General features: G+C 43.1%; 63 protein-coding genes, 1 tRNA gene and 1 pseudogene (1 of these 65 only partly in view). 5 read left to right on the top strand and 60 right to left on the bottom strand.

What is annotated here, in order from left to right; translation table 11 throughout:
* Positions 1 to 140: 140 nt before the first annotated feature.
* The 18 genes from PHV44_05530 to PHV44_05615 all read right to left on the bottom strand — a co-directional run bounded on the left by PHV44_05530 (position 141) and on the right by PHV44_05615 (position 15311).
* Positions 141 to 404 (bottom strand): hypothetical protein, encoded by a 264-nt coding sequence (locus tag PHV44_05530; protein MDD5592734.1) that lies wholly within the window; start codon positions 402 to 404, stop codon positions 141 to 143.
* Positions 405 to 416: 12 nt separating this feature from the next.
* Entirely contained in the window at positions 417 to 1109 is a 693-nt protein-coding gene (locus PHV44_05535) for a retropepsin-like aspartic protease (protein ID MDD5592735.1), read from the bottom strand.
* 7 nt (positions 1110 to 1116) lie between these two features.
* Entirely contained in the window at positions 1117 to 1506 is a 390-nt protein-coding gene (locus PHV44_05540; GenBank protein ID MDD5592736.1) for a thioesterase family protein, read from the bottom strand.
* A gap of 2 nt (positions 1507 to 1508) precedes the next feature.
* A complete protein-coding gene (gene fusA, locus PHV44_05545; GenBank protein ID MDD5592737.1) occupies positions 1509 to 3605 on the bottom strand; it encodes an elongation factor G in 2097 nt (698 codons plus the stop codon).
* 1060 nt (positions 3606 to 4665) lie between these two features.
* Complete coding sequence (locus PHV44_05550) at positions 4666 to 6165, bottom strand: cation:proton antiporter (protein MDD5592738.1); 1500 nt, start codon at positions 6163 to 6165, stop codon at positions 4666 to 4668.
* Complete coding sequence (locus tag PHV44_05555; protein ID MDD5592739.1) at positions 6150 to 6383, bottom strand: hypothetical protein; 234 nt, start codon at positions 6381 to 6383, stop codon at positions 6150 to 6152. Before PHV44_05555 ends, PHV44_05550 begins: the two co-directional genes overlap by 16 nt.
* Positions 6384 to 6413: 30 nt before the next feature.
* On the bottom strand, positions 6414 to 6545 hold the full coding sequence (locus tag PHV44_05560; protein ID MDD5592740.1) for a hypothetical protein: 132 nt from the start codon (positions 6543 to 6545) through the stop codon (positions 6414 to 6416).
* A gap of 295 nt (positions 6546 to 6840) precedes the next feature.
* Entirely contained in the window at positions 6841 to 7044 is a 204-nt protein-coding gene (locus PHV44_05565; protein ID MDD5592741.1) for a cold shock domain-containing protein, read from the bottom strand.
* A 69-nt stretch (positions 7045 to 7113) separates the two neighbouring features.
* Entirely contained in the window at positions 7114 to 7314 is a 201-nt protein-coding gene (locus PHV44_05570) for a cold-shock protein (protein ID MDD5592742.1), read from the bottom strand.
* Between the two features lie 550 nt (positions 7315 to 7864).
* On the bottom strand, positions 7865 to 9835 hold the full coding sequence (locus PHV44_05575; GenBank protein MDD5592743.1) for an ABC transporter permease: 1971 nt from the start codon (positions 9833 to 9835) through the stop codon (positions 7865 to 7867).
* 26 nt (positions 9836 to 9861) lie between these two features.
* On the bottom strand, positions 9862 to 10821 hold the full coding sequence (locus tag PHV44_05580) for an efflux RND transporter periplasmic adaptor subunit (protein ID MDD5592744.1): 960 nt from the start codon (positions 10819 to 10821) through the stop codon (positions 9862 to 9864).
* The gene (locus tag PHV44_05585) at positions 10808 to 12085 is read right to left on the bottom strand and encodes a TolC family protein (protein ID MDD5592745.1); all 1278 of its coding nucleotides are present in this window, start codon (positions 12083 to 12085) and stop codon (positions 10808 to 10810) included. Before PHV44_05585 ends, PHV44_05580 begins: the two co-directional genes overlap by 14 nt.
* Before the next feature lie 3 nt (positions 12086 to 12088).
* On the bottom strand, positions 12089 to 12325 hold the full coding sequence (locus PHV44_05590; GenBank protein MDD5592746.1) for an AbrB/MazE/SpoVT family DNA-binding domain-containing protein: 237 nt from the start codon (positions 12323 to 12325) through the stop codon (positions 12089 to 12091).
* Positions 12326 to 12425: 100 nt separating this feature from the next.
* On the bottom strand, positions 12426 to 12641 hold the full coding sequence (locus tag PHV44_05595) for a helix-turn-helix transcriptional regulator (protein MDD5592747.1): 216 nt from the start codon (positions 12639 to 12641) through the stop codon (positions 12426 to 12428).
* A gap of 139 nt (positions 12642 to 12780) precedes the next feature.
* Positions 12781 to 13332: a redoxin domain-containing protein gene (locus PHV44_05600; GenBank protein MDD5592748.1), complete on the bottom strand. Its 552-nt coding sequence runs from the start codon at positions 13330 to 13332 to the stop codon at positions 12781 to 12783.
* Between the two features lie 49 nt (positions 13333 to 13381).
* A complete protein-coding gene (locus PHV44_05605) occupies positions 13382 to 13768 on the bottom strand; it encodes a hypothetical protein (protein MDD5592749.1) in 387 nt (128 codons plus the stop codon).
* Entirely contained in the window at positions 13765 to 14181 is a 417-nt protein-coding gene (locus PHV44_05610) for an EamA family transporter (GenBank protein MDD5592750.1), read from the bottom strand. Before PHV44_05610 ends, PHV44_05605 begins: the two co-directional genes overlap by 4 nt.
* Positions 14181 to 15311 (bottom strand): GNAT family N-acetyltransferase, encoded by a 1131-nt coding sequence (locus PHV44_05615; GenBank protein MDD5592751.1) that lies wholly within the window; start codon positions 15309 to 15311, stop codon positions 14181 to 14183. Before PHV44_05615 ends, PHV44_05610 begins: the two co-directional genes overlap by 1 nt.
* 58 nt (positions 15312 to 15369) lie before the next feature.
* On the opposite strand from PHV44_05615, the gene PHV44_05620 reads away from it, so the two are divergent.
* A complete protein-coding gene (locus PHV44_05620; GenBank protein MDD5592752.1) occupies positions 15370 to 16584 on the top strand; it encodes a DegT/DnrJ/EryC1/StrS aminotransferase family protein in 1215 nt (404 codons plus the stop codon).
* A gap of 14 nt (positions 16585 to 16598) precedes the next feature.
* On the opposite strand, the gene PHV44_05625 is transcribed toward PHV44_05620, so the two are convergent.
* From PHV44_05625 to PHV44_05675, 11 genes and pseudogenes are all read right to left on the bottom strand, one after another.
* Positions 16599 to 17528 (bottom strand): hypothetical protein, encoded by a 930-nt coding sequence (locus tag PHV44_05625; protein ID MDD5592753.1) that lies wholly within the window; start codon positions 17526 to 17528, stop codon positions 16599 to 16601.
* 13 nt (positions 17529 to 17541) lie between these two features.
* Complete coding sequence (locus tag PHV44_05630; GenBank protein MDD5592754.1) at positions 17542 to 18951, bottom strand: aminotransferase class III-fold pyridoxal phosphate-dependent enzyme; 1410 nt, start codon at positions 18949 to 18951, stop codon at positions 17542 to 17544.
* Positions 18948 to 19619 carry an MtnX-like HAD-IB family phosphatase gene (locus PHV44_05635; GenBank protein ID MDD5592755.1) on the bottom strand — a complete coding sequence of 224 codons (672 nt, stop codon included), beginning with the start codon at positions 19617 to 19619 and terminating at the stop codon, positions 18948 to 18950. The genes PHV44_05630 and PHV44_05635 overlap by 4 nt, the downstream gene beginning before the upstream one ends.
* Positions 19612 to 20511, bottom strand: a complete 900-nt coding sequence (locus PHV44_05640; protein MDD5592756.1) for an alpha/beta fold hydrolase — start codon at positions 20509 to 20511, stop codon at positions 19612 to 19614. Before PHV44_05640 ends, PHV44_05635 begins: the two co-directional genes overlap by 8 nt.
* Positions 20512 to 21267 carry an AsmA family protein gene (locus PHV44_05645; protein ID MDD5592757.1) on the bottom strand — a complete coding sequence of 252 codons (756 nt, stop codon included), beginning with the start codon at positions 21265 to 21267 and terminating at the stop codon, positions 20512 to 20514. It lies immediately after the preceding gene.
* Positions 21268 to 21369: 102 nt separating this feature from the next.
* Complete coding sequence (locus tag PHV44_05650; protein MDD5592758.1) at positions 21370 to 22497, bottom strand: ABC transporter permease; 1128 nt, start codon at positions 22495 to 22497, stop codon at positions 21370 to 21372.
* A 48-nt stretch (positions 22498 to 22545) separates the two neighbouring features.
* Positions 22546 to 23685 carry an ABC transporter permease gene (locus tag PHV44_05655; protein MDD5592759.1) on the bottom strand — a complete coding sequence of 380 codons (1140 nt, stop codon included), beginning with the start codon at positions 23683 to 23685 and terminating at the stop codon, positions 22546 to 22548.
* On the bottom strand, positions 23657 to 24616 hold the full coding sequence (locus PHV44_05660) for an ABC transporter ATP-binding protein (protein MDD5592760.1): 960 nt from the start codon (positions 24614 to 24616) through the stop codon (positions 23657 to 23659). Before PHV44_05660 ends, PHV44_05655 begins: the two co-directional genes overlap by 29 nt.
* A gap of 83 nt (positions 24617 to 24699) precedes the next feature.
* Positions 24700 to 25362: pseudogene (locus PHV44_05665) on the bottom strand (ABC transporter ATP-binding protein).
* Positions 25363 to 25371: 9 nt separating this feature from the next.
* Positions 25372 to 26208 (bottom strand): efflux RND transporter periplasmic adaptor subunit, encoded by an 837-nt coding sequence (locus PHV44_05670; GenBank protein ID MDD5592761.1) that lies wholly within the window; start codon positions 26206 to 26208, stop codon positions 25372 to 25374.
* A complete protein-coding gene (locus tag PHV44_05675; GenBank protein ID MDD5592762.1) occupies positions 26205 to 27794 on the bottom strand; it encodes a TolC family protein in 1590 nt (529 codons plus the stop codon). The genes PHV44_05670 and PHV44_05675 overlap by 4 nt, the downstream gene beginning before the upstream one ends.
* A gap of 627 nt (positions 27795 to 28421) precedes the next feature.
* Between PHV44_05675 and PHV44_05680 the strand changes: the two genes are divergently transcribed.
* Entirely contained in the window at positions 28422 to 28886 is a 465-nt protein-coding gene (locus tag PHV44_05680) for a hypothetical protein (protein ID MDD5592763.1), read from the top strand.
* Positions 28887 to 28897: 11 nt separating this feature from the next.
* On the opposite strand, the gene PHV44_05685 is transcribed toward PHV44_05680, so the two are convergent.
* The 10 genes from PHV44_05685 to PHV44_05730 all read right to left on the bottom strand — a co-directional run bounded on the left by PHV44_05685 (position 28898) and on the right by PHV44_05730 (position 37464).
* Positions 28898 to 29164, bottom strand: a complete 267-nt coding sequence (locus PHV44_05685; protein ID MDD5592764.1) for a hypothetical protein — start codon at positions 29162 to 29164, stop codon at positions 28898 to 28900.
* An 80-nt stretch (positions 29165 to 29244) separates the two neighbouring features.
* Positions 29245 to 29856: a DUF3192 domain-containing protein gene (locus PHV44_05690; protein ID MDD5592765.1), complete on the bottom strand. Its 612-nt coding sequence runs from the start codon at positions 29854 to 29856 to the stop codon at positions 29245 to 29247.
* 199 nt (positions 29857 to 30055) lie between these two features.
* Positions 30056 to 31042 carry a DHH family phosphoesterase gene (locus PHV44_05695; protein ID MDD5592766.1) on the bottom strand — a complete coding sequence of 329 codons (987 nt, stop codon included), beginning with the start codon at positions 31040 to 31042 and terminating at the stop codon, positions 30056 to 30058.
* A gap of 43 nt (positions 31043 to 31085) precedes the next feature.
* A complete protein-coding gene (locus PHV44_05700) occupies positions 31086 to 31937 on the bottom strand; it encodes a thiamine pyrophosphate-dependent enzyme (protein MDD5592767.1) in 852 nt (283 codons plus the stop codon).
* The gene (locus tag PHV44_05705) at positions 31934 to 33601 is read right to left on the bottom strand and encodes a 2-oxoacid:acceptor oxidoreductase subunit alpha (GenBank protein MDD5592768.1); all 1668 of its coding nucleotides are present in this window, start codon (positions 33599 to 33601) and stop codon (positions 31934 to 31936) included. The genes PHV44_05700 and PHV44_05705 overlap by 4 nt, the downstream gene beginning before the upstream one ends.
* Positions 33602 to 33713: 112 nt before the next feature.
* Entirely contained in the window at positions 33714 to 33899 is a 186-nt protein-coding gene (locus tag PHV44_05710) for a hypothetical protein (protein ID MDD5592769.1), read from the bottom strand.
* Positions 33900 to 33958: 59 nt separating this feature from the next.
* Entirely contained in the window at positions 33959 to 34525 is a 567-nt protein-coding gene (locus PHV44_05715) for a flavodoxin family protein (GenBank protein ID MDD5592770.1), read from the bottom strand.
* A gap of 12 nt (positions 34526 to 34537) precedes the next feature.
* Positions 34538 to 36121 (bottom strand): radical SAM protein, encoded by a 1584-nt coding sequence (locus PHV44_05720; protein ID MDD5592771.1) that lies wholly within the window; start codon positions 36119 to 36121, stop codon positions 34538 to 34540.
* Position 36122: 1 nt separating this feature from the next.
* Positions 36123 to 36449 carry a hypothetical protein gene (locus tag PHV44_05725; protein ID MDD5592772.1) on the bottom strand — a complete coding sequence of 109 codons (327 nt, stop codon included), beginning with the start codon at positions 36447 to 36449 and terminating at the stop codon, positions 36123 to 36125.
* Positions 36450 to 36513: 64 nt separating this feature from the next.
* The gene (locus PHV44_05730; GenBank protein MDD5592773.1) at positions 36514 to 37464 is read right to left on the bottom strand and encodes a hypothetical protein; all 951 of its coding nucleotides are present in this window, start codon (positions 37462 to 37464) and stop codon (positions 36514 to 36516) included.
* A gap of 229 nt (positions 37465 to 37693) precedes the next feature.
* On the opposite strand from PHV44_05730, the gene PHV44_05735 reads away from it, so the two are divergent.
* Both PHV44_05735 and fabF read left to right on the top strand, forming a co-directional pair.
* Positions 37694 to 38431 carry a lysophospholipid acyltransferase family protein gene (locus tag PHV44_05735; protein MDD5592774.1) on the top strand — a complete coding sequence of 246 codons (738 nt, stop codon included), beginning with the start codon at positions 37694 to 37696 and terminating at the stop codon, positions 38429 to 38431.
* The gene (fabF, locus tag PHV44_05740) at positions 38432 to 39670 is read left to right on the top strand and encodes a beta-ketoacyl-ACP synthase II (GenBank protein MDD5592775.1); all 1239 of its coding nucleotides are present in this window, start codon (positions 38432 to 38434) and stop codon (positions 39668 to 39670) included.
* Positions 39671 to 39789: 119 nt separating this feature from the next.
* On the opposite strand, the gene PHV44_05745 is transcribed toward fabF, so the two are convergent.
* The 18 genes from PHV44_05745 to PHV44_05830 all read right to left on the bottom strand — a co-directional run bounded on the left by PHV44_05745 (position 39790) and on the right by PHV44_05830 (position 53055).
* Positions 39790 to 40617, bottom strand: coding sequence for a DUF3313 family protein (locus PHV44_05745; protein MDD5592776.1), 828 nt, complete (start codon positions 40615 to 40617; stop codon positions 39790 to 39792).
* Between the two features lie 91 nt (positions 40618 to 40708).
* A complete protein-coding gene (locus PHV44_05750) occupies positions 40709 to 40993 on the bottom strand; it encodes a hypothetical protein (protein ID MDD5592777.1) in 285 nt (94 codons plus the stop codon).
* Positions 40994 to 40997: 4 nt separating this feature from the next.
* Positions 40998 to 41327 carry a DUF5674 family protein gene (locus PHV44_05755; protein MDD5592778.1) on the bottom strand — a complete coding sequence of 110 codons (330 nt, stop codon included), beginning with the start codon at positions 41325 to 41327 and terminating at the stop codon, positions 40998 to 41000.
* Positions 41328 to 41407: 80 nt separating this feature from the next.
* Positions 41408 to 41869 (bottom strand): L,D-transpeptidase, encoded by a 462-nt coding sequence (locus tag PHV44_05760; protein ID MDD5592779.1) that lies wholly within the window; start codon positions 41867 to 41869, stop codon positions 41408 to 41410.
* A gap of 5 nt (positions 41870 to 41874) precedes the next feature.
* Positions 41875 to 42624 carry an SIMPL domain-containing protein gene (locus tag PHV44_05765; GenBank protein MDD5592780.1) on the bottom strand — a complete coding sequence of 250 codons (750 nt, stop codon included), beginning with the start codon at positions 42622 to 42624 and terminating at the stop codon, positions 41875 to 41877.
* 158 nt (positions 42625 to 42782) lie between these two features.
* Positions 42783 to 43793 carry a virulence protein RhuM/Fic/DOC family protein gene (locus PHV44_05770; protein MDD5592781.1) on the bottom strand — a complete coding sequence of 337 codons (1011 nt, stop codon included), beginning with the start codon at positions 43791 to 43793 and terminating at the stop codon, positions 42783 to 42785.
* 452 nt (positions 43794 to 44245) lie between these two features.
* Positions 44246 to 44530, bottom strand: coding sequence for a hypothetical protein (locus tag PHV44_05775; GenBank protein MDD5592782.1), 285 nt, complete (start codon positions 44528 to 44530; stop codon positions 44246 to 44248).
* Positions 44527 to 44790, bottom strand: a complete 264-nt coding sequence (locus PHV44_05780) for an AbrB/MazE/SpoVT family DNA-binding domain-containing protein (GenBank protein ID MDD5592783.1) — start codon at positions 44788 to 44790, stop codon at positions 44527 to 44529. Before PHV44_05780 ends, PHV44_05775 begins: the two co-directional genes overlap by 4 nt.
* A gap of 402 nt (positions 44791 to 45192) precedes the next feature.
* The gene (locus PHV44_05785) at positions 45193 to 45960 is read right to left on the bottom strand and encodes a hypothetical protein (protein ID MDD5592784.1); all 768 of its coding nucleotides are present in this window, start codon (positions 45958 to 45960) and stop codon (positions 45193 to 45195) included.
* 870 nt (positions 45961 to 46830) lie between these two features.
* Complete coding sequence (locus PHV44_05790; GenBank protein ID MDD5592785.1) at positions 46831 to 47487, bottom strand: hypothetical protein; 657 nt, start codon at positions 47485 to 47487, stop codon at positions 46831 to 46833.
* An 8-nt stretch (positions 47488 to 47495) separates the two neighbouring features.
* Positions 47496 to 47729 (bottom strand): hypothetical protein, encoded by a 234-nt coding sequence (locus tag PHV44_05795; protein ID MDD5592786.1) that lies wholly within the window; start codon positions 47727 to 47729, stop codon positions 47496 to 47498.
* Positions 47730 to 47732: 3 nt separating this feature from the next.
* Entirely contained in the window at positions 47733 to 48500 is a 768-nt protein-coding gene (locus tag PHV44_05800) for a TIGR04255 family protein (GenBank protein MDD5592787.1), read from the bottom strand.
* 267 nt (positions 48501 to 48767) lie between these two features.
* Complete coding sequence (locus PHV44_05805; GenBank protein MDD5592788.1) at positions 48768 to 49019, bottom strand: hypothetical protein; 252 nt, start codon at positions 49017 to 49019, stop codon at positions 48768 to 48770.
* Positions 49020 to 49060: 41 nt separating this feature from the next.
* On the bottom strand, positions 49061 to 50200 hold the full coding sequence (locus tag PHV44_05810; GenBank protein ID MDD5592789.1) for a DNA cytosine methyltransferase: 1140 nt from the start codon (positions 50198 to 50200) through the stop codon (positions 49061 to 49063).
* Entirely contained in the window at positions 50167 to 50580 is a 414-nt protein-coding gene (locus PHV44_05815; protein ID MDD5592790.1) for a very short patch repair endonuclease, read from the bottom strand. The genes PHV44_05810 and PHV44_05815 overlap by 34 nt, the downstream gene beginning before the upstream one ends.
* A 123-nt stretch (positions 50581 to 50703) precedes the next feature.
* A complete protein-coding gene (locus tag PHV44_05820) occupies positions 50704 to 51588 on the bottom strand; it encodes a HaeIII family restriction endonuclease (protein ID MDD5592791.1) in 885 nt (294 codons plus the stop codon).
* A gap of 1 nt (position 51589) precedes the next feature.
* Complete coding sequence (locus PHV44_05825; protein MDD5592792.1) at positions 51590 to 52765, bottom strand: hypothetical protein; 1176 nt, start codon at positions 52763 to 52765, stop codon at positions 51590 to 51592.
* A gap of 83 nt (positions 52766 to 52848) precedes the next feature.
* Positions 52849 to 53055, bottom strand: coding sequence for a helix-turn-helix transcriptional regulator (locus PHV44_05830; protein ID MDD5592793.1), 207 nt, complete (start codon positions 53053 to 53055; stop codon positions 52849 to 52851).
* A 927-nt stretch (positions 53056 to 53982) separates the two neighbouring features.
* On the opposite strand from PHV44_05830, the gene PHV44_05835 reads away from it, so the two are divergent.
* Positions 53983 to 55431 (top strand): recombinase family protein, encoded by a 1449-nt coding sequence (locus PHV44_05835; GenBank protein ID MDD5592794.1) that lies wholly within the window; start codon positions 53983 to 53985, stop codon positions 55429 to 55431.
* Here PHV44_05835 and PHV44_05840 read toward each other — a convergent pair.
* From PHV44_05840 to PHV44_05850, 3 genes are all read right to left on the bottom strand, one after another.
* Positions 55420 to 55498, bottom strand: a tRNA-His gene (locus PHV44_05840). The genes PHV44_05835 and PHV44_05840 overlap by 12 nt on opposite strands.
* Positions 55499 to 55510: 12 nt before the next feature.
* Entirely contained in the window at positions 55511 to 55969 is a 459-nt protein-coding gene (locus PHV44_05845) for an HNH endonuclease (protein MDD5592795.1), read from the bottom strand.
* A 94-nt stretch (positions 55970 to 56063) separates the two neighbouring features.
* Positions 56064 to 57000, bottom strand: the 3' portion of a protein-coding gene (locus tag PHV44_05850) for a DUF748 domain-containing protein (GenBank protein MDD5592796.1). Its footprint extends 47 nt past the window's final position; the window shows 937 of its 984 coding nt (coding positions 48-984); the start codon falls outside the window, past its right edge — the gene reads right to left on this strand; it ends in the stop codon at positions 56064 to 56066.

Here is a 57000-nt window from a genome sequence, read left to right on the forward strand (position 1 = left end):
CTGCGTAGCCATTATAATGTCCTTTCCTGCCATATGATCCTCCTTTGGAAAGGATCATTATAGCAACTTTGGAACAGGACATTTTTGCTTTGCTAAAAGCGGACATTATTGTATTGCGATTACAGGTAATCAAGGCCAAGCTAACCTATCTTTTGATGGTCTTCCAACACCTCCCCCTTAACGTCTATGGCATCATCGTGCCTTGAAGAATATGAAGCCATCTTACGGGTAATGGCATAACTACTGATTATAAAAAGCAATAACAATACCGCCTCACTGATTAGCCACGGCATTGGTTTTAAAAAAATCCTACCAAAGAAGAGATTAAATACTATCAATGATGGCAGTAAGCATCCGCTTTTACCGAAGAATACGAAAGATTTCACGCGGTTATCCCTAGGCATATCAATCTTCTTTTATGGTTTCTGCAAAACCAGTTTATTTTCTTTTAAATTAATCTCAAATTTAAACAACCTGAGGAATGACATCCCTAATACGCCGTCAAACCCGTTAAATGCATCATCTTTATCAATAATTGCTGCGTCTATATCCCTGGCTATAGCCTCCTCTACGCTCACAATATCGAGTTTAATAAGCTTGGCGGGCACCTCTTTTCCGTCTCCCAGTGTTAATTTGATGTCAGGGGCAACGGCCTTTATATCTATATTTAATTGCTTAGCTATATTGGGGGATAAGACCACAAAGGATGCGCCCGTATCCACGAGTAACCTGGCGTTTACTTTTCTATTAAGCAATGCATTAACAAAAAGATGGTCCCCTTGACGGTTCGCTTCTACCTCGCCGGGGCTGATCATCCCTTCTTCCTGGCGTATTTTTGATTCCTTCTCTTTTTTTAAACGCCGGGCTTCCCAGGATTGCTCTATTGCCTGTTTTTCTTTCTCTGAAGAATGCTCGATCCGCTCAATCTGCCCACGATAAAACTTGACCGAACCAAAATCAATCGAAAGCTCTACGTATTCGTTAGTCTCTTGCGTAATAACGCCTTCCATCTGGCGGCCGTTTTTAAGATAAACCACATCTGCCTGGGCTTGGGGTACTAACTTTAATAAAAAAAGGCTGAATATAAATACCGTTATTAATATCTTCATGATAACCTTATTCCGATAACTTTTTACGCATCTCTTCGGGAATAGCCTGGGGTTTAAGATTCTTATCCACGCAAACCATTATTGTTTTAGCGCAAGAAATAAGCTGGCCGTCCTGATTCTTTATTTCGTATTCGAATTCAAGCTTTACCCGCGAAATATTAGTCAGCCGGGTCTCAATATCAAGCGTATCGCCATAAAAAGCCGGCGATTTATAGTCTATCTCCTGGCGGGCGACCACAAACAATATGCCCTGCCGGGTAAGCTCCTTAACGGATACATCTCTTTCGGCAAAAAACTCAGTGCGCGCCTCCTCCAGGAATTTCAGGTAATTGGCGTAATAAACCACGCCGCCGCAATCAGTATCATGATAATAAATTTTTACCTTGGCATGATGCATCTTCACTTGCCTTTCTCCTTATTCTTTTCCTTGTTCTTCTCCTCGAGTACTTTTGCCGCGATTTCCGCGGGCACCTGCACATATTTATCGAACTGCATCGAACCGCTGGCGCGGCCGCTGCTTAAAGAACGTAAATTCGTGGCATAACCGAACATCTCCGAAAGCGGCGCCTCTGCAGAAATAATTTTCTGGTTACCCTTAGGCTCAATGCCTAAGATTTTACCGCGGCAGGAACAGATATAACCGACGATGCTATTAAAATGCTCCTCGGGAGAAATCACCTCAAGAGACATCGAAGGCTCAAGCAATACCGGAGACCCCTTTATAAAACCGTTTTTAAAACAACCGATAGCTGCAAGCCGAAAAGCAATATCCGAAGAATCTACCTCGTGATATGAACCGTCAATAAGGTCCACCTTAACATCAACTACAGGATAACCCGCGTAAACACCCTTCTGCATGGCTTCGATGACGCCTTTTTCTACTGACGGGATAAAGTTTCTCGGAATAGCCCCGCCCTTAATACTATTTATAAATTCAAAACCTCCTCCGGCAGTATTAGGTGAAATCTCCATCACTACATGCCCATACTGGCCCCTGCCTCCGGACTGCTTAATATGTTTATATTCTTCGTTTGCCGCCTGCGTAATAGTCTCCCGATAAGCAACCTTGGGCTGGCCTACGATTGCCTCCACGCCGAATTCTTCCTTTAACCTGTCCACGATAATCTCAAGGTGGAGTTCGCCCATACCGGTAAGAATAGTCTCTTTGGTCTCATCATCAGTCTCTACTATAAAGGTAGGGTCTTCTTCCGTAAGTTTAGCCAGGCCTTTACCAAGATTATCCTGGTCAGCGCGGCTCTTAGGCACAATGCTTAATGAGACTACCGGCACAGGGAATTGTATTGCCTCCAGCAATACCGGAGCGTCGGGTTCGCAGAGGGTATCTCCGGTAACCGTATAGCTCAAACCGATTACTGCCACAATATCTCCGGCAAAGGCATAATCTATATTATCCCTCTGGTTAGCGTGCATCTGCACCAGCCTGCCGATACGCTCTTTCTTGTTTTTTGTGGCATTAAGCACATAAGAGCCGCTGGCAAGAACCCCGGAATAAACCCGCACATAAACCAGCTTTCCCATATGCGGGTCTGCCTGCACTTTAAAGGCCAGCCCCGCAAAAGGCTCTTTGGAATCCGCCTTCCTGGTAATAACTGTCTCGGCATTATCAGGGTCGTGCCCTTCTACGGGAGGAAGATCAGACGGCGAAGGAAGGTATAAATTCACCGCATCCAGCAGTTTTTGCACGCCTTTGTTTTTAAAAGCTGCCCCGCATAAAACCGGCACCATTTTATTGACGATGGTCCCGCGGCGGATAGCCTGCATCAATTCATCCTGCGTTATGGAATCAGGGGAAGCCAGATATTTTTTCATTAAGTCATCATCGAATGCCGCAGCTTTTTCTACCATGATATGGCGGTAATTTCCTGCTATCTCTTGGTAATCGGCAGGAATATCCTCCACGCGAAAATCTTTGCCTTGCGATTCTTCATCATATATGTAAGCCTTCATATCCAACAGGTCTATGACCCCGCAAAATTTATCTTCAGCTCCGATAGGTATGACTAAAGGTATGACATTACCTCCTAATTCCTTTTCTATATTCTTAATCACGCTGAAGAAATCCGCGCCCACGCGGTCCATCTTATTAATAAAGGCAATTTTCGGCACATTATATTTATCCGACTGGCGCCATACGGTCTCTGATTGCGGCTCAACCCCGCCTACGGCGCAAAAAACCGCTATCGCTCCGTCAAGCACCCTTAATGACCGCTCTACCTCTACGGTAAAGTCAACGTGTCCAGGGGTATCAATAACATTAATCTTGTAATCCTTCCAATAACAGGTAGTCGCTGCCGCAGTAATGGTAATGCCTCTCTCCTGCTCTTGTTTCATCCAATCCATCTGTGCCTTACCGTCATGCACTTCACCTATCTTATGGGATTTACCCGTATAGAATAAAATTCTTTCGGTGAGGGTAGTTTTGCCGGCATCGATGTGCGCCATAATCCCGATATTCCTTACCTTATCTAAACTGATTTTAGGAGAAACATGGGAGACTTCTTTCTTTTCTTTTTCTTGCGGCTCTTTTTCTTGCGGCGGTTCTGCTACGGGTATTTCTACAGGTAGTTGCTCCTGTTGCGGCTGTGATGGCTCTGTTTGCGGTTGTGCCTGTATTTCTTCCGTCGGCTTTACCGGTTCTTCTTCCGGCGTAGCCGGCGCTGCTTCAGGCTGCGCAATGGCCTGCTCCTGGGCAGGCGGCTCTTCTGCCTTTACATGCTGCCTGAGCCCCTCTTCTTGCTCCCTTAATTGGTTCTTTAATTGCAGTATCTCATCCGATAAAACCTTTACCCTCTCTTCCTTATTCTCTAATTGTTTTTCCAGTTCAGTGTATTCCTCGTTTAATTCATTAAAATCTTTCTTAGGGACCCACTCGCTGTGTTCTTTCTCGTCCTTCATTTCCTTAACCGTCTTAGCGAGCGCCTCGGACTTATCCGCATGGTTCTGGACTCTATGCTTTAAGGCTTCGATTTCGTTGGATTTCTCTTTGGTATCCTTTTCCAGCAATTTTATTTTATCGTTTAATTCCTTAACGCTCCTGCTTAAATCTACGTTCTTAGCAAACTCCGCCTCCAGCGCCTTTTCTTTCTCGGAGAATTTCTTCTGGGTCTCTGAATTCTGCTGTTTAATCTTCTGCAGCGCCTCATCGCTCGTCTTGACCCACTGCTCCCGCTTAAGCATTTCGTCTTTTAATTCCTGGCCTTTTTTTCTGGCTGCTTCTAACTCATCTCTAATGCGGTTATAATCTGCCTTGGTTTTTTCCAACTCGCTTTTTAAGGAAGTAACCTGGTTTCCCAGCTCTAAAATTTTCTGTTGTTTAGTAGCAACTTCAGCTTCCTTATTATCTAACGGACCTTTGGGCTCGCTTTTCTTTCCCTTCGGCCTGCTTAGAGGATCACCGTAAATGCTCGTAGCATAAAAAGTCAAGATGATTACGCCTAAGAAAACTGTCCAGAATAATAGCATCATTTTTCTTTTAAATTATTTTATGAAACCTTTGCACAATTATAACAGAAATTTTAAGTTTGCTAAGATATTTTTATTTTCTTAAAATACTATGAGTAGTAAACTTATGCTCCAGCGCATCCCAGATCTGCCGGGCATCGCTTGCTTTTAATATGGCTTTGCGGGTGGCTTCATCCGCCATGGCCTTGGCGATGATGCGCAGTATCTGGACTTGCGCCCAGTCATTTTCTTTGGAGGTGAGGATAAGAAAAACAAAATGCGTGGGCTTTCCGTCCGGGGAGTTCCAGTCTATCCCGATATCTGACCTGCCAAAGGCTACTACCGGCTTGACCAGAGAACCTAAGCGCGCATGAGGAAGGGCAATGCTTTCTTCTATTGCGGTCCCCATGATATTCTCGCGCTGCATTACTGATGAATAAAGCGTTTCTTTGGCGGAGGTATTGCCTTGCTCAGAGACAAGGGCACAGAGTTCATGGATAGCGCCGTTTCTCTCCGTGGCTTTTAATTCCGCGAGTATGGTAGCGCGCGAGAAGAATTCCATTATGCTGATTTCCTTGCGCCTGTTTACTACATATCTAAGCCACGGCCCCAGCGCCACCGAAGAAATAACCCCGCCGCAGACTATAGCTACAAAAACGGATTCAGAAATCAGGCCATGCTGCAGGGCCAGGATACCAATAACAATCTCCATGGAGCCGCCGGGAGTATGCGCAATAGCCACGGGCATGCGGTTTGTCTGGCTTAGGCCGCTGAATATCCCGCCTAACCAAGCCCCCAGGAATTTACCAAAAATACCGATGCCGGTCACAAAAAGCACCAGGAATATATTAAAACTTCCAAAGAAATCTACCTTCAGGCCTATGCCGGTAAAAAATAGCGGGATAAATATGGCATAGACCATCTGCGAGATTACCTGCCTGGTCCTTTCGGGAAGCGCTTTTGCTTCCCCGGCCATGATCCCGGCGATAAAAAAACCGATCAAGGCATTCACGCCTATCTTCTGGAATATAGCGCCAGAGAGGATACCTAAAAGGCAAATGAATGTTAATGAACTCCCCGGTTCAGGTAAATCGTATTTTTTTATTTTAGAGATGACGGAATTCGCAAACTTTCTACCGAAGGTCAAACAGAAGATTATAAATATTACTATCACCGCAAAAACGGCAATGAACCTGTCAACTTCTATATTGACGGAGGTAATAAAATGCAGGATAAAGGTAAAGATTACCCAGCCGATAATTTCATTCACCGACAAGGCGGACATAATCAGAAAACCCAAATCTGTCTTAATCAGGTCTAAGTCATGCAGGGCCCTGACGGCAGTAGGCATGGCGCTGATAGTCATCACTGTAGCCATAAAAATAGAAAAAGCCAGTCTTTGATTAGGATCGGTCAGATAATACGCGGGTAGAAAAAGGCAGGCAATAAAGGCAAGCGTCATAGGGACTATTATATCGGTCAGGGCAATGATTAAGGCCTTGCCCCTATGCCTCCAGGCGCTGGAGAAATCCATCTTCAACCCGGTCTCCAGTAAAAAGAATAAAAGCCCCAGCCAGGTTACTGTCTGCAGCATATTCTCCTGGAGGGGTCCTGCGGGAAGATGGATTGATACAGGTGCGGCAGAAAACGGCCTAAGATTGTCGGCCCTAAGAGTATGCCTACCAGGATCTCCGCGGTAAGCGCCGGCTGTTTCCATCTACGGAAGAGCTCTCCTAAACCTTTAGCCAGCCCTAGAAGGAGGAAAATCTGAATCAGAAAAATAAAAATATTTTCTTCGCTAAAATAATACATCTACCCTCCCCTGCTAGTGAAATTCCGGGGTTACTTGGTAGCCTGGTAGATACCATAAGCAATGCCCGCGCTTACTGCCGCGCCTACCACAGCGCAACCGCAAGTGCCCAGCGTTAACAATACCAGCATCGCCCAGGCAAAGATTAACTTTTTTTTCTTCATTATCTTCCTCCGTAAACAAAAAAAGGCAACTCTCTAATAGAGAGTTGCCTTAAAAACACCGGTCTTTCTTAAGCCCGATCGTCTTTCTCATTTCGCGTTTGTAAATATTATAGCGCGAAATGAGGGATTATTCAACAAAATCTTGAAACCTTCAGTTTATCGTCCTGCACTAATTTATCGCGGTGCAGATGGCAATACTGGGTATGGTTGTAGATACTCAGGATAATCCTGCAAGACGGATACCTGCAGACCCTGCCTTTATGCGAAGTCTTTACTTTTTTGATCGATAAACTCCTTAAGCTACAATGCGCACATTGATAGCGCGCGGGCCCTTTGGAGAGCTTTCTACTTCGAAGGTCACTTCTTTATCCTCGGTTAAATCGGTAAACTGCGCATCCACTATGCTGCTCTGATGGAAGAATAGTTCCCTGCCGTCCGTATCGCTGATAAAACCAAAACCCCTCTCACGGACTAACTTCTTAATTTTGCCTGTGTGCATCTTAACTCCCTCCTTTTATAAAAAATAAGGCCCGCCTCATAAATGTTGCGGGCCGTATTTCTTCTTAGGTTATAACTTGACTACGTTCGTAGCCTGTTCGCCTTTAGGGCCTTTTTCAATCTGAAATTCGACCTGCTGGCCTTCCTCTAAAGATTTGTAACCTTCACCCTGAATCGCGCTATGATGCACGAATACGTCACTGCCCGATTCGGGGGTGATGAATCCATAACCTTTTTGGTTATTGAACCACTTTACTGTTCCTTTTGCCATTACTTACTACCTCCTTTTCCTCGAAATTATAGTAAATTCCCCTTAGAAATCCTTTTTCTACCTTTACTACCCCGATTTCTAACGGGATAAATAATGACAGAAACGAAAAAACCGCAAGGTTAGTCATCCTTCTCCTTGCGGTTATAAGACTTCTAATCTCTTCTTTACTACGAAGCTAAGTATACCACCTTTTTACGCTTTGTCAACATAAATTTAATGTTTGAAATTCGTAGCCATAAGTAGCAGTTTAACGGGTCCTGTCTTGGCTTGTTCTCGCAGCACCGTTTGTTCGCCCCAGCGTGGCTCACTGCACTTCGGTGAAAATTCTCGCTCTGCCCGATTTCATTTTAGCTAGGCAATCGTGCCCGCTCGAATTTTCGAGATGCTGCTCGAATCAAGCCAAGCCACCCGTTAAAGATTAATATGTCAATTCATAAATAAATCTGGCGGCTTTCGAGCTTACATGAGCGTTTAGCGGGTGACGCGGGGGATGCCTCGAGGAAAATTTGACGAGAGGCGCCCCCGCGGCAGGACCCGCTAAAAACTACTTTTATTCATACCGCAAGGCCTCGATAGGATCGAGTTGCGCGGCCTTCTGGGCCGGCCAGAGGCCGAAGACTATACCTATACCTAAAGAAAAGGTAGTGGCCAGTATGATGGAAAATCCTGAGACAACAACCGTCCAACCGGCAAGGAGGTTTATCAGCGTAGATACGCCGCTTCCCAGCAAAATCCCCGCTATCCCCCCGAGAGAGGACATCAACACCGCCTCAATCAGGAATTGCACCATAATATCTTTATTGGTTGCTCCTATGGCCTTGCGCAGGCCGATCTCGCGCGTGCGTTCGCTGACCGAAACCAGCATAATATTCATAATGCCGATGCCGCCCACTAAAAGCGAGATGGCAGCAATCGCCCCTAATAACAATGACATAGTCTTGGTAGTCGCCTCCAGGGTCTTTTTGATATCGCTCATATTGCGTATATCAAAGGAATCTTCCGCCTCTTTTTTGCTCAAGCGGTGCTGCTTAATAATCAACTGGGATACCTCTTCCTGCGCCGCGTCTATAGAATCCGGGCCCTGTGCTTCTATAAAAATAATATCCACATATTCTTTCCCGAATACCCTAAACATGGCTGTAGTAACCGGGATAATTATGGTATCATCCTGGTCTTGGAAGGCGCTTGCCCCCTTACTGGCTAATACGCCGATGACCTTAAAATTGATTAAATTGATTTTGATGGTTTCGCCTATAGGGTTGGCATCGCCGAAGAGCTCGCGCACTACCGTCGTACCCAATACCGCTACTTTACTTCTCATCCTGACTTCTTCTTCATTAAAGAACCTGCCTACTTCCGAAGAATAAGCGCGCATAGCGGCATATTCAACCCCTGCGCCTTGCACCTGGGTATTCCAGTTTTTATCCATATAGACTATCTGGCCCTTGCCGTTTACCAGGGGACTGACGCTTTTTACCGTATCGGTGAGTTTAGCGATATTAACTGCATCCAGCAGGGTAAAACGCGTAAATGTCCCGCTCTCCATCGCCACTCCATGAACCTTGGGAGACCCTGGCCTGACTACCAGAAGGTTAGAGCCCAACGATGCCAGTTGTTTCTCAATCGATTGTTTTGCCCCGGTACCTAAGGCAAGCATGGCAATTACCGCAGCTACACCGATTAAAATACCTAAAATAGATAAAAATGAACGCATTTTATGGGAGACCATGGCGCTGGCTGCCTGGCGTACATAATCAAAAAATTCGGTCTCTCTGGCTTTTCTCTCGTGCTTAGATAAAACAGCGTCAATTACCTGATCTGCCTGGCTATCCTGCTCAGCTACCGGAGAAACCTCTGATTTTTCATCGGAAATAATCCTGCCGTCGCGCATACGGATTATGCGCCTGGCATGGCTGGCTATTTCGTTTTCATGGGTGACTACAATCACTGTCTTACCCTGCTGGTTTAATCCTTTTAAAATAGAAATAATCTCTTCCTTGCTTTTAGAATCTAAATTACCCGTAGGCTCATCCGCAAAAATTACCAGAGGGTCATTGACTAAGGCGCGGGCTATGGCCACGCGCTGCTGCTGGCCTCCGGAGAGTTCATTGGGACGGTGATCTATCCTATCGGCTAAACCGACTTCTGTAATTTTCTCTTTTGCCTTTTCTTTTAAATGGCGCTTACCCGCATAAATCAAAGGAAGTTCTGCGTTTTCTAAGGCAGTCATCCGGGGCAAAAGATGGAATTGCTGAAAGACAAAACCGGCCAGGCGGTTACGTATTGCGGAGAGTTCTTCGTCCGAAAGCGCGTTAATCTTTTTCTTGCCTAAATAATACTCTCCGCCATCTGCCCTGTCCAGTAAACCCAACACATGCATCAGCGTAGATTTACCCGAGCCCGAAGGGCCCATAATGGCTACAAACTCGCCCGCAGAAACCTTTAGAGAAACGCCCTGCAGGGCCTGCACCTTTGCCTCACCCATCTGGTAAGTCTTATAAAGACCCTTTACTTCAATCATGGCTCTTCTTTTTAGAATTTAAACGGTTATCTTCTTCTTCCGAAAGGCGTAAAAGGGCTACTCCCGACATTAGCGGTGGGAAGGACATATTTTTTGCTGGCGATCAATATCTTATCGTCCTTATCCACTCCGGAGATAACCTCTATATTTTTATCGTCAGAAACACCTAAGGTAACGCGGGTCTTTAAGGGCACTTTATTACTCTCCTGTTTTACCAAAACGAAACTCTCTCCTTTTTCCTTACGTAATGCTTCCTGGGGAATAATCAGGATATTTTCTTTGCTCTCTACTATAAAATCCGCGGTCGCGTTCATCCCCGAACGAAAGAAAGGCGGGACTTTTTCTGGGGTAAGGTCAACTTCGTATATGGTCACGTTATTAACGGTCTTAGATTCATAATAGATGTGTTCCACGGCGGCTTTGATTTTTGTATCGGGGTAAGCGTCTAAAGTAATAATTGCCTTCTGCCCCAGTTTAACCCTGCCGATATCCGTCTCATCAACCTGGGCCCGGGTAATCAGATGGTCGGATAAGACAACTACTGCATCAGCAGTAGTTACGGTCTGGCCGGGTTGAGTTGTGGCTACTATTACTTCCCCCTCAATAGGAGATAATAAAGGTATACCCTTATAAACTTCCTTCCAATATTTTAAAGCCTTCTCTCCCTGGCCCCGGGCTGCATCCAAAAGCGCTGCGCGTTCAGTAGAACTCATCCAGGCCAGAATTTGGCCTGTCTTAACCATATCTCCCTCCCGCACTTCAATGCTTTCTACGCGCCCTGGCACAGGCGGCTTTACCTCCAGGCGGTTCTTAGGCAAAACCGTAGCCGTAGTAGAGACAATCACCTCGATTGTGCCGATTGTGGGACTAATCTCTCTAATAATTTCATTTTCCATACTCCTGCCTCGTGTCTTTACCATGATAAAGACGGCGATAATTGATACAATCACAAGGACAAAAATAATTTTTAATTTAATTTTGCGCATATTCTATCGTTTCTCCTTTCGCCAGGATCCAATTTGCCTCAGCGAGCAAGGCATTGGCCTGGGCATTCAAATAACTGAGTTTTGCATTCACCAGATTATCCTGAATAATCGTCCAGTTATCAAAGGAAATAAAGCCTATGGAATATTGTGCCTCGGCGATCTTTGAACGCTCTTCGGTAGCCATTAAGGATTTTTTCTGCACCCCTACATTCTCTATGGTATCCTGTAATGTTGCCCACGTCTCTTCCAAAGTTAAAACAGCGCTGTCTTTTGTGCTCCTTTCATTCGCCCGCAGCTGGTTCAATAAAGCCTCTGCCTGAGAAACCTGCGCCAGCCTTAATCCTCCTTCAAATATAGGCAGGGATAAAGTCAGGCCTAAATTCCACTGGTCATTTTTCGGAGTCCAGCGGGAACCGGTTTTATTTGCTCCGCCTGATCCGGAGAGCGTAGGGGCAAAATCCGCATAGGCAGATTTCAGGCTAAAGCCTGCGGCGTTCTTTTGGGCAATGATTTGTTGTAAAGAAGGATTGTTTTTGGCTAGGGCTTCAAAATCCGGCTTTTCTTTTGCGGCATCCCCTACAATAAAGTCCCCCCTTACCCGCATACCAGTTAATTGCATCCGGCCCATTTCTTTTACTAGTTCTCTCTGGGCGACCTCCACATTTCTTTTAGCCTGAGAAATCTCATACTCTGCCTGCGCTAAATCCGCTTCTGCAGTTAACAACGCCCCCTTATGCTCTAAGCCAGATTGATAGCGTAAAGTAATCAATTCCAGGTCTGCCCTTCTGATATTAAAAATCTCCTGTGTAATTTGCAGCGATTCCTGGGCTTTGAGTAAATTCACAAAAGCGCTCCTTAACCTGAACCTGACCTCGCTTGAGGTAAATCTAAAGCTCTCTTTTGCTGCCGTTATATTTTCTGAAGCTGCCTTTACTTCGTTTATGGTCTTGATCCCGTCAAACAACAGTTGTGTGCCCGTGACTCCATAGCTATAGGTATCGCCAGTCTTGCTGGAAGCGCCGGTATCTGTCCTGGCAGTGGATGCGCTCACGCTGCTGTCTATCTGGGGAAATAGCGCGCTTGCCGTGATTTTCTTCTCCGCCTCGGACTGCTTGACGCTCTCTTTAGCTGCGATTAAATCAGGATGATTTTTCGCTGCCTCTCTAACACAATCCTCCCAGGTGAGCAGTTCCTCGGCCCGGGCCTGATGCAGGGAAAAACCCAAGAACAATAAAATTACAGAAATCTTTATAAATTTACGCATTATTTAATACCCGTTTTTCCTTTTTTTGAACTTTGCCAGCATTTCAGTCATATGGCTTAAGAATTCATTGAATTGGCCTGCAGGCATCAGGCCGATAAAACCTCCGGGCTTGGCGAAAACAAACAGCTTATCGCCGGCCTTGATTCCGAAAACCCCCCGTAACTTAGCCGGTATCACCACCTGCCCCTTCTCTCCTACCGTTACCGCACCGTATACCTTAGGCCCGTCAAACTTAGCCATCTTGCCTCCCCTTCTTTTATGATACAGCCCCTCATTTACCGTAAGTATGATTTGTATGCTTTATATGATAAGTATAACTAATTATGTAATTGTGTCAAGGTCATTTAATTAAGTCATCGACCCCCACAGCCAGCGACCTTGCGACCCTCAATAAAGTTTCTATAGTAGGGTTGGAATTTCTGCCTGATTCTACCTTGACGATAGTATTCAAAGACAGATCAGTAAGCTTAGAAAGCCGGTCTTGCGAAAAACCCTTCTTTAGCCTTAAGGCCCTTATATTCCTGCCGATTGTGCCTTTATTTTGCGTATTCCTCATAGATTATAGTAGAAGTATCATAAAACTACTATTATAATAGTAGAATAAATAATGCAAAAAGTCAAGTAAAAAATAAAAAAGCCCATAAGAATTATGGGCTTACCTAAAGTAACGATTAGGCGTATTAACGCTACTACTTCTATTTATCTATGTTTTCATGAAGGAGAACTTGCAATAATTCCTTAACTCTGCCTATATCCTTAATCTCACCCGAAGCGTAATACCTGACTACCCCTCTCTTATCTATAATTATGCTGTTGCTTTCGTCTTTTTTGGCGCGATAAGCAATGGACATACTCCCGTCCCAGTCGCCGTATACGGTAATCCCCTCTTTCGCGGAACTCTCACGTAAACCCTTTTCCCAGGCCCCCTTAAATAAGACACCGTGGCAATTGATTACCGCTACCCTGACAATATCTTTTTTCACAGATTCGGCCTGCGCGGCATAAAAAATATTCAGCTCATCCTTTAGCTTACGGTTCTCTTCTACGGCACCTCTGGCTTCATAAAACAATACTACTATCTTGCCTTTGATATCGCTGCGGGTCAGTGTTTTTTTATCTGCAGAGACAACTTTAAAATCCGGGGCAGGATCGCCGATAAGCGTATTATTTGAAGAGGAAAATAGCTGCGGCGATGAAACAACTAACAAAAGCAGGACAATAAAAACAGGACGCATTCTAAAAGACATGCTTGCTCCCGATCATTAAACCATCCGGCGCATCTAAAAAATATATTGCTTAAGAAGTCAGGCTCACCAGGATTATCCCGGCGATAATAGAAATAGTGCCCATCCAGCGCTTGGGGCCTACCTTCTCTTTTAAGAAGATACGCGAGGCTAAAGCAATAAAAATATAATGCATGCTGTCTAAAGAAAAGGCGAGATTTAAGTCTATCTTAGAGAGGACAAAGAGCCAGATACATAAAGAAATTACGCTGAAAATAAAGCTAATCCATACCCGCGGGATAAGGATCAGCTTGATAATGAATTTCAATATTTTAACAATATTGGCGCTTAAGGAGACCCCTAAGGAATTGATGGCGGATTTCAAGAAAAGCTGATTGATAGTATCGCAGATACTCGTTAAGGCAATCAGGAATATAATAAAGGCGAAACTACACTTCACGGTGACTGATACTCCTTTTCTTTGCTGCTAAGGGAAACAAATATCACCCCTATTAAAATAAAAATTATCCCCACCCAGCGCAGCATGCTGATTTTTTCATGCAGGAAAATAATAGAAACTAAAGGAACGGCAATATAGCTGAAACTGCAGACAGGTACGGCAACGCTTAGGTCTATTTTAGAGAGGATAGCAGACCAGATGATGAAGGTAGCGGCAACCGATGCCAGGCCGGCCCATAAAAACGGCGAAGATAAAACCCCGAATAAAAAAACGAGGATATCCGAAAGGACCTTTATTTCAACGCTGCTTATGGAAAACGTGCTTTTTTTAAAACAGAAATGCGTGAGGGTCTCCAGCACATCCGAAGAGATTAAAATCAGTAATATCTTAAAGGTTATTTTTTTTCTGAACATCAAAGTTTATCTTTTAACAGTGCGTCAGATTTTTCCGGATTAAGGAATTTAGCCAATAAAGCCAGGATTGCATTGATTGCGCGGCTGTTATGCCTAAGGTAAGCGTAGAGCGGGATAAGTTTTGCCCCCAGTTTTAACTTTGCCCCGTAATCAGTCTGGCCGGTCTGATACGAACTTATCTTGTGCTTCAGGCACCACTCTACATTATAACACCAGCTCAGATAATAAAGGTGTACCTGTTGGGATATATCATAATCAAAACCGATGAATTTATCAATAAATAAATCCGGATATACGAAACAGAGATTAAAGGCGGCCAACCTTCCATTTACATAATAGAGAAAAAATTTAGCCTGCCCAGGCATCTCCTTGCCTGCGTTTAAGAAAAACTGCGGGGTGAGCTTCTCGAATTTGGTCATTCCCGCGCCGTAAGTATTCAGGTAAAGCCGGTAGATATCTTCTATTATTTCACCAACGCAATCTACTGCCTTAACGCTAATCTCTGCCGTAGAATAAGCTTTTTTGATTTCCCGGCGCAGGTTCTTTCTGGTAGCGCTGCCCAGGCTGGATAGGTAATCGTCAAAAGAAGAAAAACACCCTAGTTGTGTCACCGCGCAGGGAAAACTCTTTACTTTAAAAAACCTATAAGGCAGGAGCGCATCCAGAAACAGAGTTTCTTTTGGTAGGAAATCTTTAAAGAGAATCAAAGGTATCTTCTTTTCCTGGCAAAAGCCTTCTATCCCTTTAACTAACTCTGCAATCAGCTCATTTTTATGCTCAAAAGAATCCCTGACACCCGCCACGCCATTCTCTCCGAAAGGAGAACCGCAGAACAGCGTCTTGACCACGAGTAAACGCGGGAAAATTCTGCGCAGGAGTTGGATGCCGCCTGCGATAAACTTACCTGCAGCAATATCCAGGTTAAAATCGGCAATGAATAAAGGCGCAATAAAAACAATGCCGTCTCCTTCAGATAAAATAAGATAATGGAAACTAAATTCCCGCAGGCAGGAACTTTCTAAGAGTTCATAGAAAGGGTATCCTTCGGGCGCATCTTTAAAAACCGCATCCCAATCATCCCTTTTTATTTTACTGACAGAATCTACAATACGAGCGGTAATGTTTAGCATAATAAGTACCTTGAATTTTGTGCTATTTTAGCATAAAATAGTCATATATTAAATAAAAATGAGCCTATTACGAGAGATTCCTCCTACCGCAGGGTTTCCTTTTTATGCCGGAGACATCCTCTCCCTCTTTTCAGGACAGGCAGGGAAAGGCTCTTTAGAAGAAGATTTCCAGTCATATCTGGGCGTACCTTTTGCCAGGGTCACTTATTCGGGCACCGCGGCTTTTTATTTTATTTTAGAGGCCATAAAAACACTCTCTCCTAAAAGAACTATTATCATCCCTGCCTTTATCTGCCCCCTCATACCTCTGGCAATAAAAAGGGCCGGATTAAAAATCCTCGTATGCGATATACAGAAAGATAATTTTAATTTCGATTCCCGGCAGCTTAGGGAATTATGCCTAAGTAATCCGGATATCCTGGCGATTGTCGCCGTGCATTTAGGCGGAATACCCGTAGACTTTGATTCTATGCAAGAAATCACCCGGGAAAATAAAATATTTATTATTGAGGACTGTGCCCAATCACTGGGGGCGATGTACAAAAATAAAAAGACCGGGGCACTGGGGGACTTCTCCTTCTTTAGCCTCTGCCGCGGTAAGGGCCTGACTATTTACGAAGGCGGCGTTATTGTCACCGGAGAAACTGCCTTTGCCCCGTTAATTGAAAAAACAATCCAGCGCCTCTCCCATAAAGACCCTCTCTCTGAAGGCTTAAAAATACTGGAATTATTCGGATACTGGCTTTTTTACAGGCCGCGCCTCTTCTGGTTTGTCTTTAATGCCCCCCGGCTCTTTTGGTCCTGGCGCAGGCAGCCAGAGAGGGCAGCCGGAGAATATTATACCCCGGATTTTCCGCTGCATGCAGTATCAGAGTTCAGGAAGAGAATCGGCCACCTGACTTTTACGCGCCTGGATCAGGAAATAAACAAACAAAGGCAAAGAGTATCCGAATACCTAAAATTATTAGAAGATATTCCCGGGATACATTTGATTACCGCGCCCGCAGAAAATTATGCAAGCTATCCCTACCTGACCCTGCTTTTTGATCATCCCTCCCAAAAAAATAAAGCTGCACAAATTTTGGCTAAAACAGGGCTAGGCGTATCTATAATCTACCTTGCGGCCATTAATGATTATGCATATTTAAAAGATATCATCCCGCCCCAGGACGCGCCCAACGCCCGTTACCTCGCCCAAAGGCACATCAGCCTCTCTACCAGCACCTTCCTGACTAAAGCAGACCTGGACCGTATCGCAAAAATACTATCTTAAATTTTCTTATGCTTTTAATCAATTAAGGTTTCTAAAATCCTAAGGTTAGTATCCTGGTTGGTGGCGTGGATAAGAGAATCCGAGGAATGATTTGCGGCTACATCTTTGGGGTGGTCTAAGCGCGAGAAAAACGCCTTAAACTTAGAAGCCAATATAACCGGAGAATATTCTCCGGTTATGTCTACACCGATTATCTCCAGGTGATCCCTGATTACCTTCAGCATCAGCAGGAGTTCTTCTAACGAAAGCAAACCCTCTTCCCAATTAGTCAGGGCATATTCTCTTTTCAGGCAATCCTTATCTATGGAAACATATACCTGCCTGGTAGGCAAAGATTGAATAACGCTAAGAAAAAAATCCGCTAAATTCTTTCCGGCAAGCTCGCTCCAATATATCTGACTGCCCAAAAAACATTTTTTAAGCCTTAGGGAATCATTCTGCGGGATATCCCGTAAAAAAACACGCGATGGTTTATGGTAATAAGGATATATCCTGACCCGGCTATCCTTAAGTGAGCCTAGATTCCCGCTCTGAATATACCCGGTAGAAATATCATTTGAGGCAATTCCCACTAACAGGCATTTTTTAATATTTTTATTTTTCAACGCCTGTGTTACCCATGAGCCGCAGCCATACTTAGGCGGAATGATATCCCAATCCGGATGAAAATCAAAAACTACTAATGAAAATGGTTCATCGGACTGATCAATCAAAATAGAGCTGATATGATGAAAGTCCCCCGAACCTAAAAAAATAAGGGAATTTTCTGCCAGGCCACACAGCCGCCCTTCAATAGCCAATTTTGTTTTTTTATCCATCCAAAGCCTTACCCTGGGGCCAAAAGCAGACAAGTCTATAATCTGTGGGCTATATTTTTGAAGGATCTCTTGTTGTTTTATCAGGCTGGCATCAAAATCCAGTATGCGGATATTCTGAATGGACATTAAGGAAGGTTTTTTAGGATTTTTTAAGTGCCCTCGAGAGGGCCTCTTCAAAAAGATCGACTGCCAGGTCTATTTCATCCTGGCTGATATATAAGGAAGGCGCTAGAGTAAAAACATTCTTATAATAACCGCCCACATCGAGTACGAGGCCCCTCTTTTTACCTCCTACACTCAACGTGCCGCTTAAACCTATATTAGTGACGGCATCAGTAAGTTCTTTGTTAGGGGTAAAACTGTCTTTCTGGCACATTTCTATTCTTATAGCCAGGCCCAGCCCCCCTACATGGCCGACTTGAGGGTATTTTTTTGTAAGCTTACGCAGCCTGGATACAAAATACTCGCCTTTTTTAGGCACCTCTACTGCAAAATTGGACTCATCTATTAGGTTCAATGTCTCAAGGCCCACTGCCGTGCCCAAGGGATTGGAAGAAAATGTGGAGTGTGTTGAACCGGGAGGGAATACATTGGGTGAAATTAATTTTTCTTTTGCCCAGATGCCCGATAAAGGGTTGAGTCCGTTGGTCATGGCCTTACCGAAAACAATGATATCCGGAGCCACATTAAAATGTTCAATGGCCCAGAATTTTCCTGTCCTGAAGAAACCCATCTGAATTTCATCGTCTACCATGAGTATATTGTGCCTCTCCAGGATTTCTTTGAGGCCGGAAAAATATTCCTGGGGAGGCACCACGTAACCGCCCGTGCCCTGTACGGGCTCAATATAAAAAGCCCCGAATTCGCTCCTGCCTGTTTTATGATTTGAAGCAGAATGGTATTCGGTTTCAAATAATTTTTCAAATTGCTTGAGGCAATACAAATCGCAGAAATCCCTTTTCTTTTCATAGGAACACCGAAAACAATAAGGGTAAGGTATAAACCATGCCCTATCGGAAAAATGGCCGAACCTCTCTCTGTACCTGTAGCTTGATGTAATAGCTGAAGCCGCCAGGGTCCGGCCGTGATAACCGCCCATAAATGCAAACATCAAATTTCTGCCCGTATGGCCCCGGACGATCTTAAGTGAATCCTCTACGGCAGCCGAACCGCCCACATTAAAATGCACCCTGCCTTTTTCTTCAAAAATCGTGCTGATTCTCCGGGAGAGCTTTGTCGCCAGCCGGATTTTTTCTTCATGGAGATACTGGCAGGCCAGCTGCGGGAGTTTGTCTATTTGTTTTTTCAGGGCCTCGTTTAATCTCGGATTTTTATACCCGAAATTAGCGGCAGAATACCACATCTGCAGGTCAAGGTATTCCCCGCCATCCTGGTCATATAGATATATGCCTTCGGCGCGGTCAAAGATATTTAATTTTTCCGCGTAGTGGACCGTATCGCCCCAGGAACAATACTCTGACTCCAATTGCAGAAGCTCATCAATCCTAGTCCTCTTGGGCTTTTGCGCTACCTTCTCTTTATAATTCATATCTCTAACCCCCTGAAATAACCGGTAATATCCTCTAAGTTATTAAACGCCAGGCAAAGCCTTTTATTTTTTCTAAAGTAATTCAACAAGCTCTCCTTGGCAAACAATATATCCGAACACTCTGCGGGGCAGACATCGGAAAGCCCGTCTCCTATATAAATAATAATTTTATCTCTAATATTCTTCCTAAGCAAGTTTTTCTTTTTGCAGTGGGCGCAGCGCAGGCAACGCTTATTGGCGTAAGGGAACGAAGGAATAATCCTGTCTTTATGGAATTTCAAGCTGTTAGCATACACCTTTATCCCCCTTATCCCGTTATTACGCAGGATAGTCTCTATGATAAAGGTAAAATTATCGCTTAAGATAATCGGTTTTATCTTCTCCCTTTTCAACATATTGAAGAAATTATAAAAATGCGGGTCAATCCTGATCCGGGAGAGATATTCTAATAAACCTTTCTTGGTCACCCTGACCGAGCGTAACTGCCCTTCTAAACAAGCCTGCGAACCTATCTCGTGCCTCTTCCAGGCATTCTCCAGGGCTATCCATTCGGTATTGATGGAAAAATGCTCTATGATATCATCCAATATGTCGGAAAGGGTGATGGTATTATCAAAATCAAAAAAGACCATGCACTGCGATAAATAAGGAAGCCTGATATTACGCACCTTTTAAATCTCCCCCGATACGCTTAAAGAAACTATCCATCGCCTCTGCTACCTTATCGCGCTCCTGGTCAGCGGTAATAATATGATAAGAATCATGAAGAAGCACTATCTCTTTCATTTCGGATTTAATCTTATCGTAAATAAATTGCGAATTCTTTACGCTGGTAACATCGTCGTTTTTTGCCTGTATTAACTGAACCGGGGCATTAATATATCCCAGTTTTTTAGTCAAGTGTCTCACTAAAAGGCGCAATTGATATAAGAGGGTTACGGGAAAATAAGGATAACCGTAGCGCGCCACGCCCTCCATATCGGATATGCGGGCCTTATTATAATACCTGTGTACAACTTTACGCAACTGCTCGTTCTTGATGCCATAGGGTGAGTCTTCTTTAAAATAAGAGAAATGCTTTAAGAAGGTATGTGATGCTAAAGGCAGGAAACACTGATACCACGGCGCGTTCCAGCCGTCATAGAATAATGTAGGCGATAAACAACTCACCCCCGCTACTCTCTGCGGGAATTCCTCCGCAAGGAGTAATGCCAAAAGCGCACCCAGCGATAAACCCGACACAAATATTAATCCTTTTCCTGAGTTAATCTTCATAAAGGCCTCACGCACTGACTGATAACATTCCTGCCAGGTGGTATTCTTTAATACCTCCATAGGCTCACCATGGTTTGCCAGGACCGGGCAGAGAGTGGCGTATCCTCTGCTGTTTAAGAAACGCGCCAAAAAACTCATTTCATGGGGAGTCCCGGTGAGGCCGTGGATAAGGATTACGGTAGAGCCGTTATTGCCTTCTAAAAAAATCCCGTTTTTCTGCGAAAGATTATCCGCTGATTTGAAACCGCTCTTTTTCCTGAAATTAAAGTAGAATTTAACTGACATCTAGTCTTTGCTAAAAAGCAGCTTAAAGGGCAAGGTAGCGATCCCCCAGGCATCCCTTGCTCCGGTCTTTGCCGTGCCCCAAGCAGCATCTGCTGTGCCTTTTATCTGTGAAAGAAGCTGCACAAAGGTAAGGTCAAGCAATTTTCCGATCTCGGTATTCTCTATTGCTTTATAAATAGCCATCTTCACTACCGCATTTTCATCCTTCAGGCCGACAAATGCCGTATTTTTTATTCCTATATGATATTTATATTCTTTCGGGGGTTTGGCGGTATAATCCGTATATTTTACATCGCCGATACTCAAGACCACGATATCAAAATAAAAATCCGGCTCATCGCCGGCGTCTTCTTTTTTAGGGGAAACAATCCCGTCTATATTTATCTTACCCCCCTTATTTTTGACGATATTCAACTGTTTTAAGTCCATGGCAAAAAGATAAATATCGGGTTTTTTACGGATCAGGACTTCCCAGGGGTCAAACACCAGGTGGATATAATCTAGATAGGCAAGCTCCTCTTGCGGGAAGCCTGCGGGATTATGCACGGTTATCCCTTTTACGGCGATATGGGTCAGAAGCGGCGAAAACTCTATTTTATCTATGGTAACTTTGATCCCCAGGGTCTCTTCTATTTTACTCTCGACTATCTCCTTTATCCTGAGGTGCTTCACAATAGAAAAAACGGCGATTAAAAGAATAACCAGGGCAATAAAAACTATCCCCAGAGAAATAATCAGCCTTCTTAAAATTTTCATCCTTTAAAGACCTTTCTTAAGATTCCGCAAGGAAAACTTCTCTATTTACGTATAGCAGATTATATCCGTAATACCTCGCTCTATCAAGAATTTTCTCTATCCCTATCCCAAACTCTTACGGAATTTCATGGCGCTTAAGGTAATCACCACCAGGCCCATAATGAATAATGGCATAAGCTGGGTCCAGAGAATATCAATCCCCACCCCTTTTAGAAATATACTCCTGATCACCACCATAAAATAACGCAGGGGATTTATAATGGTAAACCACTGGATAACCTTGGGCATATTGGCTATGGGGTAAGCAAAACCGGATAAGAGGACTGTCGGCATATAAAAGAGAAAAACCGACATCATTGCCTCCTGCTGGGTGGAGGATATCGTGGAGATAAACAGGCCTATCCCTAAAGTGGTGAACAAATATATACAGGTAGAAAAAAGCAATAAAAGCAAATTTCCTCTTAAAGGTATATGAAACCAGACTACACCCAGTATAGTAATCAGGGTAATCTGGATCAGCGCGATTACGCCAAAAGGAAGAAGCTTTCCTATAATAAGCTCAATGGGCCTTAGGGGGCTGACCGTCAGCTGCTCCATAGTGCCAATCTCCTTCTCTTTTACTATGGCCATGGCGCTCAATAAAAGAGACATCACGGTCACAATGGTAGCGATTACCCCGGGCAGATAATAATTTCTGGAGATGAGGTTTCCGTTAAACCAGGCGCGGTCCCGCAAATCTACGCTGGGCATATTTGATACCTCACCGCTTGCCGCAGCTTCCTCTTTCATCAGGTCAACCTGATAGTTATTTACTATCGTATTGGCATAGCCCATGATAATCATGGCTGTATTTGAGTCTGTGCCGTCAAAACTAAACTGCACGGCCGCGTCTTTTCCGGCGTTAAGGTCGCGGCCAAAACCGCGGTCAATGTGAATAACTACGCTAGATAGCCCCTTATCCAGCACTTCGTTTTGCTCCTTTTCGCTATTGAGATAACGTTCGGGAACAAAATATTTGGAGTAGGTGAACCGGCGCAGGAGCTCACGGCTCTCCTTGGTATTATCACGGTCAAAAATCGCCGTGGGGACATAATTGATATCTTTATTGGCGGCATAGCCAAATAGAATTATCTGCAGAAGCGGGGTAATAAAAATAACTGTCTTCATCCGCGGGTCGCGGAAGATTTGTTTAAATTCCTTTATCAGGATAGCCCTTGCCCGTTCAAACATTGGCACTTTAATTTTTTGTTCAGCATGAAATCCCGCAAAGCGGAATAATTAAGCCACCTTTTTCCTGAATTTCCTTACCGCAAAAGTCAACATCACAGAGGCAAATAACAAAAGGAAAACCGCCTCATCCCACATCGTGCGTATCGTGCCGCCTTTTAAAAATAACTCTCTTAATATCACGATGTAATAACGCGCAGGAACAAGATAAGTAACTGCCTGGATTGCCTTGGGCATATTAAAAATCGGGTAAATAAACCCCGAGAGAAGCATAGTCGGTATCATGGTGGTCAGGCTGGCCAGCTGGCTAGCCATCAATTGCGTCCGGGCAACTACCGAGATTAATATCCCCTGCGACAATGCCCCGGTTAAAAATAATGAACTTAAAATAATCAGCAAAAGATAGCTGCCCCGAAAAGGCACGCCAAACAAAAATCTGGCCATAATCACGCCTATTACCAGGTCAAAGAACCCGATAGTAAAATAGGGGATGAATTTACCGATGATCAGTTCCGGGGCCTTTACGGGAGTGGAAATTAATTGCTCCATGGTGCCCCTCTCCCATTCCCTGGCTACAGTTAAGGAACTGAGCAGTGCCGCAATAATCATAATAATCATGGCGATGACGCCGGGAATAATAAACCAGGTGCTGACTAGGCCCATATTAAACCAGATCCTGGAACGGGCATCCAACGTTTTGGCCTGTTTAAGGCCGTGCTGTGCGAGCGCGCTAGTTAAAAGGTCGACATTATATTTGGCGACTACCGAGCGCACATAGCCCATGGCTATAGTCGCGGTATTGGCATCGCTTCCGTCCACAATCAATTGCAAAGGCGCAGTTTTTCCGGACCTGATATAATGTGAAAAATCTTTAGGTATGATCAGCGCCATCAATATATCTCCGCTGTCAATCTTATGCTCAATATCGCGGTAGTTATCGGTATAGCCGATTATTTCAAAATACTTGGAATTTTTAAAATTAAGCAGAAAATCGCGGCTAAACTGCGAGCCGTCCTGGTTCCAGACGATGGTGCGCACGTGGTCAATATCCAGAGAGAGCCCGTAGCCGAAAATCAAAAGCAGGAATATCGGAATCGCTAATGCCATTGATAGCGACCTCGGATCGCGCTTAATCTGGATAAATTCCTTCCAGGCTAAAGCCTTAATTCTTTTTAGATTCTGAACGGTCATATTCTTCTATCGAAGAAACAAATACGTCTTCCAGAGAAGGCATAATTTTATTTACGGTAAAATCGCCTGCCTTTTCTTTCTGCAGGAATCCCTCTATCGCCGGGATGGCCTTTTTGCTGTCATAAACAACGGTATGGATAGTCGCCCCAAAGAGCGCTGCTTCTTTGACGCCCTCGATTTTACTAACCCTATCCAGCCAGTCCTGGGAATTAGCTATAGCAATCTCAAGCACCTCATCCTTCATATATTTAGTCTTCATCTCCCGTGGGCTGCCCTGGGCGATAATTGTGCCGCGGTAGATTAAAACCATACGGTTTGTATTCTCCGCCTCATCCATATAATGGGTGGTGATAAATACGGTTACACCTAAACCAGCCAGCTGCTTTATAATGCCCCAGAAATTAGCGCGGGTTATAGGGTCAACCCCTGAGGTCGGCTCATCGAGGAATATAATCTTTGGCTTATGCAGTAACGCGCACCCTAAGGCCAGGCGTTGCTTCCACCCTCCGGCAAGCGTAGCAGTAAGGCTTGACTCCATCCCTTCCAATCCTGCGGTGCGAATCGTCGCCTCAAAGCGCTCTTTTTTCTCCTTACGCGGAATTTTATATATGCCGCTGTAAAAATTAATATTCTCCTCAACGGTCAAATCATTATAAAGAGAAAATTTCTGCGACATATAGCCGATATGCTCTTTTATTTTATGCTGCTCTTTGATAATATCAAAACCTCCTACCCGGCCGCTGCCTGAGGTAGGAGAAATAATGCCGCAGAGCATCCTGATAGTCGTAGATTTACCCGCGCCGTTAGGGCCTAAGAATCCAAAAATTTCACCCTTATTAACTTCAAAATTAATCCGGTTGACTGCGGTAAAATCTCCGAATTTTTTTTCCAGGTTCTGGACGCTGACTGCGATATTATTATCGGGGCTCATGATGAAACTTTGCGCTCCTTTGCCTCGCATTCTTTTATAATAGTGATGAATGCCTCTTCGAGGGTTTTGACATTACGCTCTTTTTTGATTTTATCAGGAGAATCGCAGCGTAAGAGTTTCCCTTTATGCATCAGGCCCACCCTGCCGCAGCGTTCGGCTTCATCAAGATAACAGGTAGAGCAGAAGATAGTGACTTTTTCTTTGAGCAGATCATAGAGTATATTCCAGAAATCCCTGCGGGAGACCGGGTCTACGCCGTTAGTGGGCTCATCCAGGAATAAGACCCGCGGGGTATGAATTAATGCGCAAGCTAATCCTAGTTTCTGTTTCATGCCTCCGGAGAGTTTTCCGGCAAAACGCTGCTTAAAAGGCAGGAGCCCGGAAAAACCCAAGAGCCGCTCAATAGCCTCGCTGCGCTTATCCTTGGCAATGCCGTAAACATCAGCGTAAAAATTGATATTCTCCATTACGCTCAATTCTTCATAAAGCCCGAAACGCTGCGACATATAAGCAATATTTTCTTTAAGGGGCTCTGCTTCTTTGACAGTATGCCTGTTATAAACCCAGGCCTCTCCGGATGTAGGCTCCAGGATTCCGGTTAAAAGGCGCATGGTAGTTGTCTTGCCTGCACCGTCAGGCCCGACTAAACCGAAGATTTCGCCTTCTTGGACTTCCAGATTAAGCTGGTCTAGAGCAGTCAGATCGCCAAATTTACGGGTGAGGTTTTCGGCCTTTATGGTAATCATCGATGAATTTTACTCGAGTATTATGTAAGCGTCTGCGGGCATGCCGGGTTTTAAATCCAGGCTGGAATTATCCGCCCTAACCTTTATCCTATAAACATACTTTACTCTTTCTTCGTTAGTCTGGATGTATTTAGGAGTGAATTCTGCCTGGCTGGATATAAAAGAAACCCGGCCACTATATTTTTTGCCGCGATAAGTATCTGTTTCTACGTAGGCCTTCTGGCCTAATTTTACTTTGCCTAAATCATACTCGTTGATATAAGCAGTAACCCAGATATTATCCAAATTTACGGCAGTAAAAACCGGGGCACCCGGTTGTACTACCTCTCCGGCCAGAGCGCTCTTAACCAGTACGTAGCCATCCAGGGGGCTGGCCAGGTCTGCCCAGCCTAATTTCGTATTCGCCAATTCCAGAGAAGCGCGTAGCTGTTTGATATTGGCGGAATCAGTATCCATCTGGGTCCTGGCTGCATCGCGCTTCTGTGCGGAGATTGCCCCTGCCTTGAGGAGGTTTTCAGCTCTTATATAGTCATCGTAATCGAGTTTATACTGGTATTCGGCAAGCTTCAGCGCTGCTTCTGCCTCGGCCTTGACTTTGCTCAGTTCGTCCTTGTTCAGCCGGGCGACAATATCGCCTTTTTTGATCACCATGCCTTCATCGCTCAAGAGTTCCTCGATTTGCCCCTGCACCCGAAAGGATATGCGCACATCATCGCCTTCGATGATACCCGAAGCTTTGATAATCTTACCGTTAGCGCCCCTCTCTTTTAAGATAAAAACTCCTGCGGCTAAAACAGCGATAATCAAAACTCCGGCTATAATCATAAACTTTATTTTTTTCTTCATTTCTCCTCCTCTACCAGGCCCCTGCCCATAACCCTATCCAGCTTTGCCTGGGCCATAATATAATCATAAATACCTTCACTAAGGTTCTTTTCTACTTTAGCTAAAGAGACCTGCGCATCCAGAACATCCAGGTTTATGCCCACGCCGTTATTGTAACGGACATAGGAAATCTCTAACGCTTCCTTGGCATCCTGGAGATTATCTTCCTGCGATTTTATCAGTGATGATGCCTCTACCAGGTCCAGGCAGGCTTGCCTTACGTCCACAGCCACCTGGTCGGCTAAATTCTCTTTCCCGATAACTGCCTGCATGTATTTTGCCTTGGCCGCATCCACCTTTGCCTTGGTAGAAAATCCGTCGAAGATGGGCACGCTTACGGAAAGCCCTATATTCCAGTTATTATGCTTATTATTAAACATATTTGCGTAATTATTGGAGCGGTACGAATATTCCGCGCTTGTCTCTACCTGCGGAAGCCAGCCTGCCTTAGCGTATTTAATCGCCCACTTGTTGATATCTATGCCCAGGGACTTTAAAATCATCTCCGGCTCATTCAAATAAGCCTCTTTCAAGAAATCCACTTCCTTTATTTCAAACGGCGCATAAACTAATTTATCGTTGATAATTATCTTATCGCTTATCCTTAAGCCGAGTAATTTATTCATTTCGGCGATAATCAAGTCTATGGAATTCTGCGCGTTGATTAACTGCGGCATGAGCAGGGAAACCTGCACCTTGGACTGTAAGACATCAAACCGAGAAGAAGTCCCCTGTTTAAAATTGTGTTTTACTTCCTCATAATGGCTCCTGGCCTGCTCTACTAAATCTTCTGCGATACGCCTTGTCTCATAAGCAAGCAAGAGCCCGTAATAAAGCCGCTTGGCTTCAAACTCCACGTTAAGTTTTGTCGCCCTTAAAGTCTCTCTCTGTTCTTTTAAGGCAAGCTGCGCCTCTCTTAAGGCAGCCAGATTGGCCCCTCCGTTATAGAGAGTGTCATTTATGCTAATTCCCATAGTGTTATCGTTTTTGTAACCGCTGAATATCCCGTTATCCTTCTTGGTAGCGCTAGTTGAAGATGCCAGCACCGCGCCGTTACGGGTATAACCGGCATTAAAATCAACTTTCGGCAGGAATTCGCTTCTGGCATTTAAGATATCGGCATCGGCTATTTTCAGCGCATACTCCTGTATCCGGATATCCTTGTTGTTCTTAAAGGCAATCTTAATCGCATCCTTTAGCGAGGAAAGCGACAAGGCCTGTGATTTTTGCTCATCGCAAAAACCTGGGCCGGAACCGGCAAGGATAAAATTAAAGATAGCTATGATAATTATCAGATTAGCTATCTTTTGAACGATTGCCCTAAATTCCTTATATAGGGGGTAATTTTCATTGGCGCTGAAAAAGCGGGCGTTAGCCTTGAAACTACTCTGCAAGACCCCCTGTTTTTCCAGCTTATAAAGGGTCCTTTGGAAGACCCCCGGCTTAACCCTGAGCATACGGCCCAGCTCCTGGATATAAAACTGCTGCTGGGGGCGCGCGTAAAAAACTCTTAAGAGTTTAAGGGTATTTTTGGAAAACTGTATCATCGGTCTGTATCCCTATATGCAATTAGCATATAAATATATTAATATTAGATATAATTATATGCAATGAGCATATATTTGTCAAGTTATTTTTTTACTAACTCAATCCCATTTCCTCTCTCGCAAGAGGTGCTTATCCCGTAAATGAATCTGTCAGTTTTCTCGCTCAAGTCGGTTTTTTAACGCCAATGATCTTTCGCATTTCGGTGGCTGCAGAACTCGCAGCATTTGTTCTAACAAATGCTGCTCAAACAGCTTCGCCATCCCCGTTTTGTCGCTTCGCTCCACGGGGATTCCCTCAATGCTCAAGCTCCATTGGCTAAAACCTCCATTCGCTCGAAAACCGCCAGATTCATTTATTGTGACTCGTCAGATTCATATTTAGCGGGTGGCTTGGGTGTTTTCGAACAGCATCTTGAAGATGCGAGCGGCCAGGGTTCACCCGCTAGCAAGAGAAATTGGTGAGAGTGAGCAGAAACTTCAAGCGACAAATTCCTCGGTGGGGAATTTGGAGCGGTGCTGCAAAAAACTACCCAAGACAGGACCCGCTATCACACCTGCCATAAAAATGCTTGTTTCTTCTATCTTTAAAAGGTATAATTTAAGGAAATATAAGTTAAGGAGGGCTAGATGAAAAAAATCGTAAAAACCTGTGCGTTTTTCTTAATTTTTATCTTTGGGGTAGGAGGTCTTTCTTACTGCGGCACAATGGATATCGGGGAGCTGGTCGATAATTTCCAGAAGGCAACTGACCTACAGAAAGAACAAATATTAAAAGATAACTTGGGTAAAGAGATTTCTGCCGGGGGTAAAGTCAGTAATGTGGGGGAATACGATTTTTTTGATACGGGAAGCGACTTTAAGGGCACCTACTACCAGGTAAGCACGGAAGAACGGAAGACAAAAAATAATGTCCTCTATCAGCTGATATTTTTATTTAAAGACAAGGATAAGGTAAAAGATATAAATAAGGGCGAGGATATCCAGAAAGACGGTAAAATCATACGGATAAACGATGAACGGCTGCAGATTTCGGTGTGGCTTCTCTCTGCTGAATTAACCGAGGACGATAAACTGCTCCTCAAGCAAAATTAAACTCTCCTGCCTTATTTCGTAACTTTCTTGCCAGCGCGTTTTAAACGCCCCTTCCTGATCCAGGACAATATGGTTCTAAAAATTATATATCTTATAACTATGAAATAGAGGCTATATAAACCTATCGGCGGCAGAGAAAAAAGGCAAGGTACGAGGGCGTCGTTATTTAATTCAGCAGGGGGATTCTTTATATTTATATAGACGACCCAGGCTGCATAAATGCCGGCGAAGATGATTATCTCCCTGAGCACTTTCTCCGGGAATTTTATTTTTAGCACCTGCTATCCTCCTTATACTAAATGCTGAATAAACAAAAAGGCCATGGTTACTTTAAACCACGGCCTTTTACAATTACTTTTTATTTTGCCTCTGGTAATTGGCCTGCTTCCTTTACCTTATCTGTAGCCTGAGGAGCAACTTCTGCTACCTCAGCCGGGGCTGCTTGCGGAGCGGCCTCTTCTATTTTAGCGGGAGCTGCTACAGGAACAACTTCTTTTACCGCCTGGGCTTTTGATTCTATTTCAGGCGCGGCTTTTTCTGCCATCGGCTGTTGCGCTTGCTGTCTTGCTTTTATTTCGGGAAAAACTTCCAATAAAAAATTGTGGCCCCAACCGATAAGCTTAGAATTATCAAATACCAGAGGAGTCAACTCTTCCTCATCAATCGTACAATTGTTACTTCTAATATCGGTTATATAATAAAGTATTTCCAGTGTCTTACCCGATGTCTCTATCGTTTCTGTACGGTGGGGATTATTTAGCCTGACATTAATACGTGTTTTAGAAGACCCCAGGTCGCAATTATAGATACTGATTCCGGTCCCCATGATATCCAAAACACGCTGCTTGCTCATGCCCTGCGAAAGGCGCACCAAATTCATCCGGTTGTTTGCCGTCAGCTGAGAAGTCGCCATAGTCGCGCACCCGCACAAAAAAATGGCCATCGCCGACAAAAAAAACATTTTCCTCATACCTACCTCCTCTTTTATTAAAATAATCTTCGGAAGAACCTCAAGTTAAATTTATTATACTGCTATTTTATGATTATTCAATAGAAAAACTAATAATCCTGTTTCTTAACCCAAACCTCCGGTTATCCGCTTCTCCTTTTTAGCTATGTATAATTTTTGGGTTCTTATTCTTTATCTCTGCATATTTATTCTTTTTTTATTATAGCACTTGCTTGCTTTTTGCCTTAGCCTCTGTCTTTAATAATGTCTCGGCCAGTCTAAGAAAATCTCTCATAGATCCATGGCTATTTCTAATAAAACATCCTGCGATATCAAAATGGCCGCCGCCGCCGTAGTGCCGCGCCAATGCCGCAGCGTTGATACCGCCTTTTGACCGGATACTGACCCTTAATCTCCCGTTATTCTTCTCCCTGAAAAAAACGGCGATTTTAACGCTCCCGATCGCCCGCATCTGTTCAGCTACCGAATCAACATCTTCATCCTGGCCCTTTGTTGTTTTAAAATCTTTTTTTCTTACGACCGACCAGACAATCTCGCCATTCTTAATAAATTTACAGCGGGATAAACATATCCCCGATAAGATTACCGATTCTTTGGGCCTGGACCAATAGATCATATCTGTTAATTTATAAAAATCTAATCCGCCCTCGAGTAAATCAGCGCATACCCGGAAAGTAAAAGGCCTGGTATCCGGAAGCCTGAAGGCATTAGTTTCTACTATAATAGAGGTCAAAATATTTTGAGCTATATCGACGCCTATCCCCACATTCATCTTCTTAAGGAGTAAATATATCTGCTCTCCGACAGCAGCGGCTTTGGTATCCACATAAGTAATACTACCGAAAGGTTTTCTGAATAAATGGTGGTCGATTTCTAAAATATCTTTTGCGCGCCTGAAACTATCGTGGCTTTTACCCAGCATCTCCTTATCATTACAATCAACCGCGACGACAAGGTCAGCGTCTTTGTTTACTCCTCTCTTTATCAAATCTGCACCCGGCAACTGCCTGTACCGCTTGGGGACGCCGTCTGCGCTGATGAGATAAACCTGCTTTCCTAACTTTTTTAAGCCCAGCCCTAAAGACAGCATAGAGCCGATGCAATCCCCGTCCGGATTAATATGACAGGCAACAATAATCTTTTTAGATCTAAGAATGGCCCTGGCGGCGCTTTCTAATCCCGGCATAACGCAACGTCCTCCTTAGGTTTAATGACCACTTTTTAGCTGCTTAAATATTTTTGTTCAAGAACTCGCTTATTTTTGATTCCCTGTCTGCTTGCCCTGGCCGGTCTTTTATGAAATTATCCTCAAATGCAGGAAATTCCTTTCTATAAAATACCCCTAATGCGATCGGGGCTTCATGATTATAATCCCATTCCCTGATTTTATTTAAGGCCTGGTTAAAATCCTGAAGATTATTATCTTTCAGCTCATAAACGTGCTTATTGTAATATTCGTACATATTGAAATAAGTAACGCAGACCTGCAGGACATCTACCAGAGAAAATCCTTTATGTAAAATTGCTTCCTTAAAGATTTTCTTTAAAAGCTCAATGCCGTGAGAGGTGCCACGCGCCAGATATGTTGCCCCGCTAGCGAGCATGAGTTCCAAAGGGTTAATCGGAGGCTCAACTGTGCCCCGGGGAGTAGAGCGGCCCTTAAACCCCAAAGGCGAGGTAGGCGTATATTGGCCCGTGGTCAGGCCGTAGACACGGTTATTATGGATAACCATCGTGATATCGATATTGCGCTTAGCTGCAAAAATCAGATGTTCAATTCCTTCTCCGTAAGCGTCGCCGTCTCCGGCAAAACAGATTACTTTTAAGCCTGGCTTTGCTAATTTTATCCCTTCCGCGACCGGAGTTGCCCTGCCGTGTATGGAATAAAAACTATTCACATTGATATAATCCACTATTTTACCGTGACAGCCGATGCCGGAAACCAGAACTATATCCTCTAAAGGCAGGCCTTCTGCGGATAGCTGCGCTATCACGAGTTTTACGGCATTCATAATCGCAAAATTCCCGCATCCCGGGCACCAGGTATTCGGCGCGTAAGTATCCAAATTTATTTTATTCATTTTATCGCACCCTTTACTTCTTCTTCTAATTCTTCCAAAGAAAAAGGCCTGCCGTCATATTTGAAAATCTGCTTGTCTACCTTAAAGCCGTATCCGCCAATAAGCCGCATCAGCTGGCCCGTAGCGTTATTTTCTACTAAAATCAGCTTCTTGACCCCCGCTAATGCCTCCTGGAATTGCTTGGCCCCGAAGGGATTCAAGACAACAGGCTGGACAGCCCTTAATCCCAGCCTCCGGGCGGCTTCAACACAGACCCCTTTGTTAGACCCCCAGCAGAGAAGTGCGGTCTCGGATTCTTTTTCGGCGTGAACTTTTACGGTATTAAAATTTTCTAAATCCAGCGCTAAATACTTTTCTTTACGCAGGCGTTTCTCCTGCATCATTTTTGTCTGCTGCGGCTCCTCTGTGGTTATGCCTGACTCGTCATGCTCATAACTATTCACTTTAATCACCGCATCCTTACTTGGGGCAAATGCCAACGGGGAAACCCCGTTCTTTGCGGCTGAATACCTCTTATATGTAGATTCGCCGTTCCATAAAACAGGGCCCTCTTCCTTTATCTCTCCAGCTAGCATAAGGTCAAAATTAAAAATACCTTCTCCTAAATTTTTATCGGTCAAGATGATGCCCGGGATCTGATACTTCCAGCTTATATTCATCGAGGCTGCTGACCAATAATAGGCCTCTTCGGCATCGCCCGGCGCGACCACAAAACGCGCGAATTCTCCCTGGCCGGCATTTAAGGCAAAATGTAAATCGCTCTGCGCCGAATAAGTAGGCAGGCCTGTTGACGGTCCCGGCCGCTGCCCGAGAATCACTACCACCGGCAGTTCTGCCATACCCGCTAGACTTAAACCCTCGGTCATCAGACAAAATCCTCCACCGGAGGTGCCGACAGCCACTTTCTTTCCGGCATAAGCATAACCTAAGGCCATTAATATCACGCTGATTTCGCTCTCCGGATGAATCACGTCTAAACCGAAATCATCGCCTATCTCAGCAAGGTAATGCAGAATTGGCGAGCTGGGAGTCATAGGATAGGAAATATAAGCGTTCAGTCCGCCTTTAATCAGGCCAAGGGCAAGCGCCTGGTTTCCGGTAAGAAATGGCAAGCTCTTCTGCTGCAAGGGCTCAAAGTTAAACAACTCTCTGGCAGCGTCAAATCCGCGCCGCGCAACTTTGAGATTTAAATCTAAATCCTTGGCGAGCTCTTTTTTTAATGTATCTTCAAGAATACCAAAGTCAGCGCCGATTGCCTTTGTTAAGGCGCCGATTATACAGGTATTACGCATTATCTCAGGAGCGAGCTCCTCTTTAAGAAGCTTCCCCAAAGGCAGGCCCAACCCGCAATTGGGTCCCATCTGCGGCTTTACCTGTTCCGAATCAAAGATAAAAAAACATCCCTCATTCAGCCTCTTTTTATGAAAGTCCAGGGTATCCTGATTCAATGCCAGGATAACATCTATTTTGTCCCGGTGAGAGGCTATCCTGTTTTTTGAGGCGCGGATGATAGAAAAAGTATGGCCGCCCCTGATAATAGAAGGATAATCCCGGTAGATATAGATATGGTATCCCATCCGGTTTAATAAACGGCCGATTATTCCGCCGGCCCTATCAATACCGAATCCGGCTCTCCCCCCGATGAGGATAGAAAGTTCATCCATATCTTTACTCCACTTTCAAAAAATGACGTTATTCTATATGAAATAAAAACAGCCCTGGCCGCGCTAAACTGACCAGGGCTTCAAAACTAAATCTTCATGCTTAAAATTTTATTTATTTACAGCAGCCGCTGCTTCTGGCTATTTTCTTGATTACCGCGTTGATGATAAAGCAGGATATGCCTAAAAAGATAGCCAGGTTATCCGCAATCGGCAGGACATCAAAGGCTGCAGCCAAAAGTATCAGTATACCCGCTCCCCATAGAAGTGCATTGACCACGCCTATAATCTTATTCTCCATTTCTCACCTCCTTTGTTAATCATAATCCAGGAAACGGTAAATAGCAAGGATAAACTTCTTTAAATGCTTAATCCCAGCCTATAGGCCTTAGCTAAAATACCTTTACACTTTTTGGCGTCAAAATTCCACTTGCCGGTTGAAGCGATGACCCTGATCCTTGCCTTCATCAAGCTAAAGAACGTTTTCATGGCATTGACGCATCCGGGCACGATACCCAGGATATGCGAGAAAGGAAAAGGGGCAAAACAAGCGGTAATCAGGATTACCTTTTTCGGCTTAGGATGCAGCCATTTCGGCCCGAAGTTGGTCATCTTAAATATGGATACGCCCCGGTCAAAAAAGGCCTTGGCTACGGAAGTGACATTACTGACGAAAACCGGAGAAGCAAAAGCTACTACATCAGAATTAATCAACTCATCCGCCACTTTTTTAAAATCATCGTTGATAATACAAACCTGCGTATCCTTGCAGGCACGACAGTTAAGGCAGGGGTTAATCTTCAGGTCATAAAGATAAATTTTCTTCACCTCATGCCCCTTATCTTTTAACCCCCTTAAAACCTCATCCAGAAGATGGTCTGTTATCTGCCCTTTACGCGGCCCTGCCAGAATACCTAACGCCTTCATAGCCACCTCATATTATACCGCTCCTTTGACTTTCAGGCGCTCTCTTGCCTTCTGTAATCTTTCAAGAAAGTTATCTCTTTTAAATTGCGAAGTCCATCCTTTCATAATAATCCATCCGCCGAAACGGATCAAATCATTGCGCCATGGCCGGTACCATTTTCTCCAGCCCGATTTGATATTATGCAAAAAGAAAATCAAGGCGGGAAAGGAAAATATATTTAACACTATCATAAACAGATGTTTAAACTGGTAAAATCTGCCCATGAGCTTCCTGATAGAAAGCTGCATTTCTTCGGCAGTCATAGGCGCATCAGGTTCAAAGAGCGGAAAATTACCGTCATAGTATTCCCAACCAACATCCTCAAGCGGATAAACCCTATTTTGCATAGCGAGCCTGTGCCTTAATTCTGTCCCCGGAAGAGGGCCTGCCAGCAAAATCTGCACGGTGTCTATTTTAGCTTTTTTAATGAAACTCTTAAAACGCTTCTCCCGTTCTTTAGCGGACATTTTAAAATGTACGCCTTCTTTCATCGGATAACCAAAGATGAACATGCCATGCACCAAAAATCCAAATTTGTGAAATATCTTTATCATGGCCAGCATATCTTCGGGTTTGAGATGTTTGTTCATCGCGCTTAGCTCTTCTTCGATAGGCGACTCAAAACCAATGGCCACCGTGTTAATGCCCGCCTGGCGCATGGCAGAAAGAAGCTCGGGGTCTTTAGCTTTATCCAGTCTTATCTGGACGGTTACATCCAGCCTCCTACCTGTATCTTTTTGATAATCTCCGAGCATTTGACAGAACCTTATGGTTTCATCCCGCTGCTGCCCGAATAGGTCATCGACAACAAAAAAATGCCTGGCATCCTGCGTCTCCAGAAGAAAACTGATCTGTTCAAGGAGCCTTTCAGGCGGGGCATACCGGGGTTTTCCTTTTACAGTGCAAAACTCGCAATCCATACCGCAGCCCCGTATCCTTTCAACGGGATAAATTTTAATCTTAGCATAACGCACCAGGGAAAAGTCCGGCAAGGGAAACTTTTCAAAATCATTCAGGCGTTCTCTTTTAGAAGTAAATATAACCTGCCCATTCTTTAAATAGGCTATGCCTTTTACCTCATTCGCATCCAGTTTTCCTTCTATAACCCGCAGAAGTTCTCTAATGACTTCCTCTCCTTCGCCGATAACCGCATAGTCAATACCGGAATTCAATGCCTCGGTTATATTATCTTTAATAAAATGCTGCCCTCCGGCAATAGTCACAATCCCTTTATCTTTATAAAAACGGGCTATTTCATAAAGCCTGGGGATAGTGCTTGTCAGCCCGCCATAGAAACCGACAACATCCGCAGGCCTGTGTCTTTGTAAAAATTCATGGTCAGCTCCTCCTGATTCGCTCCTGGGGCCGTATCTACGAAGATTATTCTCATCAATGACCTCTACGTCCCAGCCTCCCATCCCATTTGCAGCGCTGGCAACACACACCGGGCCTAAAGCCGTGGTTTTATGAGCGATGTAAGAATAGATATTAAACGCCGGATAAGCCGGAATAATAATCCTCAATCTAAATCTTTTCTTGGATAAGTCCAGCGCCATATTATTTATCCTCTTCTATTTTACGCTTCCCTTCTTCTGCCTCATGGTTTTTCCTGTCTTGTATCTTACGCCTTAATTCCGTTTCCCTGAGATCCCTCTCTATTTTAGTCTTACGGTCTGTCTCTTCATCTTCTGCCCTTTGTTTTCTTTCCTCTCCTTCTTCAATAAACCTTTCCCCCGCCCGAAGCTCTTTTTTTCCTTCTGTCTCAAGAGATTCCTTCTCTTTTTTTTCTTCTGACAAGCGGCTCACTTGCGCTCTTTTCATTTTCCGCGCCTGCCATATAATAAATACTATAACGATTGCGATGACTATAAATATAAAATTCATAATTCCTCCTTTAAATAATAACAAAAAAGAAACCCCCCTGCCGTTATGCCGTAAGCAAAAAATTCTATTTCAGCTGCTCGCTCAATCGATACATAACTCCCGCGGCTATCTTATCCTGAGGAAGGCCGAATTTACGCGCGGAAATAGTAACCTGGGTGGATTTTTCCGAAAGCTTCTTTAACTTAAGAATTACCCCCGCGCCGTTAACCTCTGCGCTGATAATGCCATTGGCCTTGTCTTCTTTCTTCACCTTACCTGCCATATTAATGGCTTCTAATCCGGCATAATACGCCCTCTCTATTGTAACATCGAAGGTTTCCTGGGCATAGTCCTTACCGGCAAAGGTAAACGCCGCCACAACCGGCAAAGCCGCTACTCCCGTAAGCATGGTCACCCCATACACCTTAAGGCCATGGATACCCGCTGCCTTTAGCGGCTCTGATATAATCAAAGCGGAAAGTTGCTGGGCGCTGGTAATATTCTTATAAGCCTTCTTCAAATTAATATCATAAACTTTAACTACGGGCTGGCCTTCCACGCTGTAATCTTTGCTTACTACCCTGCCCATCCCTAAGCTTACAATATCTATTTGCATGGCTAGTTGTTTAGCCGGTTTCTTCTGTGCCTCTATGGACTTATCCTGCGCTATTTTTAAGGAATCAACGTTGAGCTTACCCTCTTTATTCTTTACCATGCCTATCTCTTTAATGTCTAAATCTAGCTGCTTAAGATGAATCTTGCCGGTTGCGAGCGCTCCTAAATTACAGACCACATGCACCTTGGGAATATCCGCAAGGATATCCTTAGGAAACCCCCTGGGGTTATACATCCTGAAATTAGATATTCTTATTGACTGTCTGATTATACTCAGCGAAAGGCCGCCGACGCGAGTGGGGGCGCCGGTAACGCTAGTGGCTACGGTGCCGATTAAGGATTTAATGCAAAAATCCCTGACCCAACAAAATACAAAGAGCAAAATAACTGCCAGAATTATAATCATGATTTTCTTCTGCATTCTATCCCCCCCCTATCATGAAATTAGTAAAATTAGGGACGTTTCTATTTAAAAGGCAACCCCATTTCTTTTAGGGAGTTGCCTTAGGAATTTTTGCTACTTAAACTTCATCCCGCTACCTCTCTGTAGACTCTTATTTTACTGCTCTGGAGGGCTTCGGTCAAGGGGGTTTTATCGGGTATCAGGTCATTTCTTGACAATCTGCCCATTATAATTTATGATATACCTTGTGAAAAAAAATATTTTATCAATAATCATCTGGACAGTGGGATCCATACTTACCATTGCCTTGTACTTGGCAATGTTATTATGTACTGCCCTCCTTTATCCGTTTGACAAAAAACGCGCCTTTACGCATATGCAGTGCTTCTGGTGGTCAGATGCGGTAATCGCGCTCAACCCTTATTGGAAGATTGAAATAAGCGGCCTAAACAATATCGATAAAAAACGCACCTATGTAATAATAGCCAACCACCAGAGCCTGGCCGATATCGTGCTCGCCTATCAGATAAAAATGCAATTCAAATGGGTCGCTAAAGAAAGTTTATTTAAAATACCTTTTGTCGGATGGTCAATGGCACTGGCCAAACACATAAAGCTCCAGAGAGACAATCTAAGCAGTATAAGGAAAGTTTACCGGGAAGCAGGCCATTGGTTACGTAGCGGCGTATCAATACTTTTCTTTCCGGAAGGGACACGAAGCGAAACAGCCGAGATGGGCGATTTCCGTAACGGCGCGTTTAAGCTGGCGATAAAAGAACGGGTGCCGATATTACCAGTATTGTTTGAAGGAACCGGCACAGCCATACCCAGGGGCAGCTGGATATTTACTACCAAAACTTCCGCTAAATTAAAGATCCTCCCTCCGATAGAAACAACCGGTTATCAGCCAGCAGACTTCGTTAAACTCAAGGATTTAGCACGCTCTGTTTTAGAAAAAGAATCCTGTAAGCCTTATCATCTATAAATGCCGAAGCGCCGCGTAGTGATTACTGGCCTGGGAATAGTAGCGCCCAATACCATAGGAAAAGAAAATTTTTGGGCTGCACTGATCAAAGGTAAATCCGGGATCAGAAGGATCACCCGCTTTGACCCTGCCCCATTTCCCACCCAGATTGCCGGAGAAGTTGATTTGGATATCTCCCAATTTATTGAGTACAAAAAGGCCCGGAGAATGGACCGTACCACGCATCTGGCCATGGCGGCAGCCAGGCTTGCTTTTACAGATTCCCGGATAGACCTCGCTGCTTGTAACCTGGAAAGAATAGGCGTGACTATTGCAACTACTATGGCTGGCAAGGGTTTTACCTTGGAGGAATATGAAAATGTTTACCGCGCTAAAGGCCCGATGAAAATTAATACCTTTACTGCCATTGCTTCTTTTCCGGATGCTGCGGCAAGCTGCATTTCTCTTGAATTCGGTTTGCAGGGGCCCAGCTTTTCTTTATCTACCGCGTGTTCATCTTCTTTGGATGCGCTTAGCCTTGCCCGGGATTTGATTCAAAAGGATGCCGTAGATTCAATTATTGTGGGCGGGGCCGATGCGCCGCTCTTTGCTCCGGTATTTAGTTCCTTTTGTGTTTTAAGAGCCCTATCCAAAAGAAATGATACACCCCAAGCGGCTTCGCGCCCTTTTGACCGGTTAAGAGACGGTTTTATTTTAAGCGAGGGCGCCGGTGTATTAATTTTAGAAGAATTAGAGTATGCCTTAAGACGAGGGGCGCATATTTATGGAGAAATACTTGGCGCAAGTTCTACCTGCGATGCATACCATATTACCAACCCTGACCCGCATGGGCTTCAGGCAGAAAGGGCTTTACGTTCGGCTATTTCTGATGCCGGGATCGAACCGCAAGATATTGATTATATCAATGCCCACGGTACCTCAACCCCGCTGAACGATAAAATCGAGACTATGGTCGTTAAAAGGATATTCGGCGATAGGGCTAAAGAAATTCCGGTTTCTTCCACAAAATCAATGATTGGGCATACCATCGCTGCCGCAGGGGCATTAGAAATTTGCGCTGCTCTACTTGCGCTGGAAAAAGGCATTATTCATCCGACAATCAACCAGGAGGCCCCAGACCCCGAATGCGACTTAAACTACGTTCCCAATAAAGCCATCACCGCTAATCCAAAAATAATCCTAAAAAACTCTTTTGGTTTTGGCGGAAAAAATGCGGCATTAGTAATCGGGAAAATATAAAAATAAAATTTGCTGGTAATTTTAGGGGAAGCCGCTAAACAACATGGAATCTCAGGATCATTCTCTTATTTGTAAACTCTCAGGCAGTGCGTCAAAAAACTGCCGCAATTTTTCACTCGTTAGAAATCAATTAATTTAAATCCCAGCCGTGATTTGTATTTCTGGCCGCGTTCCTTGGCAAGTAATGCCGTCAAGCGGTCTGCCCAATAATCCATAATATTATAGGCTTTCTTCCAATGCTCAAACTTCTCAAGGCCAGCCAGAGAAGAATTTTTATCTGCTTTGACTTCATCCGAGATAGTGATTAATCTTTCCTGGGTAGAGAAATCGGAAATTATCCCTTCAAAAGAAAATGTACCTTCCGGGCCCTCCGGTAAAGGCACGGGCGAAAAGTGGCCCGCTGCCTCTAACGCTGTGTTAAAGCCGACATTAGTCTGGGAAATATCATTCAATTTTAAACTGATATAAAGTACCTTTTTGCCTGCTGCCTCTTCTCTGTTCGGAATAACCGACATTACAAAACCCAGAGTCTTGGAGAAACGCTCTAACATCTCTTCGCCCAGATTATTTATATCCTCATCAGCTATTTTGGTATCAGGAATCTTGGTATTTTTTACTTTTGCCCGGCTTAAGTCTACTTTATCGATAAAAATTGCTTCATAAATCTTAAAATCTGCTCCCGGCCTTATCCATAGCCCCTTGAACCCTTGAATCTTCTCGGCTTTATCTTCCGAAACAACATTATACCCTTTATCCTTCATACACTGGTTGAATTTCTTCTGTTTTAAACCAGCGTCTTTAGAATCAGAGGAATCAACTACTGCCTGGCAATCGGTTTTATCCTTTTTGAACTCTTCAGGCGGCTTTTGCGTGTTCAGATAAGCCATTTTTGTGGCGCAGCCAGACAGGAACATTACTAATAATAAGAAACAATATATGTTCTTCATAGGAATAACCTCATAACTTACCTTGTTTGAAAAACATCTATAAATGCCCCGCGCTAGCGCTACACTACATTTTTAATTTTCCGATATTTTGTTATGTCAAAGAAGCTCGATGGGTTAGGATGTTCGCCCAAGTAAGCATAGATTCAGCCCAATCAGTATCCATATGGACATCGTGAGAAAGACGCTCAAAGTCATTCTTAAACCATTCATAGGTGGGTAGGAAACGGTTTGATTTTGGGGTGGATTCCAAGGCCTTTAGATAATCTTCGGTCTGGGCCAAGAACTGTTCAACTCGTTCCTTGCGGCCTTCCATGGCGAAGCGGCATAATCGCCCTAAATTTACCGCAATATTTAAAACTATCTCCCTCGCATCCATTCAATTAATCCTTCAATAAAGATTCAATTAACGCTGCAGCTTTTTTACGTATTTCCTCATCCAAAATCTCACGGCTTCTATTCTGCGCAGGCCTTAGATTAATTACAGAATCAAAATCCATCTCGCCAGTTTCTAAATCTAAGCCGGCTCCCCAAAGATCTTCTTGCCGGCTACCGTCCTCTAATAGTAGGCGTTCGCCATCTACATGCTTTTCTCCACCTGCAGCTAAGACTTTACGCCGGACATCAACTACAATCTTTACATAACCCTTCAGATCTTCGGCTATCTTCTTTAGGGTTTCCTGATCTATTTTGTCACGGACGATTAGTAACATGTAAATATTATAGCATAAAATTAAAAATGTAGCCTAAAAAACTGCCGAAATTTTTAGGGGGAGGAAAAACTAGTCTGGTACTATTTAGCTATTTTAACTATAGTGCTTCTTTTTACCAAATCGAACAATTCAATTATATCACGATTTTTCATCCTTATACAGCCATGAGATGCGGGCCTACCGATTAAATTTTCTTCAGGTGTTCCATGAATATAGATGCCCCTCTCAAATGAATCTATACCCTTGCCTTTATTGATGCCTTTCTCAAGCCCTGCAAGGCGTAGTATTCGCGTTGTAATGAAATCCCCGCCGTTACGGCTGCGGGCGATCTTTCCGGTATTCCTGCGCCGCTTAAAAATCGTGCCCGATAAAGCGTTCTTGCCGATTTTACTCACTATTTGATGCAGACCCAACGGAGTCTTATTGCTTCCGACTTTGTTGCCGATTCCGTATTTAGAAGTAGAAATTGAGTAGCTTTTAATCAACTCCTTACCGAAAAATACATTGAGCTTTCGTTTTGAAATCCTAACGCTTATTTGCACTTAGATTATTCGATCGCGAAGCTAGCAGATACCACTGCCATCACTTTCTTCTCAAGGGAACTCGTATCATTAACTCCCCAATCAGAAACATCAGTAGAGGTAATCGGGGTAATCTGGAATACACCCATCCGCGCCGAGCGGATTGAGCCAATCTTATTGCCGGTGGCTTTGACCATATTTTCTGCCCTGAGTTTTGCATTCTCAGTAGCTTTGGCCAGCATTTCTATTTTTAGTTCATCAAGCTTGGTATAGAAATACTCCGGCGACTGGGATTCAAAGTCTATATTTTCTTCAATTAATTCCGTGGATTCTCTGGAGACTTTATCTACCTTGCCTACGTCTTTAGAGCGCGCTTCAACTGCCTGACTCAAAACATACCATTGAATTTCATTGGTATCATTGCCCTTTTCGTTCTTCTTGTAGACCTTATTCGTGCTAATCTGGGAAATCACGATTTCTTTTTCATTAATCCCTTTCCCGGTAAGATATTTTTTAACCACCTCAAGGTCATCGTTTAGCTTCTTATAGCCTGTCTTTAGATCTGCCTGCCGGGTAGAGAATGTCCCCCTCCAGACAATGTAATCGCTTTTAATCTCCTTTTGCGCCGAACCAGTGACGGTAATCTGTTCTCTGATAAACTTAGTAATCTTTAAAAACCCTTTTGAAAGAATCATGCTTGAAACAATCGTTGCTACTGCAATACAGATGCCCAGAATGATTATCTGGGAGTTCCTTAATATTCTCCCGCCTTCCATGGTATGCCTCCTGCCTTCAGACTGTTTTATGAAATAAAATTTATTGGCCGTAATGACGTATTTCTGATTGAACCCCCTTTCGTTTTAGGTCATTACAAACCTATTTATCCCTTAAAACACAAAAATCCTCGCCAGTCACAGTTTAACCAGCGAGAGTTTCAATTGTTTTTATTTATTAAATTCGCCGCTAAATTCACAATTATATCCCGCTCTAACGGGTCGCTTTCGGCAATCATCAGGGTAAGGGCTACTAAAGCATTATCTGCTATGCGCTTAGTACCGTCCTCTTTATATAAAAGCTCATTTCTTTCTAAAAACCAAAGAAAGATTGCCGCGGCAATACGCTTATTCCCATCGACAAAAGAATGGTTCTTCACTATGAAATATAAAAGATTTGCCGCTTTCTCCTCTACGCTAGGATAAAGGTCTTTACCGCCGAACGTCTGGTAAATCGTAGCTATAGAACTTTTAAAAGATTTATCCCTTTCCGCGCCGAACAGACCAGAACCTCCCAGCCGGATTTTTAATTTTGCTAATGTCTTAATTGCTTCTTCATAGGTGAGCTTAAACCTTTCTTCTTTTGAGGTATCCGTGACCTTTATTTTCTTATTGTCATAGGCATCTAAAAGCCTCAAGGCATAATTATAATCGCTTATAACCTCAAGAAGCCCGAGTACCTCTTTATACTCAAGCTGCTTCTTGTCTTTTATACTACCGATAAGTTTTATAGCGCGCTGCAAAGCTTGCAACTTATGCGCTACCTGCTTTAAGCGCTGTTCATTCAACGTGTACCCATCAATGAGATGCATTCTTAATACATTGGTTGCCCAAATTCGAAACTGCGTTGCCCGGCTTGAATTTACCCGGTAGCCGACAGAAATAATAGCATCAAGGTTATAAAAATTGGTGCGGTATTTCTTCCCGTCAGAAGCAGTATGTTCCAAAATGGAACATACTGAATTTTCCTGTAATTCTTTGCTCTTAAATATGTTATGCAAATGTTTTGTTATGGCCGGCCTCTGGGTTCCAAACAATTTCGCTATCTGCTGCTGGGTCAGCCATACCGTTTCAAGCTCGAGCGTTACTTCAAGCTTAACCTTCTTATCTTTAGTCTGATAAATAACAATTTCGCCTTTCTGCGGAACAATGTTCTTATTTATTTTAACCATTTTCACCTCCATAAACAAAAAACCCTCGCTTAAGCATAATCGCTCCTAGCGAAGGTTTTACTTTTTTAACGTCCGGGTTTCCCCCTTCAAACACGGGACAACTCTAATTATTGAACTTACTTTATACCCATCTAAGCAATCTGTCAAGTTAATTTTGTACGGACACGCGGCGCACTAGTCCATTAAGAAAAAACTTAATCCGTCTGGTAAAATTTGCCCATGAAACCTTTTAAATGGTTATTGTTTAATCTTATGGGGCGGGCGTGCTCGTCTCTAATGAAACAACTTAAAATGCACCGCGCCCTGGGCGACCGAGCACGAAGTGCGAGGAAGTCCTGAGCGAGCATCGCGAGCCGAAGGAGGGCGCTCCCACATCTCGCGTGCAATGGCGCTCGCTGGGCCGCTCGCTTCGTGGTAATGCAATGCGTGTGCGGCGTGGCTTTGCGTCCTCGCTACGACCTGTATCGACACAGATATCTTTTTACATCGTCATGGTTTCCGGCTAACACTAAATAATAATCTTCGCCGTCAACCTTGACGACTACTCGCAACCTTATATCAACGCGAAACTCGTATTTATCGTGGTTAATCTTCTTGAAACCGAATCCCGCAGGCAACTCACCTGTTAGGAGAAACGAGTTAAAAACCTCTAAGCTTTCTGCGAGATTATCTTTATCTTGGCGGGTGAGTTTCTTAACAGAGCGCTCAAAAGAAGGCAGAATTAAGATTCTCTTCATTTGGTTATTTTCTTAATGTAACGAGAGAACTCTTTTCCCGGCTTCAGAACCTTTGCCTTGCCCTTTTCGTTTTCAACGATACGGTCAATGGCTTTCAGTTCTTGTGCAGTATAGCGTGGCTCAACCTTAACGGGGATAAGCTTGATAAAATTACCTTCTACATCCACGGCAAACAGCTCATCTAGCTTCAGATGCAGTCTCTTCACAATTACGCTAGGAATAGTTATCTGATTTTTTGCTTTAAGCTTTGTAATAGTCATCTTTTCACCTCCACAAGGAGTATACCATAAGTAGGAAAGTATGTCAAGTAGGAATTTCTAACTTTTTTACCTTTTGTGAGGGCCGGAAACCATGAGAAAATATTGTGAAACAAGTACGAAGTTAGGAAAGAACGGGCTCGACCGCTCCTGCTCCACAGCAAGAGAAATCCAGGTTCGCGGGATGCCCCGCCTTCCCGCAAGAAGCGGAACACCCGGCATTCATTTATACCGGGGCGCCTTGTGTTCAGTGCTTCAAAACCAACTGTTTGGGCGTGGCGCGGCCCCCACCCCGCGCCCCGCCTAGCGCTATCTTTTCAAAAACTGCCGTAATTTTTAGGGGGCGGAAAGCCAAAGCCCTTCTGATTTCAAATTTATGGCGGAAAACCGCATTTTATTAGCAAATTAGTCGAGGCAATGAATCGAAACAGCCTTATCATGGCCGTTATTTGCCGAGGGTGAATATTTTACCTCTATACGCCCGCCGTTTTTAAGATGCCAAGCGCCCCTGCCTTTACCCATATCTTTTCCGGAAGCATCACGAACAGCAGTATCACTTACTATGTCTATACTCCTCATTTCGCCGCTGTCGGCAACAGCCGTTAATAGCGCAAGCCTCCAATAGGGAGGCCTTGGTAACATCTTTTTGACTGATTCGACCCTGCCTGTAAAGGTATCCCCTGTCTGACCTGCACTTTCTTGAGCTAGCTGCGTTGTTTCGGCAGCCGCGTTTGCCGGCGTTGTTAAAGCTGCTGGCTGCGGAACATAATCCAAAGGAACATAACGCATCGAGGCGGCTTCATATTGGCCGTTGTCACCGATCAAATATTTGATCTCCATCTTTCTACCTTTTCTCGGTGGTGCGCCGTATACTGACTTACCGTTAACATCAGTAATACGTAGACCGTCTCTTGGCACCCAAATATCTTTCCTCTCGCCATTATCAGTAACAATTACAAACCTATAAGGACAGCGCAAGCTAAAAGTGACTCCGCCCTTCACAACTTTGCCTATGAAAATATTGTTTTCAGCGGCATTAACCAGCATTTCCGGAACCTTTGCCTGCGTTGTTGATAAGGTTTTGGTTTCCTCGGCTTTTGCTTGAAACAATTGGATAAAAAATAAAGAACTGATAAATGTAATAGCACCCAACACCAAAAATTTCTTTTTCATATTTTTCACTCCATTTCAAACTGGTAAGCGGATTCAGGCAAAATTTGTTGAATAGTTATCTGACGGATAAAATTGAGAAACAAGCGCGCTAAATTAGAAAAGAACCTCTCCCGCTATATCTACGCTCTTCCTCGCCTCTTATCGTTCTGTTTATAATACCGGGGTAAAACTTAGTCTCTAAGGAAACAGCTTAAATGCACCGCGCCCTTGCGACCGAAGGGAGTCCCGAGCGCAGCCGAGGGACAAACAAACCTTTTCCCGGAAACAACCTCTCCCGCTATAGCTACACTCTGCCCCGCCTTTTGTCGTTTTTGTATCTAATACCCGGGTAAAGCTGGTCTCTAAGGAAACAACTTAAAATGCACCGCGCCCTGGGGGGCGCTCCCGTATCTTGCGATTCACCGCTCCCCCTCGCTTAGGGCTCGGGGTCGCTGGGCGCTCGCTGGGCCGCTCGCTTCTTGCTAATGCAATGCGTGTGCGGCGTGGCTCGCCGCTACAACAATAAAAAAATACACGGTCGCGGCGTGCGTCCTCGCTTGAAGCTCTCTTTACATCTTAAAAACAAAATTTTTTAGGAAAGAACGGGCTCGGCCGTAGCGCCTTAAGCTACGCTAAAAACTACAAGGACGGCGCTTTGCCCCGCCTCTTGCGTTCGGTGCTTCAAAGAACTGCTTTGGCGGGGCGCGGCCCCCACCCCGCGCCCCGCCTAGCGCTATCTTTTCAAAAAACTGGCGAAATTTTTAGAGGGAGGAAATTAGAAGCATCCCCTTTTTACTTAATTATTATACCTCTTCAAAATAAAAATCCCAAGCAGATTCTATATGCTTGAGATTATAAAAAATAGAAACGTCCCCTTTTCTTCTTAAAATTTTACTCTACCAGCAAAACTTTATCTTCGTTAGGCGTTCTCCCATAAAAATCAGCTATTTTATCGCGAAGTTCTTTTCTCGCATTCGCCGATAATTGAAGAAGTTTGATATCTGATAATGTCCCTTTATCTCCTTTTAGGGCTTCGCAGTTAACTTTAAAATTATCTCTAAAATCTATCATAAAAAACCTAGTTTTAGAATTTTCCCGTTTAGCATTAGTGATGATATATTCAGGAAAATACTCGTGTTCTTGATACACAAATAATTCTAATAGAGCATATGAAATACCTATAGCTTTCCTTTTTTCTTGTTCTTCGGGAGGTAATTTTGTCCAAATATCTGGGGCTAAACTTTGTTCCGGTTCCATCATTTTATTTATACGCATCAAGTCTTCTTTAAAATATGGGTTATCAAAAAAATCTACTCTTATAGGTTTTAAAGGCGATATCGCAATAATTCCATCATTTTTAGTTTTTTGGCTTATAGTACAACAAGGAGACAAAACTACACATAAATTAGGAAAATTTATATCAACTTTATAATTATGCTCTTCGTCCATTACCATTGGCTTCTCGATTGCGGATGCAGCTAAAATAAAACCCTTTACCACATCACCAAACCGCAATTGACTATTATCTGGAGTTTCAGCATAAAACATATTGACTACTATTCCTTATAAAACTGCTCAACATCATGATAACCTTGTTGGGCATTTTTTTGTTTGTATGACATGAAGTCTTTGTTTATTTCTACTTCAGTAATACCCACAAATTCATTCGAAGGGCTAACTTTTACAGTAATGTTAAATCTTTCGAATGGATAAACAATGGTTCTAGATTCTTGTGTTAAGTTGCTATCACCTGTTCCTGGACATGAAACATTACTTATTAAATTATCCATAGTCTACTTAGCCTCCTCTTTCTTTAAATCTTTTTTCATGTATTCAATAACTGGAGCTTTTATTGTTTTTTCGAATTCAGCAGAAATAAGCTCGTGCAATTTATCCACTACACCCAATGAGTCTTCTGGTTTGATGTTTTGTGCATAGCTATCAAAATCGAGAATATATTTATTTTGTTCGGCATTAAACGATTCAAGGTATCGGACAAAATATCCATTTCTTTTAACCAGAGTAACATAATTTGTTTCCATAGTTTCCTCAATACTAAAACGTTCAAAAGGGAATACCGTATTATACCATTCCTTAAAAGTGGCTGTTGTCCGCGCCGGAACAGGGCATTCATCAATATACCTCAAACCTATTCTTTGTATTATGGGCAATTTCACTATAGAAAAGAAATTATCTAACACGAGCTTTATGGTATCCCGAAATCGTAATGTCGCATCCTTGTTGTTGTATGTTTTATGGTAGTTGGAAGTTAAATCCAAAGAACTGGTGAGAACATTCAAAATAATCTTTTTTTCTGACTTAAACTGCCAAATTTTTTGTCCTTCTGAAGGTCCACCCGGTAACTGTTCGATTTTCCCTTCAGGTCCGATATCGGCAAAAACAATTTGTTTCCGAAACACCAATGAAGATTCCGGAAATTCATTTATGATTTTTGCCTGGAAATCTCCTATTTTATTTTCGATAGAAAATAAATTGGGAAATTTAATTTGGAAAATAACCTGCTTGACGGTAGGATTAGGAAAAACTTCATTTATCGACATAGGTATCTCCTTTTTTCCTTTGGCTATTTCGAATCTTTAGCTTTTGCCTTGACAGCTTCTCTCTTTATTTAATTAACCCTTTTCCCTGACCTCTCGCCTCCTGGGATTAAGAATCTCGCCGATACAATGACACCAATTACTAATTTCCATTCTTAATTAACTTTTTGTAATCAATAAAACCACAAATTTTATTTGATTTTTGATATTATAACACTGTATTCATCATTGTAAACTTAAAGATTGGAGGACAACGTTTCTATTTTCCTATTAAGCTTTCTTTTTCAAATTATCGGGCGCATTAACAGATGTAACATTTGTTGATTGTATAAAATATAGCGGGTTCCTTTCGTTATCATACTTATTGTCTAGTCGAAGCACTTTAGTTGCTACGAGCTTCATTTTTATAACAGTGCCGTCATCTAGTAAATACTGATTCCAATATTCATTTGTTTGATTGATATCAATTGGAGTAGCTTCTACTTCTTCCCCACCAAAATTAATTTTTACTTTGTCTGCCATATACATTCTCCCTTCTAATTTATAACTTTACCCGTTTATGATCAAAGCTTAATACTTAACTCTTTTGAAGGTCTATTATATATATAGTCATCGAAGATTATTTCTGTTCCTGTTTTATGTTTAATCTTACGAATAGGAACTCGTTCATTTTTTATTAATTTAAATTTATTTTTATGCTCCTTTAAATCAAGCATAATCTTAGCCGCAAGGATACTAGCAAATTCAACTGGAACAGCATTTCCTACCATTTTATAACCGTCCGCGATATCAGTATATTTAAAAACAAAACTGTCCGGGAAAGTTTGGATCCTCGCGCATTCTCTTACCGATAATCGCCTATATAAATGTTCTTTACCTTTTATAAACTCTCTTTTATTTTGTTCAATAAACTTCATTTTGGGCGCTTTCGGATGAATTGGAGCGTGCCTCCCTCCCGCCTGGATCGTAAATGACCGCTCATCCCAACTTCTTACCCTATTTCTAGACATATAAATCGTTGAAAAATTTCCAATCATATACTCATGATTAGGAATCTCAAGGTTATCGCCATTCGTTTTGTTATATTTTAGTGCTGGCTTGGGCTCTTTTAAATCGCCAATGGCATCGCGCAAGCTTACAAATCTTTTAGAACCTTCCGGAAATTCATAAGACATTCCCATTTTCTTGTGGTACCCAACTATAATAACTCTTTCCCTGTCTTGCGGAACATTATAATTGCCAGCATTCAGCAACTTATAAGAAACATTGTATCCAGCTGAAGAAAACTCGCTTAAAATCTTCTCAAACGCTTCCTTATGAATATTTGCTAAAATTCCAGATACATTTTCTGCTAGAAAAAATAAAGGTCGTTTGTCCTTTAAGACTCTAATATATTCAAAAAATACTTGCCCTCTATGGTCTTTTATTCCCCGGCAAGCTCCTGCTTCGCTCCATGCCTGACAAGGAGGACCGCCAATAATCCCATCGCATCCATCTGGGATTTCCTTAGATGGAATATCAACAATGCTTCTTTTGTCTAGGGGCGTATGAGGAAAATTTAAGGTCATTGTTTCCCAAATAGACTTGTCAAACTCGTTTGACCAAATAATCTCGAATCCCGCCTTTTCAAACCCCAAATCCAAACCTCCGCAACCGCTAAAGAGCGACACTATTTTAAGCTTCTCTTGATTTTTTGTATACATTTCGGTATGTCCTTTATTAGTTGTTGTTGCCAAAATCTTATAACTTGCCAGCCAGACTTTCTTAATTCCTTATTATTCTTCTTATCCCTAGCAACATTTCTTTCAATTTTCGGTATCCAATAATCCCTATTATCTTTTATTTTCTTCTTTTTTTGTTTCCACCTGTAACCATGCCAAAATTCGCCATCAACAAATATGGCTATTTTTCTATCAATAAGCGCTATATCCGGCTTACCGATTACATTAACACAGTTTTTTCTAAACTTAATCTTTTCTTTACGAAGCGCTTTTTGAAGTAGAATTTCGGGGGTAGTCTTATCGCTTCTGATTTTCCGCATTAAATCAGAACGCTCAGCAGAAACTTTAAACTTATAAACCATATTATAACTCGTAAAACCACCAAGTTCAATATTTATGCATTTCTTGCCTCCTTTATTGGGTAAACTGTTTTTCTCTTCCCAATATAATAGACGCAAGGAATGCAAGAATCTAACAACAATTTTTTATTTTTCTAATACCTGCTTTTCTAGATCGGGCAATTCTATCGCTTGAGTATCAAATTTGAGGCTTTTACCTAGCTTAGAAGCAGCTGTATGCAGCCTCATAGACAGTTTCCAGCCATTAGAAAAAGTTAGATAGATATAGCTTTTGCCTTCTAAAGCCGCCTGAACGCTTTCGGCTTTAGGCATCTTAGTAAAATCCAGAATCAATACTTTATCGACCAAGTCGATTACCTTATAGAAACCAGTTGACCCCACTAAGAAATTAAACAAATACTGAGCATGGCTTCTATCAACACATAATTTATTAATAGCCTCGGTAATGACCTTACATACAGGATAATAAAGATTATCCTTTATGTAATCGCCAGTTATAGTAACGAGATCTCTAAAGTTTCTAGCCAGTGGCATTGCAACTTTACTATCAAAAAGAAACCGATCTACAATATCATTATATGCTTTTCGAAACTCCAAGTCTTCTTTTGATTTTTTATTGTATCCACACCATATTGCTGTAGTGGGCGGACGTTGATGTTTAAGCGCCGAATGATTGTGCTTTACAGACAAATTTATTGTTTTATCACCAAAAACAATACTAATATCTGTTACGTCGCCTTTTTTCCCACTCTCGTCTGTATTTTTGTCAACAAAGATTTCTTTACAGCTTATCAAATTCAGCAACCAATTATGTATCATAACTGCGGTTTTTGAATAATTGCTTTTTAGCTCAATAGGCAGACTTTCGTACTTAGAAATATCCCTTAGTTGATCAGATTTAGCTTGTTGACTTAATACAACCTTAAACTTTGACTGCCCACTAATTAGGTAGTCAATAATCTTATATTCTAACGCTCTACCGTTCCTATCAGAAATATTTTCTAATTGCATCTTATAATTCAATCTTAATTTCTTCGCCGTTATCCCACAGATAATTAAAATGTTCGATATATTGATTAAGAATATGTCGCGGGCAATTGGGAAAGATAACAAAACAATTTACTTCCGAGAAATTGTCATTTTTTACTATCTTCCCTTTGCCCTTTCCCATCTCCATTTTCCTGAGACCAAAAGCGAACTGGGTAGAAGTATAATTGGCAGTAGAAATTAAAAGCGTATTGTCTATAATCATAAACTTATCGTGTGCCAAATTGTTATACTTCTGTCCGGCATGCATTACATACTGAAAAATCGTTTCCGCTATTGCTGCGCGCCGCTTATCAGCCAAGCTGGTGTGAGGCACCTGTTTTAGAAACCGAAATTCTATGGCAGGAGAACTGCAAAATTTTGTATAAATTGCATTAATTACTGAGCTTGCATTAGGATCAAAAGAGGAAAGGTCATGAAAATGCTGAGCACATACCCAAATCCTCGTTTTTGCTTTCTTAATAAGATTTATGATCCGTTTTAGGACATAGTGATTGCTGCCATCTTCATCATAATAATAAAATGGCGCTGTAAAAAGGCAGTTATTGAATACTTTATTTTTGTGGATTTCCCTACCAGCACACGAAAATAAGAATTCCTTTCTTGAAGTATTGAATTCTTTCAAAAAAATATTATACGGGACTGAGTATTTTTCGAGGTCTTTAAAAAAATCCCTAAAGGCGGCTTCGACTTTTGGCATACTTTCAAGTACGATCAAATTCTCGCTATGCTGCGGATCACCAAACATGAAATTGCCAGAAGATAGGATGCATTTGGTTCTATCATTTTTATAACTAGCGAGAATCGCCTTAACATGAAAACTGAAAGAAGCTCCCCCATCAGCATACAATGCCCCATACCAAGCATACAGGTGAGGGAAAATATACAAGGACATATTTCTTGTTGAACTAATTTTATTATAAATTTGCTTTGCAATATGCCGAGGGGAAACTTTTCCTCTTCGTCCATTTACGCTAACTTTCTTATTGTTATACCCAGATAAAGGAAGCGAAGTAATCTTGATCTTGCATCCTAAAGAGGCTAATTGTTCCAAAAAACTGAAATAGGCAGGGTTGTTAAATAAATATGCGGCGATATGAATTTCCTTTGCCCCCCTCAGCTCTTTAAATAAATCAGCCATAAGTTGAGGGCAACTTCCTTCTGGTAATTTCTTTCCGCTACGTAAACCGGGTGGAATTCTACAATATGCCCGAATAGACATCGTTACTTAAACAACTCCCTTATATCAACGTTTAAAGCTTTAGCAAGTTTTTCAATATTCTTTAAAGCAATATTTCTTTTACCACTTTCAACCTGCCCAATATAAGTACGGTGTAAATCAGCTATCTCGGCAAGCTTTTCTTGAGAGAGCTTTTTCTTTATGCGATATTTGCGAACTTTAGCGCCAAATTGCTCTAAAATTACAGACATGGTAACCCCTCCTTTTATTGACAATATTGTATACTTATGTTATATTTAAGTCTACAGAATCGGAGTAACATTATCATAAACAGAAACGGCTTTTCTCCCTCTAAAAATTTCGCCAGTTTTTTGAAAAGATAGCGCTAGGCGGGGCGCGGGGTGGGGGCCGCGCCCCGCCAAAGCAGTTCTTTGAAGCACCGAACGCAAGAGGCGGGGCAAAGCGCCGTCCTTGTAGTTTTTAGCGTAGCTTAAGGCGCTACGGCCGAGCCCGTTCTTTCCTAAAAAATTTTGTTTTTAAGATGTAAAGAGAGCTTCAAGCGAGGACGCACGCCGCGACCGTGTATTTTTTTATTGTTGTAGCGGCGAGCCACGCCGCACACGCATTGCATTAGCAAGAAGCGAGCGGCCCAGCGAGCGCCCAGCGACCCCGAGCCCTAAGCGAGGGGGAGCGGTGAATCGCAAGATACGGGAGCGCCCCCCAGGGCGCGGTGCATTTTAAGTTGTTTCCTTAGAGACCAGCTTTACCCCGGTATTAGAGACAAAAAACGACAAAAGGCGGGGCAGAGTGTAGCTATAGCGGGAGAGGTTGTTTCCGGAGAAAGATTTGTTTGTAAGGGCGAGGAGATAGAGCTGTTTCAGGGCTTTACCCCGGGGGAGTTTCTCAGGGAAGAGAAAGACAAAAATTTAGAGCCAACTCCCATAGGGAACCCCATTTTTCTTTCGGCCATTTTTGGGCGAAATAAACATAAGGTAACTTGTAGTCAAAACGCAACTTAGCGTCGGCGAGCCGAAAGTTCGCTTTTGCTGCGCAAAAGTTTATGCTTCGCTTAATGCCAATCTTTTCTTTATACCGCGCTATGTAATATTTAGATTTTTTGAGCTATCGAGGGCTCAAAAAATTTTAATTGGCAGTCGCCAATTTTCAAGGAGGTATTTATGAACAGATATTTCTTGTATGCCCGCAAATCCACCGATTCGGAAGACAGGCAAGTCCTCTCTATCGAAGCGCAACTTGCGGAATTAAGAGAATTCGCTAAGCGACAAAACCTGTTTATTAAGGAAGAGCTATTTGAAGCGAAGACCGCGAAGCAGCCCGGACGAGAAGTTTTTAACTTGTTGGTGAAACGCATTGAGCGAGACGAGGCAAACGGAATACTTGCCTGGCATCCTGACCGCTTAGCGAGAAACTCGATGGATGGCGGGAAGATAATTTACTTAACCGACACAGGCAAACTGGTGGATTTGCGGTTTCCTACTTACAGCTTCGAGAATACGGCACAAGGAAAGTTTATGCTCTCGATTATCTTCGGCCAGTCGAAGTATTTTGTTGATAATCTCTCTGAGAACGTCTTGCGCGGCTTCCGCCAGAAGCTAAGGCGCGGTGAATATCCGGGCTTTGCTCCTTTAGGTTATAAAAATAATATCCTTGATCACTCAATAGAAGTCGTGCCGGAAGCCGCGCATAAGATTAGAGAACTTTTCGAACTGTATGCGACTGGCCGCTACTCAATGGAAGAGTTAAGAAAATTGGCGACTGCCTCTGGCTTGGCCAGCAGAAGGAAACATGTCAGGCTGAGCCTTAGCAATATCGAGCGCATCCTCAAGAATCCTTTTTATTTCGGCGCATTCAGATTTAAAGGCGAACTCTACGAAGGCACGCATCCGCCGATTATAACTAAAGAACTTTTTAATAAAGCGCAGGTCGCGCTTAGGCTACGCAGTAAGCCGCACATTAACGCACCGCATTATCATGTCTTTCGCGGTTTTATACAATGCGCCGAGTGCGGCTGTATGATCACTTCCGAAATCCAGAAACAGAGATATATCTATTATCGTTGCACTCGTAAGCGCGGCGGATGCGGGCAACCTTTCTTGCGAGAGGATGCGCTCGTCAGTCAAATTAGCGAAGCCATCGAAAAAGTTGCGATTAGCACAGACTTAAAGAAATTTTTGTTTGATAAGATAGATAGCGAGGCTTCTGCTGGTCTACCTCCCTCTGCTTCTACCCTTGCCCTCAATAACAGGATTACAGAGATAGACCGAAAACTTAATATGCTCTTAGATAGCTACATTAGTCAGGTTATAAGCGAAGAGGAATACAAGAAAAAGAAGTCAATTTTGCTCAGTGAGAAGTTAGAATTGAAGGAAAAATTGACAAGCGATGAGGGCAAGGGTAAAGTTTGGCTCGAACTGGCTCGAACTATTGTAACTTCTGCTGGCCAAGCCAGTTACATAGCGCGGAAGGGATCGCTGGAAGAAAAACGGGAGTTTGTGAAAAAGATTGGCTCGAACTTTCGGCTCGCCGACGCTAAGTTGCGTTTTGACTACAAGTTACCTTATGTTTATTTCGCCCAAAAATGGCCGAAAGAAAAATGGGGTGGCTGACGGGGATCGAACCCGCAAAACCTCTAGAGCCACAGTCTAGCGCTCTGACCGATTGAGCTACAGCCACCAAAATTATTTGTTATGCATGCAGAATAGCGTGACAATTACAGCATATTCTTTCTAAATTATCAATTTTATTATTTCTTCTATTCCCATCCTTATGATGGACAATCAATACCCTTTTATCGGAAATCCCGCACCTTGCGCATTTATATGGAATATTATACCTGCGCATTAAATCACGGTAAACAGTTTCCCCAGAAATCCAATTTGGAGCATTAACACCATAACGGACATTCTTATTCTCCCAAGAACAATGGCAAGCTACGCCACAGAAGAATTTATTTCGTTTTGACCTTTTAAAATCTTTAGGCGTCCTCCAAATTTTTTTGCCGCAATAAGCACATTCAACCCATTTACCTTTAAACTGCGCTTTAGTGCGGCACTTTACGGAACAACATTTACCCCAACCCTTTTTCGCATGAAAAGGCTTTACATAGAATTCCTTGCCGCAAATCTTACATTTTCTATATGGCATAATGGAATTCTATCAAAAAACGGTAAAAATGTCAATATAATTAACTGAACCACAGTCATACGTTCTAACTAATTAAAATAACCACCAGATCTAATTAATAAAAACTGGGCATTTTGTTTTTCAGCGTGAAATTGAAGACCAGCTTATTCGTCTTGCTGATAGCGCTGAAAATATCCATTACCGTAGAAATAATCTTCTGGGCCTTCTCTTGCCCCTCCACGATTTCCGGTTTCTTGAATACAACGTCCTTTAGTTCCAGCCGGCACTTGGAAACAATATCGCCTGCCGTACCGGTAATATTACTGGTCACGTTCAATTTGGCCTTTTCTATGTGCGCCTTTTCTATATCCACCCATTGGGAATAATAAGGGTAAAGATAAACGGCATCAATATCATTAATCTTTAGAGTGGCCTGCATCTCTTTTTTGAATAAATTCAGCTGGCCTTCTGCTTCGATACTGCCCTCCTGCTCTCCCTGCTGCCAGGGAATCTTTCCTTCTAATTTAAAATCCGTAGCTACCGAATACGGATACAAGTAGAAATTGGTCAGGGTGAAATTTATATCTTCTACGGTAATCTTGATCCCCTCGCTGCCTACCGTATGATCGATAAAATATAACTTACCCTCTTTTATACTTAAACGTTTAAACGCCAGAGCCACAGGGCGCGGGCTTTTATCCGTAGAGGAAAGGCCCTTTGTGGTTACTGATGCGGGGATAAGAACAGCCGTATTGCCGGAATTGCTAGCCGCTACGGAGAGTTGCTTCTCATAGGTAAATTCCGGCCTTACCAGCCTGACATCATTTAAGACGATTTTTCCGCTCAATAACCCTAATACGCTCGGAGAAATAGAGGCATAATCTACTTTCGCCAGGCCTTCTATATTCAGCTTTCTGACCTCTAAATTTAAAGGCAGGGTCAAACCGATATAACCTATATTAGTTTTCTTGCCTGTTAAATTCTCAAGCTGCTTGCTGACAAGTGTTTTGCCCTGTAAAAGCAAAAATACAGAAGCAAGCGCAAAGATGAAC

The sequence above is a fragment of the Candidatus Omnitrophota bacterium genome (genome assembly GCA_028717245.1).
Lineage (GTDB): Bacteria > Omnitrophota > Gorgyraeia > Gygaellales > Profunditerraquicolaceae > JAGUYA01.

Excerpts from the sequence above, each read along its gene's own strand:
- fabF (MDD5592775.1), top strand. The coding sequence starts at position 38,432 with ATGCCGAAGCGCCGCGTAGTGATTACTGGCCTGGGAATAGTAGCGCCC.
- PHV44_05565 (MDD5592741.1), bottom strand. The coding sequence starts at position 7,044 with ATGCACACAGGCAAAATTAAGAAGTTAGTCCGTGAGAGGGGTTTTGGT.
- PHV44_05770 (MDD5592781.1), bottom strand. The coding sequence starts at position 43,793 with ATGGTTAAAATAAATAAGAACATTGTTCCGCAGAAAGGCGAAATTGTT.
- PHV44_05550 (MDD5592738.1), bottom strand. The coding sequence starts at position 6,165 with ATGCTGCAGACAGTAACCTGGCTGGGGCTTTTATTCTTTTTACTGGAG.
- PHV44_05620 (MDD5592752.1), top strand. The coding sequence starts at position 15,370 with ATGAGCCTATTACGAGAGATTCCTCCTACCGCAGGGTTTCCTTTTTAT.
- PHV44_05670 (MDD5592761.1), bottom strand. The coding sequence starts at position 26,208 with ATGAAGAAAAAAATAAAGTTTATGATTATAGCCGGAGTTTTGATTATC.
- PHV44_05750 (MDD5592777.1), bottom strand. The coding sequence starts at position 40,993 with ATGGATGCGAGGGAGATAGTTTTAAATATTGCGGTAAATTTAGGGCGA.
- PHV44_05695 (MDD5592766.1), bottom strand. The coding sequence starts at position 31,042 with ATGCCGGGATTAGAAAGCGCCGCCAGGGCCATTCTTAGATCTAAAAAG.
- PHV44_05725 (MDD5592772.1), bottom strand. The coding sequence starts at position 36,449 with ATGAATTTTATATTTATAGTCATCGCAATCGTTATAGTATTTATTATA.
- PHV44_05555 (MDD5592739.1), bottom strand. The coding sequence starts at position 6,383 with ATGTATTATTTTAGCGAAGAAAATATTTTTATTTTTCTGATTCAGATT.
- PHV44_05790 (MDD5592785.1), bottom strand. The coding sequence starts at position 47,487 with ATGTTTTATGCTGAAACTCCAGATAATAGTCAATTGCGGTTTGGTGAT.
- PHV44_05815 (MDD5592790.1), bottom strand. The coding sequence starts at position 50,580 with ATGGTTTATAAGTTTAAAGTTTCTGCTGAGCGTTCTGATTTAATGCGG.
- PHV44_05625 (MDD5592753.1), bottom strand. The coding sequence starts at position 17,528 with ATGTCCATTCAGAATATCCGCATACTGGATTTTGATGCCAGCCTGATA.
- PHV44_05600 (MDD5592748.1), bottom strand. The coding sequence starts at position 13,332 with ATGTCTTTTAGAATGCGTCCTGTTTTTATTGTCCTGCTTTTGTTAGTT.
- PHV44_05595 (MDD5592747.1), bottom strand. The coding sequence starts at position 12,641 with ATGAGGAATACGCAAAATAAAGGCACAATCGGCAGGAATATAAGGGCC.
- PHV44_05590 (MDD5592746.1), bottom strand. The coding sequence starts at position 12,325 with ATGGCTAAGTTTGACGGGCCTAAGGTATACGGTGCGGTAACGGTAGGA.
- PHV44_05560 (MDD5592740.1), bottom strand. The coding sequence starts at position 6,545 with ATGAAGAAAAAAAAGTTAATCTTTGCCTGGGCGATGCTGGTATTGTTA.
- PHV44_05720 (MDD5592771.1), bottom strand. The coding sequence starts at position 36,121 with ATGGCGCTGGACTTATCCAAGAAAAGATTTAGATTGAGGATTATTATT.
- PHV44_05580 (MDD5592744.1), bottom strand. The coding sequence starts at position 10,821 with ATGCGCAAAATTAAATTAAAAATTATTTTTGTCCTTGTGATTGTATCA.
- PHV44_05730 (MDD5592773.1), bottom strand. The coding sequence starts at position 37,464 with ATGCAGAAGAAAATCATGATTATAATTCTGGCAGTTATTTTGCTCTTT.
- PHV44_05585 (MDD5592745.1), bottom strand. The coding sequence starts at position 12,085 with ATGCGTAAATTTATAAAGATTTCTGTAATTTTATTGTTCTTGGGTTTT.
- PHV44_05575 (MDD5592743.1), bottom strand. The coding sequence starts at position 9,835 with ATGATTGAAGTAAAGGGTCTTTATAAGACTTACCAGATGGGTGAGGCA.
- PHV44_05630 (MDD5592754.1), bottom strand. The coding sequence starts at position 18,951 with ATGAATTATAAAGAGAAGGTAGCGCAAAAGCCCAAGAGGACTAGGATT.
- PHV44_05535 (MDD5592735.1), bottom strand. The coding sequence starts at position 1,109 with ATGAAGATATTAATAACGGTATTTATATTCAGCCTTTTTTTATTAAAG.
- PHV44_05765 (MDD5592780.1), bottom strand. The coding sequence starts at position 42,624 with ATGGAAGGCGGGAGAATATTAAGGAACTCCCAGATAATCATTCTGGGC.
- PHV44_05810 (MDD5592789.1), bottom strand. The coding sequence starts at position 50,200 with ATGTATACAAAAAATCAAGAGAAGCTTAAAATAGTGTCGCTCTTTAGC.
- PHV44_05775 (MDD5592782.1), bottom strand. The coding sequence starts at position 44,530 with ATGAAGAGAATCTTAATTCTGCCTTCTTTTGAGCGCTCTGTTAAGAAA.
- PHV44_05530 (MDD5592734.1), bottom strand. The coding sequence starts at position 404 with ATGCCTAGGGATAACCGCGTGAAATCTTTCGTATTCTTCGGTAAAAGC.
- PHV44_05835 (MDD5592794.1), top strand. The coding sequence starts at position 53,983 with ATGAACAGATATTTCTTGTATGCCCGCAAATCCACCGATTCGGAAGAC.
- PHV44_05675 (MDD5592762.1), bottom strand. The coding sequence starts at position 27,794 with ATGATACAGTTTTCCAAAAATACCCTTAAACTCTTAAGAGTTTTTTAC.
- PHV44_05800 (MDD5592787.1), bottom strand. The coding sequence starts at position 48,500 with ATGTCGATAAATGAAGTTTTTCCTAATCCTACCGTCAAGCAGGTTATT.
- PHV44_05845 (MDD5592795.1), bottom strand. The coding sequence starts at position 55,969 with ATGCCATATAGAAAATGTAAGATTTGCGGCAAGGAATTCTATGTAAAG.
- PHV44_05745 (MDD5592776.1), bottom strand. The coding sequence starts at position 40,617 with ATGAAGAACATATATTGTTTCTTATTATTAGTAATGTTCCTGTCTGGC.
- PHV44_05755 (MDD5592778.1), bottom strand. The coding sequence starts at position 41,327 with ATGTTACTAATCGTCCGTGACAAAATAGATCAGGAAACCCTAAAGAAG.
- PHV44_05615 (MDD5592751.1), bottom strand. The coding sequence starts at position 15,311 with ATGCTAAACATTACCGCTCGTATTGTAGATTCTGTCAGTAAAATAAAA.
- PHV44_05645 (MDD5592757.1), bottom strand. The coding sequence starts at position 21,267 with ATGAAAATTTTAAGAAGGCTGATTATTTCTCTGGGGATAGTTTTTATT.
- PHV44_05785 (MDD5592784.1), bottom strand. The coding sequence starts at position 45,960 with ATGAAAAAGAAATTTTTGGTGTTGGGTGCTATTACATTTATCAGTTCT.
- PHV44_05570 (MDD5592742.1), bottom strand. The coding sequence starts at position 7,314 with ATGGCAAAAGGAACAGTAAAGTGGTTCAATAACCAAAAAGGTTATGGA.
- PHV44_05830 (MDD5592793.1), bottom strand. The coding sequence starts at position 53,055 with ATGTCTGTAATTTTAGAGCAATTTGGCGCTAAAGTTCGCAAATATCGC.
- PHV44_05660 (MDD5592760.1), bottom strand. The coding sequence starts at position 24,616 with ATGAGCCCCGATAATAATATCGCAGTCAGCGTCCAGAACCTGGAAAAA.
- PHV44_05700 (MDD5592767.1), bottom strand. The coding sequence starts at position 31,937 with ATGAATAAAATAAATTTGGATACTTACGCGCCGAATACCTGGTGCCCG.
- PHV44_05780 (MDD5592783.1), bottom strand. The coding sequence starts at position 44,790 with ATGACTATTACAAAGCTTAAAGCAAAAAATCAGATAACTATTCCTAGC.
- PHV44_05690 (MDD5592765.1), bottom strand. The coding sequence starts at position 29,856 with ATGAGGAAAATGTTTTTTTTGTCGGCGATGGCCATTTTTTTGTGCGGG.
- PHV44_05795 (MDD5592786.1), bottom strand. The coding sequence starts at position 47,729 with ATGGATAATTTAATAAGTAATGTTTCATGTCCAGGAACAGGTGATAGC.
- PHV44_05705 (MDD5592768.1), bottom strand. The coding sequence starts at position 33,601 with ATGGATGAACTTTCTATCCTCATCGGGGGGAGAGCCGGATTCGGTATT.
- PHV44_05610 (MDD5592750.1), bottom strand. The coding sequence starts at position 14,181 with ATGTTCAGAAAAAAAATAACCTTTAAGATATTACTGATTTTAATCTCT.
- PHV44_05805 (MDD5592788.1), bottom strand. The coding sequence starts at position 49,019 with ATGGCAGACAAAGTAAAAATTAATTTTGGTGGGGAAGAAGTAGAAGCT.
- PHV44_05655 (MDD5592759.1), bottom strand. The coding sequence starts at position 23,685 with ATGACCGTTCAGAATCTAAAAAGAATTAAGGCTTTAGCCTGGAAGGAA.
- PHV44_05710 (MDD5592769.1), bottom strand. The coding sequence starts at position 33,899 with ATGGAGAATAAGATTATAGGCGTGGTCAATGCACTTCTATGGGGAGCG.
- PHV44_05650 (MDD5592758.1), bottom strand. The coding sequence starts at position 22,497 with ATGTTTGAACGGGCAAGGGCTATCCTGATAAAGGAATTTAAACAAATC.
- PHV44_05820 (MDD5592791.1), bottom strand. The coding sequence starts at position 51,588 with ATGCAATTAGAAAATATTTCTGATAGGAACGGTAGAGCGTTAGAATAT.
- PHV44_05640 (MDD5592756.1), bottom strand. The coding sequence starts at position 20,511 with ATGTCAGTTAAATTCTACTTTAATTTCAGGAAAAAGAGCGGTTTCAAA.
- PHV44_05715 (MDD5592770.1), bottom strand. The coding sequence starts at position 34,525 with ATGAAGGCGTTAGGTATTCTGGCAGGGCCGCGTAAAGGGCAGATAACA.
- PHV44_05540 (MDD5592736.1), bottom strand. The coding sequence starts at position 1,506 with ATGCATCATGCCAAGGTAAAAATTTATTATCATGATACTGATTGCGGC.
- PHV44_05680 (MDD5592763.1), top strand. The coding sequence starts at position 28,422 with ATGAAAAAAATCGTAAAAACCTGTGCGTTTTTCTTAATTTTTATCTTT.
- PHV44_05825 (MDD5592792.1), bottom strand. The coding sequence starts at position 52,765 with ATGGCTGATTTATTTAAAGAGCTGAGGGGGGCAAAGGAAATTCATATC.